The following is a 57671-nucleotide window of genomic DNA, read 5'->3' on the forward strand; positions in this document are numbered from 1 at the left end:
CTGCAAAGAAAGTAGCTAAGAAAACGGCCAAAAAGACTGCAAAGAAAGTAGCTAAGAAAGTAGCTAAGAAAACGACCCAAAAGACTGCAAAGAAAGTAGCTAAGAAAACGGCCAAAAAGACTGCAAAGAAAGTAGCTAAGAAAGTAGCTAAGAAAACGACCAAAAAGACTGCAAAGAAAGTAGCTAAGAAAACGGCCAAAAAGACTGCAAAGAAAGTAGCTAAGAAAACGGCCAAAAAAGTAGCAAAGAAAGCCGCCCCTAAAAAAGCGGCAAAGAAAGTCGCTAAGAAGAAGGTCGCTAAAAAAACGGCCAAGAAAACTGCAAAGAAAAAATCAAAATAAAAAACAAGGCCCTCAATCGAGGGCCTTTCTTATAAAAGCGCATGAGCTATTGAGAAATAGATAATGATTCCCGTCACATCACAAATCGTTGCGACAAAGGGAGTTGAGGCCGTAGCAGGGTCAAAGCGAAGCTTCTTAAGTAGAAATGGCAGCATTGAGCCTACAAGTGTCCCCCACATGACAATACAAATAATACTGCAGCCAACGATAAGAGAGATTTTTGCAAAGTTTACACCATAGGCTTCATTTGCATGTGGCCAGAAGTAGATTCTCATAAAGCCAAAGATTCCAAGAATAAATCCCATAAAAAGACCTGATCCAAGCTCTCTAAAAAAGACACGAAGTGAGTCACTATTTTTAACCTCACCAAGGGCAAGGGCGCGAATAACAAGTGTTGACGCTTGCGCACCAGAATTTCCACCAGATGAAATAATAAGAGGAATAAAAGTAACAAGCGCAACAGTATGAGCAATGGCCGCTTCAAAATGAGTCATGGCCGTGGCCGTAAGCATTTGGCCGATAAAAAGAATAACTAGCCAACCAAGACGCTTCTTTGTCATTTCAAAGAATCCAACTTCAAGATAAGGAGCATCAAGAGACTCAACGGCCGCAATCTTTTGCATATCTTCTGTCGTCTCTTCTTCGACCGCTTTAATAATATCGTCAATTGTGATGATCCCTTTCATTCGGAATTCTTCATCAACAACCGGCAGAACGACTTGTTCGAAACGACTGAAAACTCGACCAATCTCCTCCTGATCCATATTATCAGGGATAGCAATTAGGTCATCACCTGTTGTCATTAATTCAGAAATCTTTTGGCCATCACGAGCACCAAAAAGCTCACGCAGAGAAACCACTCCAACAAGTTTTTGAGCTGTATCAATCACATAAGTATAATAAATCGTCTCAACATTACTAAGAGTCTGGGTACGGATATAGCGAATGGCCTCTTCCACCATCATATTCGCGCGAAGACGAATATAATTAGAGTTCATCAGACCACCGGCAACGTCTTCGGCGTAGGCCATTAGGGCCATAACTTCAACGCGGGCATGTTTAGCTAAGAGAGATAGAGTCTCTTCAACTTGTTCATGATCAAGAAGCTGTAAAATATCGGCCAAGTCATCATAGGCCAAATCATTTGCCCAACGCCTTTTAAGATCTCGGTCAAATTGTTCAAAAAGATCGGCTTGATAATTCGAATCAAGTGAGTCAAAGAAGTCTTGGGCCTCTTCTTCTGACATGCTATTAAAAGTCGACAGACGCTCGGACTCAGAAAGAGAAGGCCAATCTTTTAAGGCAATACCAATTTTGGTAAATTGCATTGTATTCTCAATTTCTGGATGAGTTTCATTTGTCATTTAATTTGCTCCCACAAAATACTAATCGACATTCCAAGTGCAAACTTAAATAAAATTAGCTAGTTAGATTTTCACATCACAATTTTATTGGAACTTTAAAAAATGGCGCGCCATCTTCTTCACTAAAAATGAACTCTCCCCCATTCATATTGTATTGAATACTGGGAATCAAAAGTCTAGGAGCACTTAAAACAGCATCGCGAGATGTTCTAAAGTCTAAGAACTCATCTTTAGTAGTACTTGCCTTACATTGTATATTATTGCGTTTCTGATTTCCAACAGTTGTCTTAAACATAATCTCACGCCCACCAGGGCCGTAGTCATGGCCGACGTAGATACTACAACTATCGTCGAGAGAGTAAATTTTTTGAATTGATTCATATAGGTCGTCTGCACTTCCTTTTGGAAAGTCACAACGGCCAGTTCCCATATCAGGCATAAAAATAGCATCACCCACAAAGAGTGCCTCTTTATTTATATAAAGACTCATACAAGCAGGAGTGTGCCCTGGTGTCTCAATAATTTCGACTTCGAGATCATCTGCTACCTTAAAAACCTCACCTTCACGAGTTAATAAATCAAATTGAGAGCCGTCCTCTTTCACTTGAGAACGGAAAGCTTCATTAAAGACGTTTTGTACCTTTTTGATATTTTCATGAATGACAATCTTCGCACTAGGGTAATATTTCTTTAGGCTTGATGCACCAGAAAGATGATCCGCGTGAACATGAGTTTCAAAAATATATGAAAGCTCAAGATCCTTCTCTTTTAAGAACTCATCGATCAGTAAAACTTCTTTTGTTGACACAGAACCACTTGCGTAGTCGAAGTTTAAAACAGGATCGACTACAATGGCCCTCTTTGAAACCAAAGAGTAAATGATATAAGTCAGAGTATTAGTGTCTTTATCAAAAAAAGAGTGGATCAACATTTAAAATTCTCCTAATCCTTGAGGGTATATTTGCACCGCGCATCACAAAATGAAATTCACTTAAAAATTCACTTAAGTTTTGGTGATTAAAGGATTATAATCCAATCAAATAACATTTTAAAATTTTTATTAAATTAGACAAAGGAAATGTATCAATGTCAGCATTACGCTTTTATTTGACTAACTCCGTTGCTAAAAAGCAAGTAATGGGAGTTACGGGACTACTTCTGTGTGGTTTTCTACTATCACACATGCTTGGTAACTTTTTACTAATGGTTGGGGCAGACGCTTTTAACAAGTACGCTTACACGCTTACTTCTAACCCACTAATCTACGTTGCAGAAGCTGGTCTTCTTGTAATCTTTTTAACTCACCTCTTTATGGCCCTGAAACTTACGATGGAAAATAAAGCAGCTCGTCCGGTTAATTACTACATGAAGCAACCAACAGGACGTGGAGCAACTTTCGCATCTTCAACAATGCCATACACTGGTATGCTAATTCTTTTCTTCATCATCATGCACTTAATTAACTTTAAGTATGGTGCTGTATATATGACAACATTAAATGGAATGGAAGTTCGTGACCTTTACAAGACTGTAATTGAGTACTTTGCTTCTCCTCTTAATGTGGGAATGTATGTAGTTTTCATGATTGTTATTGGAATTCACGTATCTCACGGGTTCTGGTCAGCATTCCAATCAATTGGATTTAACCACCCTAAGTATATGCCAGCGATCAAGTTTCTTTCAAAACTATACGCTGTTGTCTTAACTGTTGGATACTCAACAATCGCAATTTGGTGTCACGTTAAGGGAGGAATGTAATGACTAATATGAATATCAAAAAAATGGATGGAAAAGTTCCTGCTGGTGACGATATCACTAAGGTATGGACTCAACATAAATTCAACATGAAACTTGTTAACCCTGCCAACAGACGTAAGTTTGAAGTAATCGTAGTTGGTTCTGGACTTGCTGGTGCATCTGCTGCAGCAACTCTTGGAGAGCAAGGTTACAACGTTAAGTGTTTCTGTCTTCAAGACTCTGCAAGACGTGCTCACTCGATTGCAGCTCAAGGTGGTGTTAACGCTGCTAAGAACTACCCAAATGATGGTGACTCAATCTGGCGTCTATTCTACGACACTGTAAAAGGTGGAGACTATAGAGCGCGTGAAGCTAACGTTTATCGTCTAGCTGAAGTTTCAAATAATATTATCGACCAATGTGCGGCTCAAGGTGTTCCTTTTGCTCGTGAATACGGTGGAACTCTTTCTAACCGTTCATTTGGTGGTGCTCAAGTATCACGTACATTCTATGCTCGTGGACAAACTGGTCAACAGCTTCTACTAGGTGCTTACTCTTCTCTAATGAAAGAAGTAGGTCGTGGTAAAGTTCAAATGCTAACTCGTCGTGAGATGGTTGACCTAGTTATGGTTGATGGCCGTGCACGTGGTATCATCACAAGAAACGTAATCACTGGTGAATTTGAAAAGCACGCAGCAGATGCAGTTCTAATGTGTACAGGTGGATACGGAAACGTTTACTACCTATCGACAAATGCTATGACTTCAAATGGTTCAGCAGCATGGAAGGCCTACAAAAAAGGTGCAATGTTTGCTAACCCATGTTTCACTCAAATTCACCCAACTTGTATTCCAAGACACGGTGAAAATCAGTCGAAACTTACTCTAATGTCTGAGTCTCTAAGAAATGACGGACGTGTTTGGGTTCCAAAAGTAGCTGGAGACCACAGAGCACCAAATGATATTCCAGAAGAAGAAAGAGATTACTACCTAGAAAGAAAGTATCCTTCATTTGGTAACCTTGTTCCTCGTGACGTTGCTTCTAGAAACGCAAAAGAACAAATTGATCAAGGTAAGTCAGTACGTGCTGGTGAAGAAGCAGTTTACCTAGACTTCGCGACAGCAATCGCACGTGATGGTGAAGACGCAATTAGAGAGCGCTACGGTAACCTTTTTGATATGTACGAAAGAATTACTGATGAAAACCCATATAAAGTTCCAATGAGAATTTACCCAGCTGTACACTATACAATGGGTGGTCTATGGGTTGACTATAACCTTCAAACAACTGTTCCAGGACTATTTGCTCTTGGTGAAGCTAACTTCTCAGACCACGGTGCAAACCGTCTAGGTGCTTCTGCACTTATGCAAGGTCTAGCGGATGGTTACTTTGTTGCACCATTTACAGTTCCTAACTACTTAGCAACTGAAAAACTTATGGGTAATAAAGTAGGAACTGATCACCCAGAATTTGACAAGGCACTAACAGAATCTAAAGAAAGATTCTCTAAGCTACTTTCAATCAACGGTACAAGATCAGTTGAGTCAATTCACAAAGAACTTGGTCAAATCATGTGGAACCATGTTGGTATGGCAAGAGACGAGAAGACTCTTAAAGAAGGTATTGAAAAGATTAAGAAACTTCGTGAAGTATTCTGGAAAGACGTTAAAGTTACAGGAACAGCAGATGGGATCAATATCGAGCTTGAAAAAGCTAACCGTCTTGCAGACTTCCTAGAGCTTGGTGAGCTAATGGCACGCGACGCTCTTGAAAGACCAGAATCATGTGGTGGTCACTTCAGAGAAGAGTCTCAAACTGATGAGAACGAGGCCCTAAGAAATGACAATGACTTCTGTCACGCAGCTGTATGGGAATACACTGGTGAAGCTAGTGAGCCAATTAGAAACGTGGAAGAACTAGACTTCCCTAACGTTCCACTAACACAAAGAAGTTACAAATAAGAGGTATATGATATGAGTAGCAATAATAATATGACACTTCATCTAAAAATCTGGCGTCAAAAGAATCGTGAAGATAAAGGTCAAATGGCCGACTATACTTTAGAAAACGTTTCTCCGGATGCTTCATTTCTTGAAATGCTAGATCAGTTAAACGAAGAACTTATCCCACAAGGTGTTGAGCCAGTAGCTTTCGACCACGACTGTCGTGAAGGTATCTGTGGTATGTGTTCTCTAATGATCAATGGTCAAGCACATGGGCCAGAAGCTGAAACAACGACTTGTCAGCTTCACATGAGAAAATTCTCTGATGGTGACACGATTGTAATCGAACCATTTAGAGCAAGAGCTTTCCCTGTTGAAAAAGACCTTATGGTTGATCGTAGTGCATTTGATGAAATCATCGCAGCTGGTGGTTTCGTTTCAGTTAACACTGGTAACGCACAAGATGCTAACGCAATCCTTGTTCCAAAAGAACAAGCTGACCTAGCAATGGATGCGGCCGCATGTATCGGTTGTGGAGCTTGTGTTGCTTCATGTAAGAACGCTTCTGCTATGCTTTTCGTATCAGCAAAAGTTTCTCAAATGGCACTTCTCCCACAAGGACAAGCTGAAGCTTCTCAACGTGTTCAAAACATGGTTAAAAAGATGGATGATCTTGGATTTGGTAACTGTACTAACGAAGCAGAATGTGAAGCTTCATGCCCGAAAGGAATTGAAATCACAAATATTGCTCGTATGAACAGAGAGCTACTAAAAGCAGCTGTTACTTCTAAGACGACACCAACTGTTTAATTTAGTTAATTAAATTCAGATAAAATAAGGGCCTACAAATGTAGGCCTTTATTTATTGTAAGCTCTAAACTCACAGCGTAGAATTATCGAAAGGAGCATTTATGAAAGTATTAGTTTCTCTCTTTATAACAACACTTACACTTGCTTTGTCCCCTGGAGACAAGGCACCGAACTTCACCCTTGAGAATCAAGAAGGGAAACAAATTTCTCTGTCATCTTATAGAGGTAAGAAAGTTATCCTTGAATGGTATAACGAAGGGTGCCCCTTTGTGAGAAAGCACTATGATTCGATGAATATGCAGCAAACACAAAAACGAGCAAAGCAAAGTGGTTACCACTGGCTTTCCATCAATTCATCTAATATTGGTAAGCAGGGATACATCAAAAATGCACAAGCTGCGAAGAATCGCCTACAAGTTGAAAAATCACATGCGACTCACCTTCTCATTGATACGGACGGAACAGTTGGAAAGCTTTACAATGCTAAGACGACACCAGAAATATTTATAATCAATGAAAAGGGACTCATCGATTATATGGGTGCAATTGATAGCATTCCTTCGGCCGACAAAAGTGATATTCAAAATGCTCAAAACTATGTTAAAAACGCACTACAACAGCTAAAAGAAAATAAAAAAGTAAGCCCAGCGCGAACGAAACCTTATGGATGTAGTGTTAAGTACTAATGTTTATTTATAACGAAAACACCCAATTATTTGTAAAAAAAATCAGACTCATGGCAAGTGATATCTTTGCGAGCATTGGGCTATCTTTTAAGCGCTCACGCCTTCATTTTAAAGGCGTCATGTACCCACTTACATTTGTGGTAAATGACTCTGATAAGATCCTGGGGTTTTACGACCCATTGATCTACCAAATTGGTATTAATAAATGCTTTCTTACGATTAACGATGACAAGCTTTTAGAAAATGTCCTAAAGCATGAGCTGGCCCATTTCTTAGTCCATATTGAATGTGGCATTCATGAACAGGCCCACGGCGTGGAGTTTAGAAATATATTTAAACGCTTTGGGTGGGACGAGAACTTTTCAAAATCTCAAGTCAACCTAACGGCATTCGTAAGAACAAACGACAATATTACCGCTAAGATTCAAAAACTTCTTGAGCTTGCCAAGTCGGAAAATGAATTTGAGGCCAAGCTTGCTGCGAAAAAGGCCAACGACCTCATTCAAAAGCATAACCTTAACAAATTAAAACTTAATCATTTAACGCGATCAGATTTTGATATGAAAGAATTTGAAGACACATATGTCAAACGTGTCGCTTCTTTTAAAAGACGAAATATTCTTCACGACTGTCTCTACGACATTCTCAAAGAATATGCCGTCTCTCCTGTTTTTAGTTCAGGCCGCGGTGGTGGTTATCTTGAAATTATCGGTGCCAAGGAAAATGTTGAGGCCGCTCACTTTATTTATGACTATACAGCTAACGCAATGGAAGGCCTATGGAAGCAGGCAAAGAAGTCATCAAATTTAAAAGGTATTCGAGCACGTAACTCCTACTATAAGAGTTTTACTAAGTCGTTTCTAAATGAGTTAAAAGGTCACCAAAGTAAACAGATTAGCTCCCGTGAGCTTATTCACATTAAAGGCCTAGCAGAGGCCCACAGAAATCGCGTCTACCCTCGCGTATCATCACAAACAAGTCAGGCAACAAGTTTTGATGCAAATGCATGGAATCTTGGCGCTAAGGCGGGAAAACAATTTAAAATGGGTAAAGGAATTGGACAAAAGTCAGGAACTAAACTTCTAAGTAACTAAGATCTAGTTAGGAATCTTTCTTTACAAAAACTCTTAATATTTTGCTCAAACTACCGATATGATACTGGTAAAGCGGAGATCTAATGGCGAAGATAGCAAATTCCAAAAAAATTATTAAAGGATTTATCACTCAATGTACGATGGTTTTTAAATCGTATGAGTACCATGTTGTTGAGTCTAAGAATAAATCCAACCTTTGGCATTTTAGCGTCTCTAAAGATGACAAGAAGTACGTCGTCTACTGCACAAACTCACTTGCAAAAGTACAAGGAATTATAAAGATTGCTCTTAAGAAACTTCCTGAAGATACTAAACTTGTCGTTATTTGTGACAACTTCTCGGCCGAAGATCGTACAAAGGCAGAGTCAAGCTCATACACGATCACTGACCTAGGTACGATTAAAAAGTATGGTATTGATTTACTAGAGGCCAAGCAACGAGAAACTTTGGCAAAAACTCGAAGAGCTGCTTAGTTATTTAGACACTTTTCTTATCGGCGCCATATATCCATTTATGCTGCTGCCCAATCACTCTGAAAGGTCCACCTTCTAATTGATTCCACTCTTGAATATCGATGAATCTTTGCATTGGAAATTCTTCACTTGGTTCAAAGCATGGAGTAAGTACCCAAGGAAACTCAATCGTCCCTAAACTCTCCTCAAGCTTTCGATAAGCACCTAATGTATAATCAAAGTCCTTACGATCAGCAATGACAGCTTTAAGCTGAAATTTTCCATCATAGTTCTGAGCAAGCTTTTCAATTAATGCTAAACGAGTTTGAACACCTGTAGAAGGAGTTTTAAGATCAAATGAAATATAGTCGAGATTTTCAAAAACTTCATCAACAACACGTGTTCCAGCCGCTTCAATATTAAGCTTAAAACCTTTCTCTTTTAAAAACTTTGAAAGGGCCACAACACTTGGAACATGCTTAGGATGAAGAGGATCTCCACCTGTAATTGAGATCCAATCGATTTTTCCTTGATAAGATTCTTCTAATACCTTTTCAAAAATCGACTCAATTGATGTCGGTTCAATTTCAAAACTCCAAGTATCCATCGAGTCACAATTAATACAACCAACGGCACAACCTTGAAAACGTACGAAGACCTGTGAGCGGCCAACAAAGACTCCCTCTCCTTCTGTAGCGCGGTAAATGTCGTTAATAAGATACTGTTGCATTGAAAAACCTTCTTAAAGGGTATTTATATAGCATAAGGCCTTAAAATGTCATATATTTAAAAGTAAATCGAGTAATTGCTACATGAAAAATGGCCCAAAGGAAGAAATATGATTGATATAGATGAACAATTTCGTGCTGTCATTGCTGATTTACAGGCCGGCAAAAGACCAAATTGTACCTATACCAAAGAGGACTTCAGTCTCTTTAAGGCCCGTTTTGAAGAGCTAAATCGTGAAGAGAATTGGGAGGCCCTCATCCCACTTCTATGCCTACTCGATAATACAATCACACTTGATCATATTATCTACCCAGAAATCATGAATTGCTTGGCATTATGCCACGACCCAGAAGTCCTAACCCTATGCCTTGGAGTGGCCAGAAAACAGATTATCGATGAATTTCATAAAAGAGGCGAAAGGCTACCATTTGAGTTTCTCGAGACCCTAGAAAAGCTTGTAGGCCATCAAAACCCAGAAGTCTTTGAATGGGCCCTACGCCTGATTGAATCCCTAGGTTCACAGTCAATCTATTTTAAAAAGGCCGTCCTAGAGGCCAAACCGGGCTTCTTTGCACGTTTTAATCAACACAAGAAGGCCTGTGTGGAAATTATTGAGCTGCTTGAACACCGCTGGCAATAGTGTGTTACAATTTGTTTCATGGATAGAAAATTTAGCGCCAATGATAATTTTGAATTACTAAAGAACGAACGCAATATTGCTAATAGGCAAATGTATAAGATGCAGCCTTCACAAGAGGTTCAAGTTCAAATTTTTCCAGACAAGAGTGTAACTCCCGCAAAATTCATTCCAAACACAACAATGCCTGGTACTTTCAGAGCACACCCTACGACGATCGCGGCCATGAGAAGTGATCTCTTTGCCAATATGTATGACGAAGCATTCGAAGAATTAAGTGCAATAATTACCTGTTCAGGCTGTAAAACAGAGGTTGATAAGCAATTTTGGAAGTTTTGTCCTCATTGTGAAGCATCGTTTCCAAATAATTAGCTCTAAAGTATTGATATTCCATGACAAAGTAATCCTTTGTAAGAAAAATACCTTTTACTAACACCTCTCAGACCAGTAAATTCTTTCTACAACACACGAACACAATATTTGTTGTGCGTAATTGTTTTGCCTAAGCGCAAAATTAAGGTTACAAGCAACTTGTTTCACTGGAAGAAACACGGCACAAGGGAGTCGAAATGAACAGAGCTAACTCGTATCTATCGGACAAGCAAATAGCTGCACTTAAAGATGCGCTACTTGCTGACAAAGAAAGAATTCTTAACAAAAACAGTGAGAAAGAGCAGTATTGCATGGACAAGAACGAACTACTTGACCCTCTAGATGAGGCAGTAGCAAACGTTCAAACATCGCAGGAAATTCGTTTCAGAAATCGTGAAAACTTCTACGTAAAGAAAATCAATAAAGCACTGACAAAAATCGAAAAAGGTGAATACGGACTTTGCGATGAGTGTGATATTGAGATTGGTTTTGACCGTCTTATGGCGAGAAATACTGCTGAGCTTTGCATTGCATGTAAAGAAGAAGCTGAGCACGAAGAGAAATCGAATGTTTATTTAAAGCGTTCTAAATCTCTTGGAAAGACAATTGCTGAAATTGGAAAAAGATAAAAAATAAGGCCTCTTTTAGAGGCCTTTTTTATTTGTGCTTACTTTCTAAAGTAACTAATACTTAATAATTCAAACTCATCTGCAATATGATATTGCCCCGTTGAGAACTCCGCTGAATTAGCGATTCCGCTTTCAATGACACTCTTTCTAATATCTTTAATCTCATCTTTTTGAACATCAAAATACAGAACATAGACTTTTGAAGAAAGCTTATCTACTTTCTTAACTCTTGGCCCATGCTCGCTTAAAAACTTTTGTAAATCGACAATATTACCCTGATCAACAGAAACGATTAGCTTATCACTCGCTATACTTTGACAGGCCCCCTTACTCTCTTGGGCAAGACCAACCCCTGAAAACTTTAGACCTAGATCTTTTTCAAAACTTGCCCTAAGACAGTAGTCGACTTTTTCATAAGAGATACGAAATGCCATTGAAAGCTTAGGGCCACACAGTCCATAAGTGTGAATCATATCAATTTTTTCGGCCACAAATTTTTGCTCATGTAGGTATTGAACAACTTGGCCTAATATTTCATCACGATTTGTATTAAGACTTACTTGATCATTAAAGGATGCAATTTTTGTACGACCTTGGTCTTCTTTATACCAACATGTATCGTTATTTACTGAAATTAACGGACCTGCATAGATAAATTTACCTAGGAGTAATGAAAGTAAAGATATAATTATTTTCTTCATAAACTTTCATCGGTATTTAAAGCACAAAATTTAGTGTAGACTTAACTTATGACAGACAATGATTACAAGATTAATTTAATCGAGAAAGTTACTCGGTCTTTTTACACCAAGGCCATTAATGATGTTTTCATTGGTTATCACTTTAGAAAGATAACCGCTAATAATGGCCCACTAGCAAATATAGATGACTTCAATGAGCATTTAGAGGTTATCAACGCCTTTTGGCAGGCACAGTTATTAGGAATAAAATTTCCACGTCCAGCGGCCCACTTGCTTGAGGCCCACGAATACTTAAATATCCGCTTAGGTGAACTTGGACGATGGGTAATGTTATTCAAGGAAACATTAGAAGAGTATAGACAAGAAAATCCTGAATTCATTAATGCATGGGAAGTAAAGATCGATGCTTTCCAAACAGGATTTAAGAAGTACTTCTTTAAAGTATAAAATGGGATAGGCACAACAGGAGATTGATATGTTAAAACTTGAAAAGAATTTTCAAAACCTAACACTCAATTCATTTCCATCAAAGCTAGCGCTATTATGTATTCTTTTAGTTGTTGTCGGACTTGGCAGCTACATGACCTTCAATAATAAGCTTGGTCAAAAAGACCTTCTACTCTTTCTCTTTACACCAACAATCGTTTTATCACTTCTAAAATATCGTCATCTTGAGATGAGTAAACCCAGAAATACAGCAAGGCTTGTTGCCCGCTCCCTTCTTAGAAAACAAATCACTCAATTTGGACTTGATGAAATAGAAAGAGTCGAACTCTTAAGAACGAGAGGTGCCACAACATCAAATCACGCCATTCAAGTACGCTTGAAAAGCAATAAATGCTTTCTTATTACCAGTAGTGATATCATTGGAACAAATAAGAAATTAGAAGAGTATCACGAAGAAATTAATCAGTGGCTAATGGACTAATTACAATCTTCTTTTTTTTGTGGATTTTTGGCCTTGTAGACTTGTTTAACAAAATCGACAAGAACAGGCTCACTAGCAACATCATCAAATAGCCAATTACGAGCATAGTATTGATTAAGCTTATATGCGGCCAAGCAAGCTTCATGTGACGTCAAATACTGAACGACAATCATTTCAACTAATCTAACTTTAAAACGTTTTGGAGAGCCGACAATACAACCTTCTGGATAGTCCTTACAGTCTAAATGACGACCTTCTTCTTTTAGGCCAATGCGAACTTCTTCAATTGTATTATCAAACTTATAGGCCATATCAAACATTTCTAAAGGAGTATAAATATCCTTTTCAGAACATGATGACATAATAAAGAATGATGAAAGATAAAAGAAAATGCTAATACGTTTAAACATACTAGCATTTTATCATTTAACGGCGTCTGCCGCGAGAATTTTTTGATGTACGAGATGGTGTACGAGTGCTTGTACGTGACGTGGTCTTCTTTTGAGGAAGCTTCCCTCTTCGAGCAACTTTCTTTGTCGCCTTCTTAGCACCTGATTTCTTTGCCATAGACTTTAAAAAGATTGGATCTATCATAAGAGTATCCTGATTCTTAATCGCCTCATTGATTTGGCCAATTAATTTCTGATCCTTTTTCGTCACAAAGTTGTAAACACTTCCAGCTCTTCCGGCACGTCCCACACGGCCTGAACGGTGGATATAGTAAACAGCTTCAAAAGGTAGGTCATAATTAAGTACCCACTGAAGAGTCTTAATATCAATTCCACGAGCGGCCATATCTGTTGTGATTAGGATACCACCTGTCGCTTTAAACTTTTTAAAGTTCTCACTCCTCTCTTTTGCTGTAATATCGCCATGAGAAACATAGAGATTCTTCACAAGATTGGCCTGCTTCATATAATTATATACTTCAACGGCCTTCTCTTTTTGGTTAACAAAGATAATTCCACTACCCTTTGCTTCTTTCTTAACGAAAACATCTAGCATGGCATTCTTCTCTGTATAGTCCAAGGCGATATTAAATGTTTCAATTGTTTGAGAAAGTCCATGTGAACCAACTAAACTAATTGACTTAAACTCCATTCCTGAAAAGAAATCGGCCTTTAGCATGTCAAAGTCATCGGCCATTGTTGCTGACACAAGACACGCTTGGTACGAAGAAGTAAGGTGGCGACGAATTGCCTTAAGTTCACGCATGAAACCCATATCAAGGAGCTGATCCGCTTCATCAATAATCAGATACTCAAGCTCATCAAGACGAATTTCCTTCTTTTCAAGCATCGACTTAATACGGCCAGGTCCACCAATAAGAATATCAAAAGTTTGCTTTTTAAGCGTGCTTACTTTCTTACCTTTTTCACCACCAAGAGCAAGACGAACACGCATCTTTGCATGGTGAGAGATCTTCTTACACTCATCAGAGACCTGCATAGCAAGTTCCTTGATTGGAAGTAAGATGATGGCACGTGGAGAACCTGCTTTTTGGTTCTTTAACTCAGATTCTGTTTCTTTTAGCTTTTGAAATAGAGGAAGAAGATAACTTAGGGTTTTTCCGCTACCTGTTTGGGCCTGTACCTGGAGGTTATGGCCATCTAGAAACTCAGGAATTGCTTCAGACTGAACTTCTGTCGGCTTAGATAGCTTATTTTCTTTTAAGAAACCTGAAAACAGGTCCATATCAACAATTTCAACAAATTCTCTTGTGTTTTTTGCCATTTTGTACTCTCCTAAATAGACAACTCCGCTCGCGACCAGCATTGGTCTACGCAGAAATAAATGGGGGGATCTTTTGATCCCCCGATATTTAACACAATGTTTCTTAAATTAGAAGTGTAGTCTGAAGTTTACAGAGTGAATTGTTGAAATTTTCACACCTTGTACTTCTGAAGTGATTGGTTGCTTAAGAGAATACATGAAATCCATGAATCCTAGCTTAAGTCTTGGTGTTAGAGTTAGGTGTTCAGAGTCAACCATCCCTCTTACAGTAACAGCTAGTCTTTCCTTCCAAACATGGAACATGACGTCTGTACCAGCGTAAACTCCATCAGCGAAATCATAACCATCTCTCATGTGAAAACCAACAAATGGGCGAACTCTCATATTTGAAAGATTGAAGCTATAATCAGTATGCATACGGTAACCAATTTCTGGTTCATATAGTGGAAGGTAACCCTCATCATTTTCAATCACTGTCGCAAGAGCGATATCTTGGATCTTAAACATTGTTCTAAAGTTTGATAGCCAGTGAAAACCATAAGTGATGTCGGCCATCGCATAAAGAGTCATATTCTGATCAAGATTTTCAGTATCAATAACATCGTTTTCTCCAGCAATTGCGTCTTGATCAAGAACACGTCTTACGTCTGCTCTATATAGACCGTAAAGAGAGAAAGAACCAAAGTGTCTTTCATTCTTATAGTCAAAGTTAAGACCTGCTGTAACGTCTGCTTTTACATAAGCATCAATAATTGGTGCCATTGTACCAGATCCAGCAAATGGAATTGCTGTTCCACCAAGAGCGTCAGTAAGTTCAGCTTCAAATTGTGTTTTTTCTGCACCTGTTAACCCAAGGTCATCAGCTAGTTGAGAAACAGTAGAAGTCGCTCCAGCAAGTACTTTATTTAAAACTGTTTGTGTAAGCTTATCTTGAAGAATAGTCTTCGTTTCTGCATCTACTGGAATAGCATTAATAAGTGTATCAGTTTCAATATTTTCTTCACCAATTCCAATTAGTGAACCAATATTAACACCAAGTCTTACACTTGGGCTAATAAGTCCTTTGAAAGCATTGAATGATGGAAGAGGTACCCCTACTTCTACATTTAATCTAAGGTTTTGTTCCGTATCAGCATAAGCAGAAAGAACATCCGCAGCCGCTTGATCTGGATCAGCTGCATCAGAAGCATCTGATACATCACCAACTAGTTCCATAAGATCAGTGTTAGCATAAACTGACATATCGACGAGAAAGTCATGCCCAGGCTCTCTTAGGAATTCTTGAGTTTGAAATTTGTCTTCCATTAAGCGAAAACGATCCTGTACATCATAATTAGCATCGGCCGCAAAAGTCATTTGTCCTGCTAAGAGCGTAGCAAATGTCGCTCTTACTAAAAAAGATTTTTTCATTTATTTGTCCCCTTCCGTGGTTAAATCTTCTTAATTGTCTTAACCAATATTAACACAGAATGAATTCTAAAAATTAGTAGGAAAATTTATATAATCCCTTTAAAATAAAAAGGAATTTAATTTGAATTTAACAAAGGTTGACTATGCAGGTTGGTTTTATCCACAGCAATTCTAATGAAAATCAAGAAATTATTATCTCAGTTAAAGAGTTCTTTTTTAAAGAAGAAAATAATGAATTAATTATTTCTGAAAATGGTGGAAGCATCAAGGTTCAAGTTGATGACGACTGCTTAGTCCTAAAGTTAATTCAAAAAATTCAGGATGCGAAATTACAAGAAACGCCTCTTCAAGAAGGTTCGACTTACTTCATGGAAGTTGGAGAGAGACTTAGCTATAAAAAAAGTGAATTCAAATTAAAAACTCTCTCTCATGCCCAACAGACACCTGACGAGTTTGAAATTACATCTGAAAAAGATGAAGACGATCTTGGCCTTGATGAAGTACAAAATTTCCATCACCAAGAAGACCAGGAGTCACTTGAAGATATCAAGATCGCCACTCAAGGCAACTCTCCTTCATTTGAAACGACAAGTAGTGATATGCTTACAAGAGATGAATCTGATGATGACTCCGACAGTGACGAAGAAGATATTTCATTTATTATCGAGACTAATGAAGATCAACCAACACAACAAAAAGTAGATGAAGATACAGACTCTCTTAGTATCACTCAAGTTCTAAATGTCGCTCGCCTGCAAAATGCGGAATCTGAACAAGAAAAGAAGGTTGCAAAACAAAGCGAGCATATCAGTCGCCCTCTAGGTGAAAACAAGAAGAAGAAAAAAACAAAGAAAAAGTCAAATAAATCAAAAGAAAAAGCCTCAGGTCTTAAGCTAGGAACTGCCCGCGACTATGAAGGTGCAAAAATAAGAAAAGCACAACAGAAGAAAAAGAAAGCAAAACAAAATGAAAATAAATTAGTAGGGCCTTTTACTCGCTTTGTGAGTGCCTTATCACTAGTCTTTGCAACCACGATTATTTCAACACAAGTGGAAGTTGAGGCCATCGAGTCGTTAAGTGTTAAGCTGGCCGATTTGGCCAATACAGAACTAGCAAAATATGTTGAGTTTTCGCTTAGTCCAGATATTGCAAAAATCTTTATCGTTCTTTTTGGAATCTTATTTGTTTCCAACTTAATATTTAGCGTGTCGCCAACTCTCTTTATTAGTGGTGCAACAACTTCTGGTTCATTCTTATCAAAAAGGGCCAAGGCCGTACTTAGAACACCACTAGACTTAATTGCACATCTTATTCCTCTTTTTGAGATGCCTGTGGTTTTTGATACTCCCTCACTAAAAGAGCTAATCACTCGAGGACGTATTACTTATCGAGTAAAAGGCTTCAAGTTTATTTCACTTATTAACTTAGCTATTTTTACTCTCCTAGTAATTGGTTATCCAATTATCCAAGAGGGCTTTTCCAATACTGCAGCTCCAACACAAATCAATGTTCCTAAAGAGCTTGGAAAGAGACCGTTAAAGATTAAAGAGCTTCTTATCTCAAAGAAGTTCTCACAAGAGCATTTTGTACTTAGAGTAGGTGGCCCTAGACCTGCTTATTTTATCATTAACAAAGACACGGCCAACACATATGTCGTTAAAATGACAGATTCGATGCCATTTGAAAGATTTGAAAATAGCTTTAGCTCAATCCCATTTTTTAAGTATCGCTACCCTTACCTAAGTTCATTTTATAAAGATGAAAAGTCGAGTTACTTAACAAGAGAAGACTTTGGAAAATTATTTTGGGCCGGTGAAATCATTAAAGGCCGATCGACTAAAGATCTTGTCCATGTTGACCTTCTTGCGATTGGCCAATCAAAGAAAGCATTTTCAGAATTTAAAATGGATTATAAGCAGTATCGAAACTTGAATAAATTCACTTCATTCTATCGAGGAAGTAGTGATGAAGTTTATCTCTATATTGCTCAAGACCAAGTTATGCAATTTGCTAAGGTTGGCGGAAATATGAAATCAAGCGAGCTTGAAGGCTTCACTTTCCTAGCAAGACCAAAGGTTAAAATTGAATATATCGACAGTGTTGAGAAGGCCCATCAAGGGACTAATAAATCAATTTTAATGAGCCAACTTGAAGAGATCAACCAACTCGTCTCTCTTAAGGACAACGGTGAGAATCGCGCCTCTTTCGTAAAATTTGCCAAAGATCTGGCCAAATTTTTACAAGGTAGCCCAAATACTGTTGGACAAGAAGCGGCAAAAGAAATATTAAAGCTAAGTACTTTAAATAATTAAAGTTAGTAGAAATATTTCAACAGTCGAGTTACGACAAAGGGTGATCTATGCGCATTCAAGATCAAGTCAAAGAACATTTTAAGTTCAAAGTTGTCCACGAAGATAAGAATTCAGGAGCAAGAGCAGGCGTTATCACAACTCCTCACGGAGAAATCCCAACTCCAGTTTTTATGCCAGTTGGTACTCACGGTGCAATTAAAGCACTACCACCAAATTTCCTAAAGGATCTGGACACTAAAATTATTCTTTCAAATACATACCACCTTCACTTATCACCAGGCTCAAAGCTGGTTCAAAAAGCAGGTGGACTTCATAAATTTATGAATTGGGACAGACCAATTCTTACAGACTCTGGTGGATTCCAGGTATTCTCTCTTCAAAGAAAGAGTATCAAGGAAGAAGGAGCAGAGTTCAAAGATCACAAAGGTAAGGCAATTATGCTCTCACCTGAGACATCAATCCAAATTCAACAAGAGCTTGGATCAGATATCATGATGGCATTTGATGAGTGTATTCCATATCCTGCAACACGTGAGTATACAAAGAACTCTATTGATCGTACTCACCGTTGGCTAGATCGTTGTATCGACGCTTGGACCAACCCAAAGCAAGCGCTATTTGGAATTATCCAAGGTTCAACTTACGATGACTATAGAGACGAGTGTCTTGACGAGCTTGTTAAGCGTGACCTTCCAGGTTATGCCATTGGTGGTGTATCTGTTGGTGAAGGACCTGAGCTAATGGAAAAAATCGTTAAGTACACAGGGCCTAAGATGCCAAAAGATAAACCACGCTACGTAATGGGTGTTGGTAATCCAGAAGACCTTTGCATGATCTGGGAGCATGGAATCGATATGAGTGACTGTATCATTCCTACGAAATTTGCTCGTGGTGGGACTCTATTTACAAAACGTGGAAAAATCAGAATTCGTCACAAGAACTATCGTCGTGACTTCTTTCCAATTGAGCCAAATTGTAAGTGTTACTGTTGTGAGAACTTCACTCGTGCTTATGTGAAGCACTTATTTGACTCAAATGAGATCCTTGGACAAGTTCTAGCAACTATGCACAATATCGAGTTCTATAAGAATATGGCCGAAGAAGCTCGTGAGGCAATCTTAAATGATCGCTACAATGAGTGGAAAGCTGACTTCCTAAAGAGCTACAATAAAGATGACGGTGCTAAAAACTAATTAAGTAATCTATATAAGGGACACTCTAGTGTCCCTTTTTCTTATAAACTTTTCAGATATATAGACCCATATTACATTCTAAGCTAAAACCTCGTATGAGGAAGTTCTACTTAGTTTTACTACTTATATTTTTGATGACGACAAACCTGACCATGGCCAAACGCTATATTGGTGGTGATGAGTGGAATAGGCAGAAGCTCACACAAGAAGTTTTTCTTTCTCAAAAAGCTACGATTCAAGAATTAATTCTAAGAACAGTGAAAGTTGTCAATGAAAGGCAAAAGAAAGTTGGGACTGCTTTTCTCTATAAGCAAGACGAAACATCTTATACATTCTTAACTAACTATCATGTCATTTCAGGCCAGAGAGAATGTCACGACTCCAAAATCCTCATCATCAACGAAGAGTTTAAGAAGTTTCGTGGAAAATGTGAAAGAACTCTCGACTCTGGTAGCATAAAGTCTGGCTCCGACTATACATACTTTACAGTAAAGAAAACCAACCGCATCTCATTTCTAGAAAGTATAAGTGATATTAAGTTAAACTACCCCACACCTAAAGCAGGAGATCGTTTGGTATCAGTTGGTTTTGGTGCCGGGAAGGCCAACCTTAGAAGATATGATGCAAGTATTATTCAAGATAAGGATTGTGTCTACTTAACGGGAAATATCGATTTAATTTTCAACAAAGACAAGGTACGAGATGTCTTCTTTACGGCCTGTGATGCTCAATCAGGAGATTCAGGTAGTGCAATTATGAACAGTGACACAGGTGATATCATCGGATTATTTTTTGGCGTCGCTGACCAAACAAAGAATAATCCCCTATCCTCAAGTGAAGTTTGGGATAATCTTGGTACAGACTTTATGGAATTCTATACAAACTCTTCAATGTCCATTGATTTAAAAACTATTCAAATGAAATAAAAAAGGAGCACCTCGTGCTCCTTTTCTTATGCTTGATTAATTGCGCTTGAAATAATTTTTGTAAGCTTTTGTAGGTCTTCAAATTTCACATTGTGAAAAAGAGAGATTCTAAATTGGTTCTTACCAAGCTTTCTATAAGAATCGATTCCGTTAACAACACCTTGTGCTTCAAGTACTTTAATAAGCGCTGCCGCTTCATACTTATCATCGACATTGATTGTCGCAACAGAAGTTGAACGATACTTCTCATCCGCAACATAAGCTTCTAGAAAGCTTTCTTCCTGTGCCCAACCATAGATCATATCAGCTTTCTTGCGTGCAAGATCAACTGCATTCTTCTGCCCACCTTGTGAGTTCATAAGTTTTACTTGCTCATTAAGGAAGAAAAGAGTTGAGATACTTGGTGTATTATAAGTTTGATTCTTTACAGAATTATCAATAGCTGTCTGCCAATTCATAATCCCTGGAATATAGCGATCAGTTCCATTAATCTCCGATGCTCTCTTAAGTGCTTTCGGGGACATGATGGCAACAAATAGCCCTCCCTCAGAAGCAAATACTTTCTGCGGAGAAAAGAAATAACAGTCAATTTTTGAAATATCTAATGGGATCTGTCCCGCACCACTTGTTGCATCAACGGCAACAAGAGTGTCGTCATTTACATTTGGAATAGTTGTTGTCTGAACACCCGTTGATGTTTCATTAAGAGTGAAACAAATCATATCTGCATCAGTATGTACATCTGATCCTTGTGGTTCACAACCTTGCCCGTACTCACTTGCAACTTCTTGAGCTTCAATCCATGGGATTCCATTGTGTGACTTAAACCATTTATTTGAAAACTCTCCACATGTATAATGAACACTTTTTTTACGAACAAGACCAAGTCCAATCATATCAAAAAGAAAAGTCGCACCACCGTTACCCATAACAACTTCATACCCCTCTGGTAAGTTGTAAAACTTTGCTAGGCCTTCTTGAATTTCTTTCACAAGATTTTTTACAGCAGGCTTACGATGAGATGTTCCCAAAAGATTTGCTTTTGTTTCAGCAAGACGTACTGAAAAATCAGTTGGTATTAAAGATGGACCTACACCAAATCTTGGATCGCTTGGAATTAATTCACTAGGTACCTTATAATTTTCGAACATATTTAAAATCCTTTTTAAGTGGTTAGGGGTATTTTAATGAAAATGCTAGTATTTGAAAACAAATAAGAAGTTGTCAAACCTTGAAAACTTCTTAACAATTATGACATGAAAATAGCTCGTACCCTACTTCTATGCATTATATGCATATTTCCATTCTCCATTGTTGCTAAGGACCTTAATATTCCTGGCGAATTCTCACTTGGAGTTGGGAACTTGACGAAGTATGTCGGTAAGATTCAAACCGAAATTGATGGAGGTAGAAACTACTTCACTTTCAACCCCTTTATCAGAGCAAATTATCGTACAGATATTCCATGGCAAAAAGCACTTAATCTTGAAGCTGGCCTAACAATCCCTAAATCAAGTGAAGATAGTGCTGTTACTGTAACGAATTTTTGGATTCATGCCCTCATTGAACATACATTTAATCAAAACTTTAGAATGCACGCGGGCCTTGGAGTTTTCTTTACTTACACGGCCATGGATGGAGAGATTCAAACCCTAGGAAATGGAATGTCGACGCAGCAATTCTATACTCCAGAAGATTACCAAACTGCTGTTAATAATATTGTCATCCTCGGCGGGGACTACCTCTTTAATAAGACGTACTTTGTTAATGGACAATTAAGTGTCTTCAATATTGAAGATGGTGACGAGCGAGCATTCAGCTATGCTTTATCGCTAAACTATACATTTGGAAATAAATAATGAAGCTTATTCTCTGCTTACTTTTTTCGACGTATTCATTCGCATTTACAATCAATGCAAATATTCCAATCCGTTTTTCAAATCCAGAAATACGTGTTGATGTTGCAGACAACGCCTGTGCAAATATTACGGACTCTGCAGATGAAATCATGGATATGGTAGAGATTGCAGCAAGTGAGTACTGGAATAAAATTGCAACAAGTAGCCTTCATCTTAAGGGCGGTAATATTTTAACGGTTGATGCAGATTATACTACTGAACAAATCTGTGCCGCAGGTGAAGCTGGCTGCGTCAGTCAGGTTCCAAGTACGAATACGCAAATTCTAATAGTCTGTAATAGCAATAATACAGTTTTTACTTCAACTGGAATTTTAGCTGTTACTCTTCCAAATAATCTAAGTGGTACTGAAATCCAGGGCTCTGTTATTGGGCTTAATGATATCGCAGGTACTCGCTACAACGACCAAACAAGAGCACAAAAGATTGCTCTTTTTGCACATGAAATCGGCCACGCTTTTGGCCTTGGGCACTCTTCAAAAGAAAGTTCTCTAATGTACTTTAGAAACCTCACTGGCCGAGAAACAATTGGGCAAGATGACTGGGACGGGGCCACATACCTATACCCAAAAGAGCAAATCCCAATGTGTGGCTCAATTGTACCGGTTAAGGACAGTGCCAATCTCGGTGGTCATATTAATGAGGAAATTGAGAAAAAGATAAGTACGCAATATTCTGAACGCCCGTCAGCAAAGGATTCCGCCGCCTTGATTGTAGGCCTTGCCATGCTATTATTGGTCTTAGTTACATCTAAGAAATTTGCACAAGCAAAAATTTATTAACAAAAGACAATATTTTACTAAAGTATTGTCACTAAGTACCGATAATCACATTATGGAATCAAAGTCAGGTAAATTTATTATTGGAATTCTCATTATATTCTTATTCAAGATTACTGTTGCAGATAATATGAGAGACTCCAAATCACAGAAGGTTACAATTTCAGTTCTTAAGTAAGAGCTAATTTTGTAAAATGCTCACCTCTTTTGACGTAATTTGCGTATTGGTCAAAAGAAGGAAATGCCGGTGAAAATAAAATAACATCTGCACTAAATCCTGCTTTAAATATCTCATCTAAATTTTCAAAATATTCAGATTCAATTTCAAAATTCAATTCGCTTAATACTTTTCCAGACTCTCCAAAAAAGAGAATCTTTTTAATTTGATCTTTAAATGGCAAGAGCTTTTCTAACTGATTATCCCCGTGACCACGAAGCTGGCCACCAATAATGAGTTCCACATTGCCAAGATCTTTAACTCCATTTAATGCCGTTAGAGTCGCTTCCCAGTTTGTCGACTTTGCATCATTAAAGAAGTATTGCCCATTGTCCTCCTTTATCATCTGTAAGCGGTACTCTACTCCATTAAAGGTCTCACAGGCCTTTTGGAAGGCCATAATATTACCAGTAAATGCATCCCACATAAGATACACAAAGTATGTATTCACAAGATTATGTTCACCGTAAATTTTAAGCTTATTAATATCAATAACTTCACAAAGTTCTTCCTTAACCTTATCAATTGAAAGGTCTAGTTGATGCTCATTGCGAATTGCATACTCATTCTTGACTTCTAAATCATTCGGAAGAAAGGCAATCCCTTCATTGGCCATATTTTTAAAAATTTCGAACTTATCCTGTCCGTATGTTTTTAAGTCATCATAGCGTTCACCGTGACTAAAAGTTAGATTTAAAAGCCCAGCAACATCACATTGAAACTCATCAATCAAGTTAAGCTGAAAGCTTGAGAGCTCTAAAATAATCCCTTGAGCAGGTTCACGCTCTCCACTCATGCGCTCATAAATATAATCGCAAAATGGCGTTCCAATATTACCACCGATAAAGTAATTCCCTGTCGGATCTTGCTTACCACATTCCTCCAAGAAAGAGACAACCGTTGTCTTTCCATTCGTTCCAGTTACTCCTAGAATTGGAGCATCTGCAAATTTATAGGCCAACTCAATCTCACACCAAATCGGACAAGTCGCTTTGGAAAATAGTGGAAGCTTCTTAGATATTCCTGGCGATAGAATAATTAGATCCATTTCCCCTAGAAGCTCTGTGGCCTCCTCCTGAGAAACCTTGGCCTTGATACAAGAAGAGTCCTCAATGACAGGCCACGTTTCAATGGGCCCTTGATTAACTAAATAAATATCCTTACCTAGAAAAGTCAGTAAGCGCAGAGCTGAAAGACCAGAAAGACCAAGGCCAACAACAGCGATTTTATTATACTTATTTAGCGATTCATTGATGATCATATGACTATTACCTTCCAAATTATGGATAAAAGTGCTACATTGCTGTGCATGAATTACCAGCAATTATTTTTAAACCTTGCCTCTATTTTAAGGCCATATAGTCAGCTATGGCAAAAAGAAGTTCTCCAGGCTTGGCGTGCTGGTGAAATTGATGAAATCATTCCAGAAGAACTCATCGCTCCCTTAAGAAAACTTAGTCATGAAGAGCTCTATGAGCTTGACTGCTTGCGAGACTATTCAAAACTAGAAGAAGGTCCTCTTAAGTCCCTCCTAAACTCACTAAAAGAAAATGAAGTTTATGAGACGGTTGAGGAATCACTAATTCGTGGAGTCGATGAACTTCCAAGTTGGGCATTCTTTAAAGTTAAGGGAAAGAAGCAGGATGAGATCCTGGCAATTGCAAACTTCTTAACTAAGCTTAGAGATAAGGAAGGCGACTTCAAACACACTGTTGATATTGGAGGAGGCGTTGGGCACTTATCCCGTACTCTTGCTCATTACTTTGGCATGGAGATGATAAGCCTTGATATCAATACAGAATTTCAAGAAATTGGTAGAAGTCGTCTAAAGAAATATCCAACACCTGAAGGTGCTAAAGACGTCAGATTCATTAACCATGATTTTAGCATCGATTTAGAAGGAGAAGAAAATACTCGTATTTTCAGTAAAGACTCATTCTCGCTAGGTCTTCATACATGTGGCCCTTTGGCGGTAAAGCATATGCAAGTGGCCAGTGGAAATCAAACAAGAGGTCTTCTAAACTTTGGCTGCTGCTATAATAAACTAGACCCGAAAGAGCATACAAACCTCTCTCAATTTGCAAAAGAAAACAATCCTCTTCAAATTGAAAGTAATTGCTTAACACTGGCAACACGAGGCCATCAAAGTATGGAACTTGAAGACTTCAACCAAAAAAAGCGAGTAAAGTTTTATCGCTACTGTCTTCAATTCTATATTGATACCGTTTACGGAAAAGAAATCGACATCATCCCTATTGGTGATGCTCACAAGAGACTCTATGCCCTTTCATTTAGTGAATATGCAATTGCAAAACTGACTGAAAATAATATTCCAATTAACTTAAGTCCAAAAGAACTCGATCAATTTTTTGAAGACCATCAAGAAGTCTTAGAAAAATTATTTCTAGCAAATGTTGTTCGTTGGCAATTTGGACGTGCCCTAGAACTTTACCTTCTCTATGATCGTGCTATCATGTTACAGGAACGAGGAAAAGAGGCCAAACTCATGGCCTTCTTTAACGAAGTTGAATCTCCTCGAAATATTGGAATTTGGTATCATGAATCAAAATCAAAATCATAAAAGTGTTTTAATCACTGGGGCAACAACGGGTATGGGCAAGGCCTTTGCTGACTACTTTGCATCTCTTGGATACCATCTCTACCTCCATGGCCGAAACCTTGCACTTCTCGATCAAAATGCAAAAGAGTACCGTGATAACTATCAAATAGATTGTGAAATCATTATCAAGGATCTTGCAGATGACGACGCTTGTGAATTTGTTATTTCAAAAATAAGGGCTCCACTTACATACCTTGTGAATAATGCAGGTTTTGGAGTGGCCGGAAAATACCCAGAAACAGACATTGAAAAACAAGTAAGTATGCAAAGGGTGCATGTGGAAGTACCAATGCGCCTTACTCATCACTTTTTACAACAAAGTGAAGAACTTAGAGTTATCAATATTGCTTCTCTTTATGCGTTCTTCCCAGTACCAAGACAGAGTGTTTACGCAGCTTCAAAAAGTATGCTTCACTCCTTTAGCCTGGCCCTAGGACGAGACCTCAATGGAACAAATAAGCAGGTCATCTCGGTATGCCCGGGGCTTGTCTATACTCAATTTCGCATCAATCAAGGCAAGGCCGAAAAGCAGCACTTTAGTGGAATCTCTTCACAGCAAGTAGTGAAAGAAACGATGGACGCACTAAGTAAAAACAAATTCTATATTGTTCCTGGTTTTCTTAATAAAATCTTTAAAACTCTCTTAACAACAATCCCCCACACGCTTACGCTTCGAATCATTGAGCGCGTCAACACAGGGCGTGGTTACTAAAAATACCTTACACCTCTAGTCAGATATGTAATTACCCATTAAAATGGGCCCACACACAACACACAAATTAATTGTAAATTAAGAGGACACCATGCAAACAACAACTGTTAATATCAATGATATTAAATTAAATAGTGAATACCTAAGAACTAATACTGATGTTGAGACATTAAAAATCAGTATCGAAAATATTGGTCTAATCAATCCTCTAACAATCAATAAAGAAAATGAATTACTAGCAGGTGCTAGAAGATATCAGGCCCTGAAAGAGCTTGGAATTGAAGATGTCCCTGTTCATATTGTGGATCGAAAATCTCTTGAGCAAGAGTTAATTTCAATTGATGAAAACCTTGTGAGAAGAGCTCTTGATAAACTTGAGTTTGAAAAGTGTCTTAACCGTGGACGCGAAATCTTTGAAGAGCTAAACCCGACAGCAACTAAGGTTGAAGTTGATGTTATTGCAACAACAACTGAAGAGAAAAAACTTGAGAAGGCAAAAGAAGAGCAAGATCAAGATTCATTTGCGGCCATTACGGCGCAAAAGACAGGTCTTTCAAAGAGTGTGATCAAAGGTGCAATTAAAAGAGACGCTCTTGCTTCAGAGCATGTAAAAAAAGCACGTCAACTTGGTCATATTAATGCCAGTGTTACCAACGAGATCATCAAGCTAGATAAAGAAGTTCAAGATAGTGTTCTTCCAATGATTTCAGATAAAACAGTAAAAGAAGTAAAACAAATTGTTGCAGCAGCAAAACGTGGTGGTGTTCAAGAGGCAGAACAAGAAATTGAAACAATGGAGCCACTACCAGCGGAATATGCTCACCTTAGAAATCTTTCAAAGAGAATGAATAAGAACCTTACTCGTATTCTTTTAGAAGAACTTACTTACGAAGGTAAGGAATCTGCTTCAATAATGAAAGAGCTTAGAAAGATGCAAGAAAATCTTGAGCGCTTCTTTAATATGGGTACGACTTCTAATCACGTAGCTTCTGATTCAACTGAAACACAGGAAGTTATTTCTGAGCCTACGATTGTACTTGATGAAGATCAACAAGAGTTCAATCCAGAGTACTCTCTCTAAACCCAAACCACTTTACAAAAAATTGACAATATAACGCTTTAGGCAGATGACGAATTACTTGGTCATCTGTTTAAAGTTTCGTTATGATAATCGTCATGAAATTAGTCAAAGAGAACACCCTTTTTATTATGTGGATTGTTGCCATACTTGCAGCAGCTGGCTCACTATTCTTTAGTGTCATCATGGAATTTGTTCCGTGTACTCTATGTTGGTGGCAGAGGATAACAATGTATCCACTTGCAGCGATTTTACTGATTGGCTTTTATCAAGATGATAAACGCAGTATTCTCTATGCCGCACCTTTTATTATTTCAGGCTGGGCCATTTCAATTTATCACAACCTCGTTCAACTAAAGGTCATTCCAGAAAGTGCGAGTCCTTGTGTAAGTGGTGTCCCATGTTCAGAAAAATGGATTAACTGGTTCGGGTTTATCTCGATTCCAATGTTGGCATTCTTCGCCTTTACTATTTTATTTTCATTATTCTTATTAGAAGTTTATAGCAACAAGGATTTCTTAAATGCAAAAAAGTCATAAAATTATAGCTGCAATTATTACTGTTATTGCAGTCTTTGCAATTAGTGCAACATTTTACAAAAAGCAACAAGCGGCCAAACTAGGATTTATGGCCAATGAGAATCACAAATTATTTGTCAGAGACTACTCTCCTTCAGTAGGTCCAGATGATGCAAAAGTTGTCTTAGTAGAGTTCCTAGATCCAGAATGTGAATCATGTCGTGCCTTTTCACCATATGTAAAAGAGATTATGGAAAAATATGAAGGTCAGATAAAGCTAGTTGTTCGCTATGCTGCTTTTCACAAAAACTCGGCCTATGCAATTTCAATTCTTGAAGCGGCAAGAAAGCAAGGACAGTACTGGCAAACTCTTGACTTACTCTTTAAGAGTCAACCAGCATGGGGTAATCACCACAACCCACGTCCAGACCTAATCTGGAATTACTTAACAACACTAGATCTAGATATTGATCAAATCAAAAAAGATATGCACGATCCAAAATTTATGGAGTGGATTAAGCAAGACGCAGAAGATGGAAAGACACTTGGAGTTCGTGGAACACCTACATTCTTTATCAATGGAAAACCATTAGAGCGTTTTAGCTATCAACAGCTAGAACTACAGATTCGCGAAGAACTAAATAAATAGAATGCATACCTTTGCTAACTCCCACTTTCTAAAATTAATTGAAGATAGTGGGAGTGCATCCCCAGAAAGAGGCTGGGAGCCGACTCACCTTACGGCCACTAACAATCAACTCATTTCATATATCAAATCTCACAGCTACGGTGAGTATATATTTGACTGGGCCTGGGCCGACCTCTATCACCGAATGGGCATAGAGTATTACCCTAAGCTTATTCACGCCATTCCTTTCACTCCAGTAAATAATAGTAAATTCACTCAAGAATTTGATAGTACACTTCTTACAAAGTCTTTTGAGATGTATCAGGATTTAGAGCTATCAAGTGAGCACTATTACTTTACTGACTATAGCTATAATTGTCTGCAAGACTTAGGATTTTTTAAACAAATCACAACCCAATATCATTTCATCAATGAATACAATTCATTTGAAGACTATCTTTCAAAGCTTAAAAAGAACAAGAGAAAAAGCATAAAGAAAGAGCGAAAGGCCTGCCACTCATATGATATTGAAATCAAAAAAATATGTGCAAGTGAACTAAAAACAGATGAGCTTAAACAGATCTACGGCCTATATTTAACAACTATAGATAAGAAGTCAGCTTATGCCTACCTTACACTCGACTTCTTTCTTGGATTAAACGGCCTAGAGAATTGTTTTTTTCACCTTGCCTATAAAGAAGATTCAATTATTGCCATGGCCTTATTTTTTGAATCAACAACTAAACTATATGGACGCTACTGGGGAGTTCACCCATTTCATCAAGACAAGTACGAGTTTCTTCATTTTGAAATGTGTTACTATTTGGCGATGGAGTATTGTATTGAGAATAAGCTAGAGATTTTTGAGGCCGGTGCCCAAGGAGAACAAAAGCTTTACCGTGGCTTTAGGCCAATTGAAATTGAGTCTTGGCACCATTTAAAGAATCAACAACTTCATGATGCTATTGCAAATCATGTCAAAAACCAGAATATAAGTGTAAAGAAATATCATGAAGATTTAAAAGGGCTACTTCCTTTTAAAAAGTAGCCCTTAGTCATGATTAATTTATTGTAATGTGAGAATCTTTATAATCGATCTTTAACTCTTTTTCTTCCAGATCATGTGCCATAATTTCTTTTGATAAAGGTCTCGTTACTAATCGGTTAAAGATTGAGGCAAGTGGTCTTGCTCCGTATGCCTCGCTGTAACCTTGCTCATTAAGTCTAGCGCGTACACTTTCTGATAAATCAACTTTTAGCTTACGGCCAAGTAGTCTCGAGTTCAGTAAGCGTACCTGCTTATCAATTAGCGAGTTCATGATTGAGCGATCAAGTGCATTGTAAGTTAGCACTGAATCAAGTCTTCCTAGAACTTCAGGCTTAAAGGCCGTCTCAACGACTTTTGCATTAGTCGTTAAAAGGATGATCGTATTTTTAAAATCAATTGTACGTCCTTTATTATCAGTTAACCTACCATCATCAAGAATTTGCAATAGAATATCCCCAAAGTCATGATGGGCCTTTTCAATTTCATCAAAGAGAATCACTGAATAAGGGTGACGCCTTACCGCTTCAGTTAGAACACCACCCTCTTCATAACCAACATAACCAGGGGCCGCACCAATGAGTTTACTCACGGAGTGCTTTTCACTAAATTCCGAAAGATCAAAACGTATTAAGTTATCTTGTGTATCAAACAAGAACTCGCATAGCGCCTTTGCAGTTTCAGTCTTCCCTACACCACTAGGACCTTTTAGGAGGAACGAACCTAGTGGTCGAGAAGGGTCTGTCAGACCTGCGTGGGCAGAAACAATTGTATCAGCAATTTCAGTTAATGCTTCTTCTTGTCCGTAAACTCGTGACTTTAAAAAGCCTTCAAGTTGTAAAATTTGCGCTTGTTTTGACTTAAGAATTTTCTCTACTGGAATCCCCTTTTGTCTTGAGATCACAAGTGCAATATCTTTGGTCGCTAGTACCCAGTCGTGATGACAAGATTCAAGCTCTTTTTCAACTTCTGGAAGCTGAGAGTATTTAATCATTGATGCCTTCTCATAGTCTTGGCTTCTTTCGGCCGCTTCTAATTCAAAGTTTAGGCGGTCTCTTTGATTCTTTAATTCTGAGACTCGCTTAAGAGAAAGAACCTCTTCTTCCCAAGTGCTTTTTTGCTCATTAAATCTTTCTTCAAGCTCTTCAACTTCCTTGGCCAACTTTTCATTGTCCTTATCAATTTGCATATTTACTTTCTTTGAGCGAATCTCAGCTTCTAACTCCACGAGCTTTGCTGGCATTGCTTCGGCCGAAAGTTTGAGCGCACTCGCAGCTTCATCAACAAGGTCGATGGCCTTATCTGGTAAATTCTTATCTGTAATATATTGGTCAGATAAGATCACAGAGTTAAAAATTGCATCATCAGAAATCTTAATTCCGTGATGAATTTCCAACTTCTCACGTATCCCCATTAAGATTTCGATTGCATCTTCTTTTGATGGCTCATTTACAGGAACTGCACGAAAGCGTCTCTCTAGAGCACTATCTCCAAGAATATACTTTTGATACTCTTCATCTGTTGTTGCACCAATACAATTTAGCTCACCTCTTGCTAGGGCGGGCTTTAAAAGATTGGCCGCATCCATAGCACCATCTGTTTTACCTGCACCAACTAACTGGTGAATTTCATCGATAAAGAGAATCGACGTGGCCGCATTTTGCTTAATATACTTAAGAAGCTTTTGTAGGCGTTCTTCAAATTCTCCACGAAATTTAGTTCCGGCCATTAGTGCACCCATATCAAGTGCGTAGACCGTTTTACCTTCGAGGACATCCGCTACCGTTCCCTTAACAATCATTTCAGCAAGACCTTCAACAATGGCCGTTTTACCAACACCAGCTGGCCCTACTAAAACAGGATTATTCTTTCCACGACGCCCTAGGATTTCCATTACCGCGCGAATTTCTTTTGATCGTCCAATGACTGGATCGAGCTTTCCTTCTGCCGCCATTTCATTCAGGTTCGTCAGGAAGGCAGGAACCTCCTCTTCATCGTCTCCATTCATAGCAGAGTTAAAGACATTCGGATCAATATTGAGACTGGAGAGGGTTGTCACAATATGCTTTAGAAGGTCAGTTTCTGTTACTTCCTGACGGCCTGATTGAATAGCATTGGAAGATGCCAATGTGAGCCACTTACTAAGTCCTGCAGTTGGTCTTACATTATCAAATGAGACCTCCTGAGAAGCTTGAGGTAAGCGCTCAATTTCTGACTTTATATCTTTTAATTTATTTTTTAATGCTCTTGATGAGAAAGAAGAAGGATTCTTCACCAGCCCGTAAGCTAAGTGCCACTCAGATAGTTGAGTATTCTTCTTTTCCATTAGAAGTGATTGGGCAATATCGAGACTGCCTGCAACGATTGAATCGTACTTATTCATAAAAATTCCTCCACGCAAATTTTTGGGTATAAACACCTAAAATCATGAGGTATTTTTCCCCTTCTACTAATAAGATGGGACGTGTTTTATAATTGTCAAGGTAACCAAAATATTTTTTCGAAATAAATGAGATTATTATGAATAAATTTTTTCTTCAATTTTTCCTTGTCATTATTTTAATCCTTAAGTCCCAGGCCTTTGCCCAAAAGCTGCCTCCCCTCGACTTAAGCTCTCCACGTGCGACCATGAATTATTTCTTAAAGTCCATGAAGGCCTATAAGCTTGGTAATGACCAAGGACTCGAGCAAGCAGTACTTGCACTAGATGGACGCCATATTCCAAATACAGTTAAAGACTTTAAGCTAAAAGATTTCTCAAGAACTCTTATTACTGTTTTTGATCGTATCGAATATATTGATGTAAAGAAGATCCCAAGAAAAGTGGATGATGGAATCTGGTACTATCGAAAAGAAGTCGTACAAGTAGAAAATAAAGATCACAATGTGGAGATTTCCATTCGCCAAGTACAACGTGGTGATAAAATGGTTTGGCTCTTTACCAAAGAAACAATGTCTTCACTTCGTTTTTATGATCTTTCACTAAAGGGTAAGAAAGTCGCTAAAGATGTTGTTTATAGTCAGTCACCAAAAGATCGATTAAAAGAGTACCTGCCGGCATGGACTTTTCATCAGCGTTTTTTACTTTTAAATATTCACTGGATTCTACTTCTAGTCATTACACTATTAAGTTTTATTATTGACCGGATTGTTCGTCACTATATTGCGGCAAAAACAATTTCAATTCTCAAAAAGAGAAATATCACCTTTACAGAAAAGCAGCAAAATCGATTAACTTCACCATTTGGAAGCCTTGCCTTTGCTTATGTCTTTCAAACTCTAGCGACTTGGATTGATCTTCCAGCAGATGCACTTGTCCTAGTCGTTAAGGCCTGTGATATTGTCATGGCAGTTTCAGTAGTCTTTATCTTAAATCAACTCTTAACAGTTATCTGTCTCTACCTTGAAGATAAAGCACGTGAAACAGAAAATAAGTTTGATGATATTGTTGTTCCACTTATTAGAAAAACAGCAAGATTCTTTATCTACGCTGTAGGTATTATCTTCATTGGCGATGCACTAGAGTTAGATATGAAATCAATCCTTGCTGGTATGGGAATTGGTGGTATTGCTTTTGCTCTTGCGGCCAAGGATACTATTTCAAACCTTTTTGGTTCATTTACGGTTCTATTTGATAACCCTTTTACAATTGGAGACTGGGTTAAAATTAATAACGATATTGAGGGTATCATTGAAGAAGTTGGAATGAGATCGACTCGAATCAGAACTTTCCACAACTCACTTCTATCTGTTCCAAATGGAAATCTTATCAACGCTAATATTGACAACCTTGGACGCAGACGCTTTCGTCGTTTTAACACAACTCTTGGAATCGACTATGCGACTCCTCCAGAAAAAATAGAAAACTTCTGTGAGAGTATTCGTCAAATTATCGTTGCACATCCAATGACGAGAAAAGATAATTTTCAGGTTTACTTTAATAGCATGGGTGCAAGCTCATTAAATATTCTAGTGTATATGTTTTGGGAAGTTCCAAGTTGGGATGATGAATTAAATGAGAAGCATAAATTCTTATTAGACATTCTAAGAGCAGCAAAGAAGCACGGAATTAACTTTGCCTTCCCAACTCAAACTCTTCATGTACAACAAGATCCAGGGGTAACATACTCTCCTGAAGAAGTCGACTTTGGCCGCTCAGAGAAAATCGCTGGCGAGCTTGCAAATGACAGGTGGAACGCACCTAATCGCTCCTCTGAACTTCGATTAAAATAAAATCTATAAAGGCCTTAGAGTTAAAACTTTAGGGCCTGATTTCTTCATTAAGTCAAAGTTATAAATCTGAGTACGATACTCATCATTCATAAAGCGCTCTCTTTGATTATCATAATAAGGAGAAAGCATATGTCCAGAATTTCCTAAAGGTAGAATTCCGTAAGAAATATCAACATTAGCAAAGTCGACTAAACGACGAGTACTAGGTCCAGTAACAGGTGTATGGCCAGCATCACAAGCAACTCGGCGAATATGATTAATACTATTAATTGATCCATTGGCCTCATATGGCCCATGGTTAAATAACTTCGCTAAGTATTTATTCTTGGAAAATGGATGAGGCATCGTAAGCTGATGTACACGTCCCCAACGCCATTTCCTAATATCTTCTCCTAGCTTTGATTTAAGAAACGCTACAGATTCTTTAAATGCCATAGAAATGACAAGGTCTCGGTCTTCAATAGGAGCTGTCTTTTCAATATCCCACCAAGAATTATCAGGCATATCTAGTAAACGGTAATAGTAAATCCAAGAATTGATGGCCTTACAATATTTAGCATAGTCCTCACCCATCTCATCCATTAAGAGCTTACGAATACGCATATTAGTTTCATGAAATATTGTAGGTCCAACTTGTTCTTTACGAGAGTGTCCTTTCCAATCCATGAAAGCTTCTAGGGCCTCTTCTTCTAGAGAACTCATCGGATATTTTTTTACAGCATTATGAATGATCTTTTGCATCTTGCGATTATTCGTACTAAAGCTTGCAGTTTGTACTATCTTTTGAGAATCCATATCCCAGTTTTCACGAAGTTCGAGTGACTTTAGGATTGTATTGTAGCGATTATCTGAATGCCAACCACCACGATGATAGATTCCTTCCTTCATTGTCTTAGGTGCATCATTAGCAGAAACAACAAAACCATTTTCAGGGTTAATTTCATGTGGCTTCTCTTCAAATGAGTAGGTTCCTAGGATCTTGCGATCAGGAGTTTGAACAAGGTCCGATTCAAAAGGATGTGACCTCTTATAGCTATCCCCCATAATAAGTCTAGCAACATTACCGTCAGCATCAGCATAAACGATATTTAGACCTGGCGACTTAACAATACTTGTGGCCTGCTTAATCTCCTCAAAGTTCTTTGCACGACCTAGTCCATAAAACCCTTCAATTGGCTTATTACCCTCTTGAAAGAAGCTAAAGTGAGCGGCGATATTTTTAGCATCTTTATTTACGGCCTGAACAATTTCATTTACAACAGGGCCTTTATTACTCCACTTAAGTTTAAAATCTATTGGGTCTTGCCCCTTAACATTAATAACTGAATCTTCAATTCGAATAACTTCGTAGTCATCTTCTAGCTGATAAAGATCTACATCATCTGTATAACTAATCGTTAGACCCCAACCAAGTTTACGATTGTGCCCCATGGCCGGAAATGGAATAAGTGGCAGGAAGTGGCCATACATATGAAAGCTTTCTTCTTTATTCTTTATATTTGCTTCATACCAAATATTTGGTGCAGAGAAATTAATATGTGGATCACTTGCAAGAATTGGCTTTCCAGACTTTGTCTTCTTTCCAGAGATTGCCCAAGCATTTGAGCCAGTGAAAGTTCCAATACCTTTTAGAAGTGATTCATAATCGATAAAACTTGTATCAACAACACGTCTTAGACGTTTAGAAAAATCAACTTCATTATTTGCAAATAGGTATTTGAAATCACGATGCTTAACTTTGGCCATAATACTTTGATAAGCAACTTCATTTCTCATAAATGGAGAAAAACTATAGTTTAGATAAACGAAGACACCATAAATATCTTCAATATCAATTTTTTTTGGCTTAGTTCCTAATAAGAAAAATTCTATTGGCCTAATATTATTTTCAAGGTAGTAGTTATATCCGGCCATAAATGATTCAAGATCTTTCCTAACAATAGGATCAAGACTAGCTAAAATTCCATCACGGATATACTTTGAATTTAATGTGCGAAATAGCTTATCAACTGGGACGAGATCAGGGCCTAAGATTTCGGCAAGCCTTCCCTGTCCAGCACGACTAATAAGCTCATATTGAAAGCTACGGTCACTGGCCATTGAAAAACCAAGAGCGTAGTTCATATCATGACGAGAATCCGCTTCGATGTGAACAACACCTTCATGGTCACGATAAATCTTTGTTAATCCATTTAGGTCATCAATTTTAAGACTTCCATGCATTACCGGGAAAGATCCTAAGAGCATAAAATAAACACAAGCGCTTATTAAAACAAAGAGGCTTAGAGCAATACTTAGAATCTTTTTCATGATGTTCTCTTAATTTTTAAACAGATTATTACTTTTAACTAATTCAACGACTTCCTCTGGAAGCATATTTTCCCAACCACTCTCGTCTTTTTCGATCATCTCAATAACTGTTCGAGACCAGATTCCTGATGCTTCATGATCATAACCTTCAAGATCAACGATTAGTTTATTTTCACGAAGATACTTAACAAGGAACTCTAGCGAGCTATCATAAGTTACATCCGCAAAACTTAAGCGCTTCTTTGAGTCATGATCATCGGCACATGGGTAGAGGTATAACTTCGTGTTAAGTCCAAATAACTCTCCAAGGCCACCAAGAATTCCAAAAGATGTATTCTCATAGTGCTTGATATTTAAAATTTCATTTAAGTTATATGTGTTTGTGATAAAGGCTATTTGATTCTTAGCAATTGGTTGTAAGAATTGATTTAACTCAAAATAAGAAGCGAAGTTTGTAATTAAAACTTTTTGCTTTATCTTTGCAAGCAAATCAACTCGAGCTAAGAAGTCAGCGTTATCAATTGATGATGAACGAGAAAGAAGCTTTGACATTGATATCTCTGAAAGAGTCACAACATTCTCACATTTCTCACTTGTACATAATAGCTCTCGTCCTACTTTAAGAGCATCAACATTACCTTTTGTTGGTGGCCTAAAAGAACCTCTTAGAACAACGAGAGGTTTGCGGTATAAGTAATCCTTGATTTGAACAACTTTACCATTCTCATCAAACATCACGGCCGAAGTAAACTTTCTCTTAACAAGTTCTAAAGAAAGAATACGTGGATCAATACCATCAAAGGCAGGGCCTCTAACGTCAATCATATCAATTCTTAAACGACTTGCTGAAAGGTTATCCATTAGAGATGAAACTAGATGAGAAGAATCACTCGTATTGTAGAAACAGCTGTGAATCATATTTACACCAAGAAAACCAATGGCCTCTTGTTGTTGAAGATTTTCTTGATCCAGCATATTTACGTGAAGAATAAGATCAGATGGCGCAGCTCCTGCTTCATGTTGAAAGCGAACACCAAGCCAACCATGACACTCACCACGGCCAGAGTAGCTTTTTGCAGCAACTGTATCGGCAAAGCAAAAGAATTTTGTTCCCTCTTCCCTTTGTTCCTTAAGACGCTTGTACATCTTTGTAAATTCAGTCTCTAGCATCGTATGCAGACGACCTTGTGAAACATAGCGTCCTGACGCTTCTACACCGTAGATCGCATCAGAGATTTGCATATCATAAGCAGACATCGTCTTAGCGACAGTACCGGCCGCTCCACCGGCCCTAAAGAACTCCCGTGCAACTTCTTGTCCAGCACCAATTTCTGCGAAACTGCCGTAAACTTTATTATCTAAATTAATTTGTAATGCTTTTTGTTTTGCTGATAGAATTTGGCAAAAATCCATAGTATAAATTCCTTAAATATTTTTAGTTATAATAACAGCTTAGGACTCTATATGGCAAAAGAACACGACACGAATCTCTTTAAAAAACACATCTTTATTTGCAAGAGCTGTAAGAAGAATGAGTGTCCTATGCTTGAAGATGCAATGGCCTTAAAGAGCGAATTGAAGTCTTATTTCAATGAAAAATATGGAAAAGGTGTTGTTAGGGTCACATCAAGTGACTGCCTTGGAAAATGCCGTGAAGGCATCCATATTGTCAGTTATCCAGAGGCAAAGTGGTTTAAAGACGGCACTAAAGAGTCGGCCCAGGTCTTAAAAGACTACGTAGATTCAAGTATTTAGGTGAAGTTCACAAAAAATTGACTTAGATTTATCAAATATTATCCGATAACGATGCTATAATATCCTTAGGAAAGGAACCAAGGAGTGATTATGTGGATTCCTGTTATCATCGTCGGTATTTTAGTTGGAATTGCTTCAGTGAAAGAGAAGCAGGCCCGCGAAAAAAGAGCTAAGGCCTACATCCCTATTAAAGTAAAAGATTAAATAGATTTAATTTTTGGCAAATTGAACGGCCACTTCTTTAGCGAAATACGTTAAAATCATATCGCATCCAGCGCGCTTAAAGCTCGTTAACATCTCCATTGCCACGGCATCACCGTCGACCCAACCGTTTTGGGCAGCAGCTTTCACCATTGCATACTCACCTGACACATTATAAGCAGCAACTGGTAGATTTGTTCGCTCTTTCATTTTAGCAATAATATCAAGGTAGCTGATACCTGGCTTAACCATTAAGATATCTGCTCCTTCTGCTTCATCAAGTTCAATTTCACGTAAGGCCTCAATTGTATTGGCCGGATCCATTTGATAAGTCTTCTTATCACCAGCTTTAGGAGCACTATCAAGAGCATCTCTAAAAGGCCCATAGAATGCCGAAGCATATTTGGCAGTGTAAGACATAATTTGAGTATTAGTGAATGAATCACTATCCAGGGCCTCACGAATAACCGCAATACGCCCATCCATCATATCAGAAGGACCAATGATATCACTTCCCGCTTGGGCCTGTGCAAGTGCCATGGCCGCAAGTATATCAAGAGTCTCATCATTTAATATCTCACCAGTCTTTTCGCAAACAAGTCCATCATGGCCATCACTTGAGTAAGGGTCCATTGCAACATCTGTCATGATAAGCATATCAGGACAAGCATTCTTAATGTCTTTAATAGTCTGTTGAAGAAGACCGTTAGGATTCTTTGATTCAGTAGCAAAACGATCTTTAATTGAATCATCAAGGGCAGGAAAAAGTGAAACACACTTGATTCCTAAGTTCCAAAGCTCTTTTACTTCTTGAACAATAAGATCACGAGAGTAGCGATTAATCCCTGGCATTGATGTCACTGGTATAGTTTGATTTTGCCCATCGATAACGAATAAAGGCATAATCAAATCATCAACAGTCAGAGTCGTCTCACGCATAAGAGATCTCATTGCGTGATTCTTTCTATTTCTTCTTGGACGTATATTATTTAAATACATTTCTTATAATCCCATTTGTATCTTTGTTTTGTACGCAAGAGCGTACATTGAAATTTGCTTAATCATACTTGAAAGCCCATTGGCACGAGACATTGATAAGTGCTGGCGAAGTCCAATTGTATCGAGAAAATCTGGCTTTGTTGCAAGGATCTCATCAGGTGTGGCATCTGAATAAACACCAACAAGAATTGAAACAATCCCCTTTACGATAGCGGCATCACTATCGGCGCGAAAGTAAACCTTACCATCTTTAAGCTCTGGAATTAGCCATACTTGAGACTGGCATCCTTTCACTTTATATTCTTCTTTTTGTAAATCTTCAGATAGAGATTCCATCTCTTTTCCACGAGAGATGATGTGCATATAGCGATCTTCCCAATCGCCAAAGCCGTTGAATTCTGAAATAAGTGCGTCAACTCTTTCTTGTATTTGCAAAATGAACTCCTTAAGTCAATATGTAGCGGAGTCTAGCATTTTTTAGATAATGCGTGAAGCAAACTCCACTACTTTTTCTATTTGAGCGGCAATGTGGTCGATAAAGTTTTGAAGCGCAATGAAAAATCCGTAATTTCCAACTTGATTTGTTAGCATCGCAATCATTGAATCTAGAATATCAAGGTATGGTTGCAAACCAAATTTCTTTACCAATAACTCAAGATAAGTAGTGACTCCTTCCACGTCACGTCCTTCGTTAGTTACAACATATAATGGGTTCTTAATAGCGGCCACGAAAGCTCCTTTTTTTGTCTCTTAATTATAGTTATAAGGTCGAATCATTCCACGAATCAATTAAATTTGCGATTTTGTTAAATTGTTCATGAAGCGGGCGATATTCCTTGGAATTATAGGCATAGATCGACTTTTTAGCGGCCTGAGATTTCACAATCTGGGCCTTATTAAAGAATGGAGCAATAAAGCGGTCATCTCCAGTTACCTTTCGAATAAGTTCCTTAATTTCATCAAGGTCACTTTCTTCTTGCTTACGTCTAGTGTCCATTAGATTTGGAATATGCGTGATTATCTCAGGAAGCTTAACAATTTCCATATCCTCAATATCAGAGAGCATTCCATAGAAATGCTCTAGTCCCTTCATTGAAAAGTCATCTGGCCTAAAAGGAACAATGACTCCATCACTCACACAAATACTATTAACAACGAGAAGTCCAAGTGTTGGTGGGCAATCAATAAGAATATAGTCGTAGCGTTTTCTAATTCCAGCTTGCTCAACATATTTCTTTAAAATCATTTGTCTTGGAGAACTTATTCCCGCCACACATAATTCAAATCCAGATAGTTCTTGGCCAGATGGAAGAAGGTCCACACCCACATCTGTTTTAAATACGACTTTTTCAAAAATAGTTGAAGTGTGCATATGCTTAAGCTCTTTTACAGAGTTAAGTAGCAGGTTGAAAATACTAATGCTATCGCGGCTATCTTCGTGGCCAAAGAGATAGCTCATATTGGCCTGAGGATCCATATCAATGACAAGAACCTTATGTCCTTTCTGGGCCAAGGCATGTGCCGTATTAAAACACATCGTTGTTTTACCAACCCCACCTTTTTGGTTAAGAAAAGAAATGATTTTTCCCTTCCCTAAGTCTTGTGATTTTTCAGCACGATTGCGACCAAAGAACATAACCTTCTCCCAAGAATCATTCATTGTCATGATACTTGGAGATTATATCATAGTTTTAGATGTTGGCACCAATTAGTCATACTGATTTGGGTCAAGTTCGATAACACAACGCAGACCAATTCTACTACTCGCCTCAGCATCAGGAAGAAATTCAAATGCGTAGACACCTGCACCAGAAAGACTTGCATAATCACCACCACTAACCATACTTCCGTTAACTCCATTAGTGTTGTTAAAGATTCTAAAGATCTCATCATCATGAAGTTGAGAGTTCGTGATTCCAGCAGTTGAACCAATTCTTAGCGTATAATCATTAATAACACTTCCAGGCATGGCATCTTCAGTGGCCTTAGCGGCATTAGAAATAGGAATACCAAAGACATAGTTAAAGTATCTTGCACTATAATCTGAAACATTTTCGAATAAGTGGCTATCAAGCTCAAGATCACAAACATTGTCCCCATCCGAGTCATTACATGGCCCAATGAAAGAGTCCATTAAGTAATCCCCTGTCCCACCATAGATATCTGCCTTAGTCGAAACGATTGAAGAGAAAGAATAGATATTAGCGTTGAAGCTATAAGCAGTATCAGATATTTCTGCAACATTTCCGACAGCATCTTGTACACCAAAGGCCGAAGTACAGTCCTGAGTAAAAACAGAACCTGTATGAAGAGAGCGAATACCTGAAGAGTTTGTTCCAGGGATAGTGTGAATATCAGATGAACTTAAATTATCGATATCCATGTACGAAGACTCAAGGCCACTTGCCCCTGATGCATTACATTTACTAGAAGAGTTAAGTGCTAGTCCCCTTTCCACTACTTCGATATTAGCATCAGAAGTTGCTCTTACATCCCAAGCACTATAAGCGATCTGTTCATCACGTGTTGGAAGCTTATAAGATGTCGCCGCTCCATATCCAACAATAGTCGGTGATCCTGTTAGATTCGTACATGCATTTACAGCATTAGCATTTGTAATATTTGTTAGCGGTGGCAAGAAAGATTGAAATGCCACTGCTGAATCAAGAGTCTGATTAGAGAAACTCTGCCATACCCCATTTTTCACATAACAAGAACCTGTTGATCTCTCATAGAAAACAGATCCATCTGGCCCATCATAAGCACCTAGGTTTTGAGCGACACATTGACCATCTGTTGTATCACAACTTGTTTTAGAATACGGACATCCCATTTCAAATCGAGGAACAAGTAAGTCTTTTCCAAAGTCATAGATTGAACCAATAGTCCCAAGAGCAGAAGCAGTATCACCAAAGCCTTTGTACTCACATACATAATTGCTATCAATGAAAGAGTCTGAATGCATCATCTCACATGCCTTCTTGTTAACCATCCAGTGGTGAACAAAGGCAAAGTTCTCTTGAGGAGCAACGACTGTTAGCTTCGCTACATTATTATTTGTTGTAATCTCTAAAGATTCATTATCACCTAGTTGATTCGTAAAACTTAGAACAGGTCTTACTTCATAGACATAAGTGTGATTTGGAACAGGAGCTAAACGCGAGTTCTCACCATTATCGATATATGTATTTGACGAAGTAATTAAATCTCTATTTAAAGGGTTACTATAGTTAAAAGTATGAAGAGGCCCTGCCTTCTTACGGTAGACATTATAACCTTGAATTGCTCCAGATGTACCAACAGTGAAGTTTTCCCACTCAAGACTTACTCTTGAAGTTCCATGATATGGAATCCAATTTGTCCCATCAGAATAGAAACAATCTTCTCCTGTTGTTGCACGGTAACCAGTGTTAAATAAGAATTTTCCGTCGTTATCACTTGCTAGTAATGTCTCAGTTTGAGAGTTAAAGACAACGCTAACAGATGATGCATCACCTGAGTCATATGTCACATCACCGATACAACTTGCACTATTAAGGTCATCACATGTCGTTGTTGTATCTTCTAGAAGGCCATTTGTTGTAAAATCACGATTAACTTCAGAAATATTACAAGCAACTGATTTACTAATTAATACCCAATCATTTGAAGTTGTCCCTGTTGAGTAATAACACTGATTGGCCGCCGTACGATAAATTGCACCAGCAGCATCTGGCACGACATTACTAGTAGCAGGCGAAACTGTCCCGTAACACTCTTTCCCACCGTCACATTTCGTTAAAGAATGAGAGCAAGTAAAATTAGACTCCACGCGAATACCAAAATGGTTAACTTTTGTTCCTAGAGCTTTTACATCCGCCCAACCGTGGTGAGCAACTGTTTGCGGCTCAACTCTAACTTTAAAAGAAACAGATGTTCTTGGTGCACCAGTACCATTATCAACAAGGTCAAACGAAATTGTCGTTTCACCGTACTGTGATGCCGTTGGGATCATCTTGATTCTCAGAACTTCATTGATTGAAATCCCGTTGTCAATTATTCCACTGGCCATGGCCCCATTTACAGCAGCAAGATCCCCTGCTTCACTATATTCACCATCTAGGTCAGTATCTTTTAAAAATTGAATATTCATTGGTTGTATAAGTACATTATTAGTTGAGACAACATTTTCAATCGTTACCGTTTGAGAAGCTTCATTAATACTTCCACCTTCACTGATAATAACATTATCAATAATAATATCTTCCTTTTCACCGACAATAACATCACTCATAAAGCTTGCATTTTGAACGCCATTATTAGAAGCGACGGCCCAGTCATTAGTATCAACTGACTCATAACATAGCCCATTAGTACGATCAAAATAGACAACAGGATTATCACTTACGTGAGAAGTAGGATTGAAGTTAGGTGCTCCATGGCCAATACAATTATTGACGCCACACTCAGTACGTCCTGCACGGCGATCATAAACTGAATAATTACAAATGACAGGAGCATCAGAAGTTTCTTGAACAACAACATCAAGAGTTTGAACAACTGATTCCGCATTACTTGAATCTCTAACAACAAATTGGAAATCATCAGGTGTTCCCATCGTGTTAGCACTATTACCATTTAATGTTTCATATAGACATGTGATGGCACCACCTGAAGAAATAGCACAGTCCTTAATTGTTCCTTCAGTTCCAGCAAGAGTTCCTTGCCCGGCCATTGTGTTGATACGGTTTCCACTTCCATCAATAAAGTAAACCGTAAGTGATGACGTTGTATTATCGACATCAGAAACACTTCCAAGAGTAATTGTTTCACTTACACTATTCCAGTCTGAAGACTCATTCATTGTGTGTGAAAAAGGGCCACCTGCCACAACAGGAGGATCATTTTTAGCGTTGATGACAACATTGATATAACCTGTCGTATGAAAGTCTGCCATACTTGTTAAAGGTAGTATTGAATCTGAAATTTGATACTCGACAGTAAAGACACCATTTGCATCTCCATCAAAGAAGAGATTACAAAAAGTAGCATCGTCCACACTATTAGCGTGGAATGTATCACCAGGAGCTCCTGTACAAGAACCTTGAATATCTGGATAGCTTGTTAAGTTTTTAAATTTATAACGTAGATCAGAACTTGGAAATCCCATGTAAGAATCATCAGATGCTGTTGGAAAATAAAGCCCTACGGCCGTTTGGGCCCCAGGCGTCCCTGTACTATCTTCATCTACAGTAACAGTGATAATATTTGCAGCAACTGGCTCATCATCAACTTCAGTAACTCGTACTGAAGCAACTCCAGTATTTGAGTACTGGCCATTTGCATAGATTTGGTACTCGACCATATCTTCTGCAGTAGCATTGAAATAATCAGCACTAGTAGTAAACGCTAATGTACATTTTCCTAGTGAACAGTTACATGAAATATTTGAGTTTTGTACACTTGCATGAATTGAGCTTGCAATACAATAAGTTGCAAAGTCACCATCATAATCAAAGTAGCCAGAGACAGGAATCTCATTAACTTCACTATCAAATTCAAATGTAATGAGTGAGTCTTCACTTACAGTTGCACTTCTTGTTGCAGCAACACTTGGTGCTTGATCAACATTTGTCACATCAACATATAATCTTGAAACAGCACTATCGCCGTCATCATCGCTAATATAGAAGTCAATATATGAGGATCCATTAGTGTGGCGCGAAGGTTCAATATTCATCGAACATGTACCACTAATACACTCACAAGTTGCACCTAACATTTTAATCCCAGGCGTTGGACTCTCCGTCGTATTTGGACCAGTAATCGTTGCAACAATGATTGGGTTAATTACTACGCTTGAGTTAATTGCGTTAATAATTTGCAGCGAAGTTGAAAAGCCTGCATCGATTTGAACTGTAATTGTATTTGTTGCAATTGAGACGACTTCAGAACCGGCCGATACAGATGGGTTGTCAACAAGTTCAAGATAAAGCTCTGAGTAGTTCATTGCATTTTGCCAAGTGTTTACCCTTTCAAATGTCATTGAACCAATTGTTATCGTTTGGTTTAGGCCAGTTGAGCTATCAACAATTGTACATGAAGTAGGTATTCCCCCATTCTGATCTGTAAATGAAATTGGAAAACTTGTCATGGCAGCATCTTCAATCATCGATACTGAAGTTGTTGTAATCACCGGTGCCTTCGGAGAAACATCAAGAATACAACTTCTTGTGATTTCATCAAAGTAGTGCCCATCATCACAGCTTGCCTGCTTTAAAGAATTCATCTGCGGCGTACAGCCGATGAAAGCACTTAAAAATATTGAAATTAAAAGTATACGATTCATTATCTTTCCCAAGTATCCCAATAACTTATCGCCAAAATATTTCTTAACTTTAAATAAAGACAAATAAACACTTACGTTATTTCAGTATTATAGAAGATAGCTGATATCGCCTCTAAAATGATGTGATATTGGATACTTAGAAATAGTATAAGTAGTGAAAGCGCCTTAAATAACTGACAAGAGCGATCATCTACTGACAGAACTTAAAGCTTTGATTTAGTGAGCAAAGAGCTTCTCTCATCTCTTCATTCTCTTCTTTGAGCTTATTATTCTCTTCTTTTAGAGAGGCAATCTCGCGAGTATTTGCTGAAACTTGGACCTCAACACCCTCACTCATTACCTTATACATGGCCATATTCTCATCTAGCTCTTTTACCGCTTCAATTAGTGGAGATACAAGAACTGCATAATCTACAGACAGCCATCCATCAGCATTTTCAATTACTGCAGTTGGAAATTGTGCCTGCACATCTTGAGCAATGACACCAATCGAATGCATTCCAGGAGAGAGTGACTTTTCATTCCAATTAAATTCAACACCTTTAAGGGCCTTAATTTTATCAAGGGCGTGGTCAATCTCTGTCACGTTATCTTTAAGTCTCTCATCAGAAGTACAATTCGTTGCTCCCGCCCCGCCTCCAAGTGTACAATCTGTAGCGCCTTGAACCCTTAGATTCCCTACGACATGAAATTGTTCAGAAGGAGTTGTTGTTCCTACACCAACGCGTCCTGCAGCAGTAACAGTCATACGGTCTGTATTTGCAGTAGATATTGTTACAGGAAGATTAGAACCAACAGCTCCTGCTGTATTTAAATTTCCAAGCTTAATACCTGATCCATTATCAACTAAAATTTCAAAATTATTTAACGTACCACCTTTAAAAACAACATTATCAATTCCACCTTGTGAAATAATTTTCTGTGCGGAAGTCACCTGTCCAAAAAATGCAGAACTTGTGGTTGCATCCCCTGCAATAGTGTTCACAGAGATATTACCAAAATCAACATCACCAGTTACAGTAATGTCACTATCAAAAGTTGCATCACCTGTTACCTGAAGAGTCCCATTAACAACGGCCGCACCAGTTGTATTAAGTGCTCCAGTGTTAGTAAGTCCACCAGTAGAAGTAATTCCATTACCTTGAATGGTCCCACTAGCTGCTAGGTTTGTTGTTGAAAGATTTCCAGAGTGTGAAAGAGTCCCTGAAACAATTGTATTACTAAGTTGTGAAATCCCAGTAACGTTTAGGTTACCGGCCAATTGAGTACTACCCCCAACGACCATTTGATAGCCTGAAGTATCAGAGACAGCAGTACTTCCAACAAGTAGCCTTCCATTATGAGAAAGCCTCATATTCTCTTGTTGAGTATTTGTTGTATTAGCTGTCGTATAAAAATTTAATTCCGTCCCAAGGTTTGTTGCACTAAAATTTTCTGTTGCAGTTGAACGAATACTTGCAGTATTTACAATTCCACTTCCCGTGTCTCCACCAAAGTTTAGGAGACCAAGAACATCACTTGCTGTCGTCATTGACGGTGCAGTTATTAGACCTTGAGAACTTGCTAGATTGATTGATGACTGATTTCCGCCATAAGAGTAGAATTGTCCACTAGCATCCCCTGAGTCACTTCGTACATCAATTTGAGCTGTAGCATTAAATGTACCTAAGTTCGAAGTGTGACCAAATGACAAATTTCCATTTGCATCGTAAAGAGCAAAATCAGATGATTCTGCCTGAAAAGCAATATCACCTGGACCAGAACTACCAGCAGTAATTGTCGTTGTCCCAGAATTAGTCATATTAACAGCGTTTATATTTGTAATCCCTGAGCCATCTCCAACAAAGGCCGATGCTGTTACAGTGGAAGTAACATTAAAGTTCCCGTTGATGCCTGAGTTTCCATATACATAGAAAAGATAAAGAGGATCAGGAACACCACCAATTGATGTACGTCCAGCTGAATCAATGAAGAACTCTGCAGAGTTCCAGAAGTTTGATGCTAAACTGTCACCATCTCCATCAACATCGATAAAGAAATAGTTCATTCCACCAACACTTGTGTTACTACCATAGACACCCATCGTAGCATTGTGTTCTTGTCTTAATCCGAATGATAAGGCCCTCGACCAGCTTGAAGCAAGCCCTGAACTAACATTTCCACCAACATGTAAAAGAATACTTTCTTCCGCAGTTGTTGGCCCTGCAATATTTCCACTTACTGTTAATTTTGATGGCCCTTCATATGGGTCATCAGAAATTGTTACCTTTCCACCAGAACCACTACGTCTAATATGTGAGCCGTTAATATCCCAAGGGCCAGCATAACTCCCGTTACTTAATTGTAGATCCCATTTATTCGTTGATTCATTAAAACGAATAATATCACCTGCAGTGAAAGTTTCAATATTACCATCACCATTTAAATCACCAGCAACAGGTGCTGCATCGTTAACAACATAGAAGTCACCATTATTAACTCCGGCAACAGAAGGAGCTGTGACTCCCCCGCCTGTATCAAGAATGAGACGTCCTAAATAATTAGAGCCACCAAGATAATCAACCGCAACCCATGAAGCTCCATTATACTGGAGAACTTGGCCAGCACTTGAAGCACCAAGTGAGCTTAACTTAGAATTTGTAATTGCACCGTCTTGAATTTTACTTGTTGAAATTGAACTATTTTGAACATCAAAGCTAACAGAAGTTACAGTTTGCCCGAATGCATCTGTTACAATAAGATCATAGATAAAGCCACCAACAATCTTTAAACCATTAGGAACCCCTAGCCTCACCATATTTGCAGACTTTGATAAGATATTTAAATTGATAACCTGTGGGCCATTCTTTGTTTTAACCGCACTAATCGTTGAAAGATTTGTCCCATTGAGAATAAGTTGGTTTGAAGAAACTTCAATAAGAGTAATCTGATGTCTTTTCGTAAGATCAGAAGTATCCGAAGAGTTAGTGTTATCACGGCCTGTATTACTAACAGGTTTACACGCAATAAAAAGTACAACAAAGAGAATGTAAAAAGTATTATTAAGTTTCATATCCATAAATCCCTAATTTCATATCGGAGATTAATAAATAAAGTTAAACTATTAATATTACTGTATCAAAGCGCTAGGTTATCAAGAGCAAATAAGGAGTATTTGCCAATGATTTCTTTAACTTGTCATTGGTTATAAAATACTTGTATGAATAGCTTTCGAAGATTTTTGCAAACTCTACTAGTCACTATGACAATTCTAACATTGGCCAATCACGCCCTTGCTGAAAAATACGACCTCAATACAAACTTGATTGTCATTCAAAATATTGCCAATGACGGAATGTCTTTTGTTATTCGTAAAGGAAGAGCAGATAATATCGTTAAAGGCCAAATATCCCTATTCTCTTCGAAAGAAATCTCTTTTACTGCTCGTGCCATCTCTATAACAAAAGAATACTCACAGTGGATTGTAACAGACAATAATATCAGAGTCCCGTTTGAGAAAGGACAAATTGTAACTGTTAACTATTCTCCTGAAAGAGTTTGGTTAGAGATCCCAAAGATACTTGGAGATGAGAATTATAGAAAGATGCTTGCTGAAGAAGAGATGTCTCTTAGAGAAAAACAATTTCAGCGCTATGATAATCGTTTTGAATTCTTCTATGGAAAAAATCAGGGCCTAAGTGAATCAACAAGCTCTAGTACAAATAATGATGGCACAAGAACTGGGGATACATTCCAATTCAATTATGCCATCCCTATAAACCAGACATTCCAAACAATCGTTGGCTTTCGCTACGACCTTGATCTACTCACTCTCCTCAACCCAAACGTTGAACAAGAAACGAAGAGAATGATGGGGACAGCGGCCCTAAAAATATCATTCGATAATAACTGGAGCTATCGTTTCAGCTACTTTGTTTCACTTGGAGTTGGTTTTGGGCGTTCTGAAACAAGTATCCAAGACACAGTAAGAGTTGGAAGCGCAATGCTTCTTCCATCCGTGAGTTTAGGACTTGAGTACAAAGTTTCAACTTCCCAGTCACTTATTTTTAAAGCAAATTTTGATGCTATCCAAGCAGATGAAGAATTTGCAGATGGCTTTCAGCAATCCACAGATCAAACAATGTTTGGGCTATCTGTTGGTTACGCTTTCTAAGTATCACCTTCACCATCGTGAGGGATTGAAGGCTTAATCAATATCCTAATGATATAGGCAAAGAACGATTCTTTCTCTCTTTTATGCTTAAAGAAAGAAGCTTCAGAAACAGGTTGTAACAATAAGGCAATCAGTAGAATTACTTTCATCTTTCCTCCCTAATTAGAAACAATAGTAAAAGGAAAACACACAGAATATTGAATGTCACTTGGTGAGAAAAAAAATAGGCCTTCATTAAGAAATCTTAAGAAGGCCTATCTATTATTTGATAAATTCGTTTAAGAATTATTTCTTTGCAGGAGGAAGAACTTCGATTAGTTCAACTTCAAAAGTAAGTGTCGCGCCACCAGGAATTGATGGAGGAGCACCTTGATCTCCATAAGCAAGTTCAGATGGAATAACTAACTTAATCTTTCCACCTTCACCAATAAGTTGCATCCCTTCAGTCCAACCTTTGATAACTCTGTTAAGTGGGAATTCAATTGGCTTATTTCTCTTATAAGATGAATCAAATTCTGTTCCATCTCTTAGAGTACCTTTGTAGTGAACTTTTACAGTATCAGTTGCCACAGGCTTCTTTGCAGAACCAGCTTCAATGATTTTATAAGCTAGACCAGATTCAGTCTTCTTAGCACCTTCTTTAGCTACGAATTCAGCAAGAAATTTTGCACCAGCATCTTTTTCAGTCTTAGACACTTCACTCATTCTCTGATTTACGATATCTCTAAACTTGAATGCAAATTGTCTTGTATCAATATCAGTTGCATCCTTAGTCATACCATCACGAACACCTTGAACAAGGTTATTCATTTCTCTTTCAGTAAGTTTAAAGTCTTTAAATCTCTTTCCGTAAACATGCCCTACTGAATAAAAGATCTTATCATTTTCAGTCTCTGGCTTTACTTCAGCTTTCTTACCACATGAAACAAATAGTAATGGCGCAATTGCCACTGTTGCTAGTAGTTTCTTCATTTAACATCCTTTGTCTAAATTTATTGAAGTCTAGTTACTAATTAATATTTATCTTAATAGATTAAAGTGCTTTAGTCCGCTTTTCAAGCCTTAAATATTTTCATCCATTGCCTTATTGGCCAACATATCGCAATGCTCATTTTGCGGGTGGCCACTGTGCCCTTTCACCCAACGAAACTGTAGGTTTGAAAATCTTCCTACAACTTCATCAAAGCTCTGCCATAGATCGATATTTTCTGGAGTTTTCTTGTCAGCTTTTTTCCAGCCACGTGACTTCCATCCAGGGGCCCATTTTGTGATACCGTCAACAACATACTTCGAATCACTATAAAGGAAGGCCGCATGACTATTATCTAGGCCCATTTCCTCTAACTCATTTTCTAGTGACTTTAGTGATTCAATAGCTCCAGTAAGCTCCATACGGTTATTAGTCGTTTGAAACTCAAAGCCTGAGCTTTCAAAGAAGACCACACCCTCAGGGTTTTGTCCCATTGCACCCCATGCACCAGGCCCAGGGTTTCCACGACAGCCACCATCACTATAAACAGTGTATGCACCCATTGCTTCCATTGGGATGCTGAAGTGGCCATTACCGCTTGCAACACCATTGTCGACATCTTCAAGAAGTTCAACGCTTTCTCTTAATTGAGCAATTGCATCATGATCGTCTTGCGTATCGAGAACGCTTTCCAAATATTCTAAAGTTTTTAGTATGCTTTTCTTTTTCATTACTTAAGGATTCCTTTTTAAAGTCATAAGTATAAATCTTCATTTACAAAAAAGGAAACTTCCACCACAATTTCTTTATGGAATTTATAAAATTAGAGTCAGGTAAAACAGTTAACAATCTTGAAATCGAAGCTTTTAAAAATAAAGTTGATTCATCTCGCTTTATCTACCTCATGGCAGGAGTTCACGGAGATGAGATCGAGGGAGTTCACTGCTTAAAAGAAATTTTTTCGTGGCTTAAAAACGAAGTAGAGATTGATCTACCTTTAGTTGTAATTCCAATTGTTAATATTGATGGTGTTAATGCTGGCACACGTGTTAATGCCAACGGCGTAGACCTAAACCGTAACCTTCCTACTCAGAGTTGGGAGGGTGATTTTGAAGAGGCCAAGTACAACCCAGGAGTGGCACCTTTGAGTGAGCCTGAAAATCAATATCTAGACAAACTCTTTAAAGAGTATCCACCGGCCTTTATCTTATCTATTCATTCATGGAAGCCAATCGTAAACTACAATGGTGACTGTAAGGATGTTGCGCAACTTTTGGCCAGACACAATAAATATCCTATAGCAGATGATATCGGCTACCCAACTCCAGGTTCACTTGGAACATATGGCAGTGTCGATCTCGCAGCACCTGTGCTCACATTTGAATGTCCAACTATCGACACAGGAATCACTGTCGAAGAAGTATGGCAAGAAAATGAAGCTGGCTTCAAAGACATGATTACATCTGGAATTCTGAAACGATTCCTCTAAAAGTTAATTTACCCTTCTTAAACAAAATTAACTTATCTTCGCTAGCATCCCTTCCGTTAATAAGGCATATTCAAAAATGAGAGTGCTGCACTGCGGCGCCCATGTTTTAAATTTTGGTACAAATATCGTTTAGGCCCCAATATCCCTCATAATCCCTCTCTCTTTTGGGCCTAGGTGTAATCGGAGGCCGTCCCACGGCCTCCCTTTATATTCCCTATAATTTCGTCAACTCCCTAAACAACCCTGTAGATTTTCCAAAGTCGGCGTCTTACACCTCCTATTGTTATATATTTACTTCAAATGCGAACTCGTCCGAAACTGAACAAATGGCATACTATTTGCATCAAGTATTGAACGAATATCATTTTCAGGAACGAAAAAAGGAGACAGAGTGACACCATTTAAGTGTATCTCATTAATTTTACTAGCACTTACAACAACATCTGTTGTTGCCCAAAGTAGCACTAGTAATATCCAAGGTGTCAAAAAAGCACCGGGTGCGACTAGAAATTGGTCAGCTAGAATCGATGCGACAGTTTCAAGAGACTTATTAAAGACTTCTGAAGCTGATCATTATAGTGGAATGTATAACTCATTTCGTTTCAATATTATTACAGATAAAGGTAGCTTCGCAGCTAAAACAACAATATCAAAAGACTTTGTTGACGAGCGAAAAAGTAGAATCAGTGATACGTCTCTATCCTTTACTAGAAAGGCTTCTCAGCCATTTAAAGGTGTTGTCTCTTTTGGTACGGCATCAGTTAAATTACCAACAAGTAAGGTATCGAGAAAATATTCTAACCTTCAAGCAGGAATTAGCTTAAGTGAAGGCCTATCAATAGCCGATAGTGTTACTGGGATTAAGGACCTATCTGCATTAGTTATTCTTGGTGCATCCAAGAACTTCCATGAGTATGAATCATCAATGACTGGAAGCTCGAACACTTCATATAGTCTTTCATCAGTTGCATATCTGACTTATAGCATGTCGGATGAGCTATACCTATCTCTTGGAGGAACATATATGAAAGGTTGGACATATCAGAATAACACAAAAGATGCTTATTCGTTCTCACAAGCTATTGGATATAGCTTTGGGCCAAAATACAACCTAGAGGTAGGTCATGAATTTGGAGGAACTCCCCTATCTCCTGATGGGAAAAAGGTTGAGATCGACCTATTTGATGAAAGAGATTCATCAGTTTATGCATCACTAACAATAAAAATATAGAACACACATAGCGAAGACAAAGAGAAAGAAGAACAAATGACAAAAAGAACAAAGGTAGAAGAAAAAATGAAAATCAAAAATGAAAACAAATTTGGAATGCTTAGAGGCCTTACACATGCATTCGCATTGGCCGCAATTCTTTCAAGTTGTGCAAAGACTCTTCCGGACAAAGAGCCTGATTTTGCCAAAGAAACTTACCGTACTAAGAACTCTGTTACAGCAGCTAAGCTTGTCATTGAAGCAAAAGCTATTGCTACACAAGAGGAGCTTTCGAAAAACGATATTTCAACAGATCTAATCGATACAAGTGTTGGAAGTGAAGCAAAGACTCTCTACTCGACAAAGATTGTTAGCTCTAATGATGAAACATATAATGTTCTTGTAAAAGATCTCCTTGTTTTCGCAGAACAAGAAGGTCAGAAATTTGAGATTACATTTGATCTAACGACAAACTACCTTGTAGCTTATATTGCACCAGCGGACAAAAGTGCAAAAGCATTCAGTGTTTCAAACAAAATTATTCGCGACGTTCTTCCTGTTAAAGCTTCTAAGCTTGACCGTATTCCACTATTTCAATACGGTGTTGACTTCTACCAAAGAGAAAATGTTAAAAACGACCTTGATGAAAAAACAAGGCACATTAGATACGTTGAAAAAGATCGCTCTGAATCAACTCACTATAAAGTTGATTACCTAATCGAAAACAGAACATATACTGGTGTTTTCGGGATGGATCAAAAAGAGATCGCGACGATCTACCGTCGTGATAAGGTTGAAAGTAACCTATTCACAGTAGGTCAACTTGAAGATCGTATCCTTAATAACGAAAATGCCTTCACTACTTCAAAGCATGATGGTCACGTATTTGATAACAAAGACCTAATTAAGGTTATTCTTGATGACAATGAAAGTAAGGCATACTTTGCACGAGTTATTAAGAAAGAAGACCTAACTGAAAATGAAGAACAGCTAGCTCGTGCAGAAAGATTTAACTTACTCTTTTCAAGATGTGACGCTGATACAGCAAAGAGAGCAAAGATCGCTCTTGATAACTGTTTCCTACGTTCAGAAATTTCTGAAAAGATTAAGTACGTCAAATTCAAGTACGATATCGATGATAATGATGAGATTCTAGCTGAAACGAAAATCTCTTCAAGCACTGTTGCTGAAGATGCAAAATTCATTCAACTAGAAAAAGATTCTCAACCTGAAGAGATCTACCCAACAGAAATTAGAAATGAGCTATCAACTGCTTGGCTAAAACTTGAAAAATTTAAGAACCAAGAATTTACTTTTAGAAGAGTTTTAGAAGACTCTCCAAACATCTTTAATTATAGCTTTGCTGGTTCTAAAGCAACTTTTCACGTAGAAATCGTTAAGTTCCACTTTGAGCCAGGACGTGTACTTGTTAAAAGATCAAAACCGCTTCTTGATAAAACGGGATCAACAAATCTTGATACAGAACCTTTACTAGCATTTGAAGCAGAATACTTCCGTGAAAGTAAGAATGACAAAGGTGGAATCGTTTACGTTCCAGCAAGTCACAATGATGAAAGAGCTATTGCTGTTGTAAACCTTGGTAACGACCAAATTGGTGATGTTCTTACATCACTAGACCCTTACCTAATGAGTGTTTGTGGAGGCGGAAAGGCCCACGGACTGACAGAAGTAAGAGATATCGTACAGGTTGTTGATGGAAAGGATGACTTCCTTAACTTCTCGACTCAATCAACTTATAAAAAGGGTAACCTATTTAATTGTGCTGACTTTGGTGGAGACTACTGGGGACAACAGAATGAAACGATGACTTTCAAAGAAAGAACTACTTTCATGAAGTACAATCAAGAGTTCGAAGAGCCAGAACAAAACCTTTCTTACGAAGTTCAAAAGAAGTTTAACTTTGGTCTATTCACAGGTTCGAAGCTAGTTCCAAAAGGATACACTGAGCAAACTCGTGACTTTGATACAACTGTAGATCTACCAATGGTATTTGATATCAGAAATGGTAAGAATATCGAGTACGTACTTACAGGTATCCCATCAAATAAATATGACAAAGATGGAAAACTAATTAGAAAACTAACTCAAACAGAACTTGATCTAAGAAATAAGATTATTGTTTCTTCTCAAAAAGTTATTGATGATATCAACCTTGGATTTAAGCGTGCTTTCAAAGGGACTCAATACGAAGGACGTGGTGATGTCATCACTCTTAAAATTGAAAAAGATGATTCAATTCCAGCAGGAACAAAGAACCTTTCTCTAACTCACAGCCTTGATGGTGAGTCACGTTCAGTAAATATCGAAGTTGTGGAAAAAACTCACTTAGGAGATCTACAACGTAACCATATCTACTGGGTAGAAAAAGCGACTTCAAGCTCAATTATTGGTCTTGGTGGCCCATCATTCAACCCAAGAAACGGTGTTGTTGAATCAGCTTCTGTTTACCTATACGGTGGTAACATGAAGTCTTCAATTAACTGGATGGTTGATAAAGCGATCGCAGAGAAGAACTTTGTTAAAAATATTACTCCTACTAAAGAACTTCAGAATCTTGCTGATGAGCTTAATAAGAAAGCAATCGAAGATGCTCTAGCAGAGCACAAGGCCAAGACTCAAGCTGCTGGACAAGATACTCAAGTTGCTGACTCTGATGAAGTAGAAGTTGAAATTGAAGGTGAAACAGTAACTCAAAGCACGAAAAAAGCTGAGATCAAATCTCACCGTCATGGTATTGCTCATACTAACTTAAAGAGCAATCTACTTAATACAATTAAGCGACCTAATATCGCTTCTCATATGGGGAAAATCAAAGATGCTCATCGTCTAATGAAGAACGACTTTAGAGCTAGCTCATTTGATAAAGATGAAGTTCTATCTAACTTCACAAGAGCGAACCAAAAACATGCAAAAGCAGTACATGCTGCTTGGCAAGCAATTGCGAATAAGGATGACGTTGCACTACAAGCTGCAATTCACGGAGAGGACTCACTAGAGACCCTTCAAGCGAAGATCAAGCATTCAATGGAGTACGATGCTAAGGGTAATAAAAACCCAATTTGTAACCACGAAACAGCTGAGTTTGCTCTAAGCAACCTTGCTAAGAACTACGATGTTCTTGAAATGGCAAAAACAGACGAAGGAAAGAATGACATCCTAATTGATATCTGGATGCCAACTCTTGCACACGAGATCGGACACAACCTTGGTCTACGTCACAACTTCGTTGGTTCATTTGATAAGAAGAACTGGGTATTCCCAGGAGAGAAAGAAACAAAGAGAACTTCATCTTCAGTTATGGACTACACAATTGATGACCACGCAACTTACGATGGTCTAGCTCCATACGATGTATACGCACTACGTGCAGCTTATACAGGAATGGTTGAACTTGAAGGATACACTAACTCGAAAAAGAAATCGATTGAGATCAATGGTGTTGACGTTAAGGTATCTTCTGTTGAATCTGAATTTGAACCAGGTCTATACTACCACCTAGTAAGAATTAAAGATGTCGTTGATGCACTAGTTGGAGAAAACGGTAACCCTGCAAATATCTCTAAGCATAGACTTATGGCAGAAGCGGGCCTTAAGAGAATTAGATTCTGTTCGGATGAGGACGCAGGTAACTCTCCACAGTGTAACAGACACGACTTTGGTTCATCTTTTGAAGAAATCGTTGATTACCAAATTGCAGACTACCGCCAGATGTACGAGTATATCTACTTCCCAGGAAAGCGTAAGCAGTTCTATGGTGGAGCAGCATTTGGTTGGCTAATGGATAAATTCTATAAGCTAAGAATGATGAACGAAGAAGTATTCTATCACCTAATTTATACTCCTGAGTTGTACTCTCAAGCAGATCAAGCAACTCATGATGCAACAACTAACGACCTAGTAAATGGTGTAATCAAGTCACTATTCTTCCTACAGTCAGTAGTTGCTACTCCAGATATCACTCCAGGTGCTGGACTTGATACTGAAGCACAAAGAAATAAGAGATTTGTTTCGACTCTTGTACCGACTCAAACTGAAGTAACGGCCGATGATGGAACAGTTCTACAAGTAGCGACTCAAAAGCCAATGGTTGTTGAAACTAAGTGGAACGAAGCAATTTCACTAGATAGTGATTCATATAGAGCGAAAAACCGTGGTGTTGAATATGATAAGGCAGCAGCTCTAATTGCACTAACAGAGTCTGAGTCGTACTCATACAAGTACCGTTCAAACTCTCTAAGAATTCCATACCAGTTACTAGAGCAGTACCTATTTGGAATTGATATTAAGGATTCAATTGTACAATCAACAATTGGAGAGGTTCTTTCTGGTCAAGTTACTCCACTAGTATATGACCCAGCAACAGGACGTAATATCCCACTAACTAACGGAGCTTTTAAAGTTGAAGTTGGTGAAGTTGAAACTAACTATGCTGCTATCGGTGGTCTAGTTTACGGTAATATTGATACATTTGAACAAACAGCTAACCCTGCT

51 protein-coding genes (1 of these 51 cut by a window edge) are annotated in these 57671 nt (G+C 38.2%); 30 read left to right on the top strand and 21 right to left on the bottom strand.

Going from position 1 to position 57671, the window contains the following annotated elements; genetic code table 11:
* Positions 1–341, top strand: a 341-nt coding sequence (locus tag ABMA76_RS13495; RefSeq protein WP_393061843.1) for a hypothetical protein, incomplete at its 5' end; no start/stop codon positions are given.
* A 29-nt stretch (positions 342–370) separates the two neighbouring features.
* Here the strand turns inward: ABMA76_RS13495 and mgtE are convergent.
* Positions 371–1705, bottom strand: a complete 1335-nt coding sequence (gene mgtE / locus ABMA76_RS13500) for a magnesium transporter (RefSeq protein ID WP_393061845.1) — start codon at positions 1703–1705, stop codon at positions 371–373.
* Between the two features lie 76 nt (positions 1706–1781).
* A complete protein-coding gene (locus tag ABMA76_RS13505) occupies positions 1782–2636 on the bottom strand; it encodes an MBL fold metallo-hydrolase (protein ID WP_392911884.1) in 855 nt (284 codons plus the stop codon).
* Between the two features lie 155 nt (positions 2637–2791).
* Between ABMA76_RS13505 and ABMA76_RS13510 the strand changes: the two genes are divergently transcribed.
* The 6 genes from ABMA76_RS13510 to ABMA76_RS13535 all read left to right on the top strand — a co-directional run bounded on the left by ABMA76_RS13510 (position 2792) and on the right by ABMA76_RS13535 (position 8448).
* On the top strand, positions 2792–3463 hold the full coding sequence (locus ABMA76_RS13510) for a succinate dehydrogenase cytochrome b subunit (RefSeq protein ID WP_392860362.1): 672 nt from the start codon (positions 2792–2794) through the stop codon (positions 3461–3463).
* Entirely contained in the window at positions 3463–5403 is a 1941-nt protein-coding gene (locus tag ABMA76_RS13515) for a fumarate reductase/succinate dehydrogenase flavoprotein subunit (RefSeq protein WP_392911886.1), read from the top strand. Before ABMA76_RS13510 ends, ABMA76_RS13515 begins: the two co-directional genes overlap by 1 nt.
* Positions 5404–5433: 30 nt before the next feature.
* Positions 5434–6195: a succinate dehydrogenase/fumarate reductase iron-sulfur subunit gene (locus tag ABMA76_RS13520; RefSeq protein WP_040314528.1), complete on the top strand. Its 762-nt coding sequence runs from the start codon at positions 5434–5436 to the stop codon at positions 6193–6195.
* A 101-nt stretch (positions 6196–6296) separates the two neighbouring features.
* Positions 6297–6881 carry a redoxin domain-containing protein gene (locus ABMA76_RS13525; protein WP_392911888.1) on the top strand — a complete coding sequence of 195 codons (585 nt, stop codon included), beginning with the start codon at positions 6297–6299 and terminating at the stop codon, positions 6879–6881.
* 50 nt (positions 6882–6931) lie between these two features.
* Positions 6932–7975 (top strand): SprT-like domain-containing protein, encoded by a 1044-nt coding sequence (locus ABMA76_RS13530; RefSeq protein ID WP_393061847.1) that lies wholly within the window; start codon positions 6932–6934, stop codon positions 7973–7975.
* 83 nt (positions 7976–8058) lie between these two features.
* Positions 8059–8448 carry a hypothetical protein gene (locus ABMA76_RS13535; RefSeq protein ID WP_392911892.1) on the top strand — a complete coding sequence of 130 codons (390 nt, stop codon included), beginning with the start codon at positions 8059–8061 and terminating at the stop codon, positions 8446–8448.
* Positions 8449–8452: 4 nt separating this feature from the next.
* On the opposite strand, the gene ABMA76_RS13540 is transcribed toward ABMA76_RS13535, so the two are convergent.
* Positions 8453–9157 carry a 4Fe-4S cluster-binding domain-containing protein gene (locus ABMA76_RS13540; protein WP_393061849.1) on the bottom strand — a complete coding sequence of 235 codons (705 nt, stop codon included), beginning with the start codon at positions 9155–9157 and terminating at the stop codon, positions 8453–8455.
* Between the two features lie 108 nt (positions 9158–9265).
* On the opposite strand from ABMA76_RS13540, the gene ABMA76_RS13545 reads away from it, so the two are divergent.
* The 3 genes from ABMA76_RS13545 (at position 9266) to ABMA76_RS13555 (ending at position 10794) form a co-directional block, all read left to right on the top strand.
* Positions 9266–9796 carry a hypothetical protein gene (locus ABMA76_RS13545; RefSeq protein WP_393061851.1) on the top strand — a complete coding sequence of 177 codons (531 nt, stop codon included), beginning with the start codon at positions 9266–9268 and terminating at the stop codon, positions 9794–9796.
* Positions 9797–9814: 18 nt separating this feature from the next.
* On the top strand, positions 9815–10165 hold the full coding sequence (locus ABMA76_RS13550) for a hypothetical protein (RefSeq protein ID WP_392911898.1): 351 nt from the start codon (positions 9815–9817) through the stop codon (positions 10163–10165).
* Positions 10166–10362: 197 nt separating this feature from the next.
* Positions 10363–10794: a TraR/DksA C4-type zinc finger protein gene (locus tag ABMA76_RS13555; protein ID WP_021267338.1), complete on the top strand. Its 432-nt coding sequence runs from the start codon at positions 10363–10365 to the stop codon at positions 10792–10794.
* A 38-nt stretch (positions 10795–10832) separates the two neighbouring features.
* Here the strand turns inward: ABMA76_RS13555 and ABMA76_RS13560 are convergent, their stop codons facing one another.
* The gene (locus tag ABMA76_RS13560) at positions 10833–11495 is read right to left on the bottom strand and encodes a hypothetical protein (RefSeq protein ID WP_392911900.1); all 663 of its coding nucleotides are present in this window, start codon (positions 11493–11495) and stop codon (positions 10833–10835) included.
* A gap of 48 nt (positions 11496–11543) precedes the next feature.
* On the opposite strand from ABMA76_RS13560, the gene ABMA76_RS13565 reads away from it, so the two are divergent.
* Both ABMA76_RS13565 and ABMA76_RS13570 read left to right on the top strand, forming a co-directional pair.
* Positions 11544–11942, top strand: a complete 399-nt coding sequence (locus tag ABMA76_RS13565) for a hypothetical protein (protein ID WP_393061853.1) — start codon at positions 11544–11546, stop codon at positions 11940–11942.
* A gap of 28 nt (positions 11943–11970) precedes the next feature.
* A complete protein-coding gene (locus ABMA76_RS13570; protein ID WP_393061855.1) occupies positions 11971–12423 on the top strand; it encodes a hypothetical protein in 453 nt (150 codons plus the stop codon).
* Here ABMA76_RS13570 and ABMA76_RS13575 read toward each other — a convergent pair.
* The 3 genes from ABMA76_RS13575 to ABMA76_RS13585 all read right to left on the bottom strand — a co-directional run bounded on the left by ABMA76_RS13575 (position 12420) and on the right by ABMA76_RS13585 (position 15567).
* Positions 12420–12833, bottom strand: coding sequence for a hypothetical protein (locus tag ABMA76_RS13575; RefSeq protein WP_393061857.1), 414 nt, complete (start codon positions 12831–12833; stop codon positions 12420–12422). The two genes, ABMA76_RS13570 and ABMA76_RS13575, sit on opposite strands and share 4 nt — an antisense overlap.
* Positions 12834–12849: 16 nt before the next feature.
* Positions 12850–14157 (bottom strand): DEAD/DEAH box helicase, encoded by a 1308-nt coding sequence (locus ABMA76_RS13580; protein WP_393061859.1) that lies wholly within the window; start codon positions 14155–14157, stop codon positions 12850–12852.
* 108 nt (positions 14158–14265) lie between these two features.
* Entirely contained in the window at positions 14266–15567 is a 1302-nt protein-coding gene (locus ABMA76_RS13585) for a hypothetical protein (RefSeq protein ID WP_393061861.1), read from the bottom strand.
* A gap of 143 nt (positions 15568–15710) precedes the next feature.
* Here ABMA76_RS13585 and ABMA76_RS13590 point away from each other — a divergent pair, with 143 nt between their 5' ends.
* From ABMA76_RS13590 to ABMA76_RS13600, 3 genes are all read left to right on the top strand, one after another.
* Positions 15711–17879: a hypothetical protein gene (locus ABMA76_RS13590; RefSeq protein WP_393061863.1), complete on the top strand. Its 2169-nt coding sequence runs from the start codon at positions 15711–15713 to the stop codon at positions 17877–17879.
* 47 nt (positions 17880–17926) lie between these two features.
* Positions 17927–19072 (top strand): tRNA guanosine(34) transglycosylase Tgt, encoded by a 1146-nt coding sequence (gene tgt / locus ABMA76_RS13595; RefSeq protein ID WP_392911912.1) that lies wholly within the window; start codon positions 17927–17929, stop codon positions 19070–19072.
* Positions 19073–19206: 134 nt separating this feature from the next.
* A complete protein-coding gene (locus ABMA76_RS13600) occupies positions 19207–19998 on the top strand; it encodes a serine protease (protein WP_392911914.1) in 792 nt (263 codons plus the stop codon).
* Positions 19999–20024: 26 nt separating this feature from the next.
* On the opposite strand, the gene ABMA76_RS13605 is transcribed toward ABMA76_RS13600, so the two are convergent.
* On the bottom strand, positions 20025–21149 hold the full coding sequence (locus ABMA76_RS13605) for an aminotransferase class V-fold PLP-dependent enzyme (protein ID WP_392911916.1): 1125 nt from the start codon (positions 21147–21149) through the stop codon (positions 20025–20027).
* Between the two features lie 105 nt (positions 21150–21254).
* On the opposite strand from ABMA76_RS13605, the gene ABMA76_RS13610 reads away from it, so the two are divergent.
* From ABMA76_RS13610 to ABMA76_RS13620, 3 genes are read left to right on the top strand one after another with little or no spacing between them, the layout of a single operon-like run.
* Positions 21255–21857, top strand: a complete 603-nt coding sequence (locus tag ABMA76_RS13610; protein WP_392911918.1) for a hypothetical protein — start codon at positions 21255–21257, stop codon at positions 21855–21857.
* Positions 21857–22696 (top strand): matrixin family metalloprotease, encoded by an 840-nt coding sequence (locus ABMA76_RS13615; protein ID WP_393061865.1) that lies wholly within the window; start codon positions 21857–21859, stop codon positions 22694–22696. Before ABMA76_RS13610 ends, ABMA76_RS13615 begins: the two co-directional genes overlap by 1 nt.
* 52 nt (positions 22697–22748) lie before the next feature.
* Entirely contained in the window at positions 22749–22871 is a 123-nt protein-coding gene (locus ABMA76_RS13620) for a hypothetical protein (protein ID WP_021267166.1), read from the top strand.
* Here the strand turns inward: ABMA76_RS13620 and murD are convergent.
* The gene (gene murD, locus ABMA76_RS13625; RefSeq protein ID WP_393061867.1) at positions 22864–24171 is read right to left on the bottom strand and encodes a UDP-N-acetylmuramoyl-L-alanine--D-glutamate ligase; all 1308 of its coding nucleotides are present in this window, start codon (positions 24169–24171) and stop codon (positions 22864–22866) included. The two genes, ABMA76_RS13620 and murD, sit on opposite strands and share 8 nt — an antisense overlap.
* A 48-nt stretch (positions 24172–24219) precedes the next feature.
* Between murD and ABMA76_RS13630 the strand changes: the two genes are divergently transcribed.
* From ABMA76_RS13630 to ABMA76_RS13655, 6 genes are all read left to right on the top strand, one after another.
* Positions 24220–25491: a methyltransferase gene (locus ABMA76_RS13630; protein ID WP_392911924.1), complete on the top strand. Its 1272-nt coding sequence runs from the start codon at positions 24220–24222 to the stop codon at positions 25489–25491.
* The gene (locus ABMA76_RS13635; protein ID WP_392911926.1) at positions 25469–26242 is read left to right on the top strand and encodes an SDR family NAD(P)-dependent oxidoreductase; all 774 of its coding nucleotides are present in this window, start codon (positions 25469–25471) and stop codon (positions 26240–26242) included. Before ABMA76_RS13630 ends, ABMA76_RS13635 begins: the two co-directional genes overlap by 23 nt.
* A 91-nt stretch (positions 26243–26333) precedes the next feature.
* Positions 26334–27323 (top strand): ParB/RepB/Spo0J family partition protein, encoded by a 990-nt coding sequence (locus ABMA76_RS13640; protein WP_393061869.1) that lies wholly within the window; start codon positions 26334–26336, stop codon positions 27321–27323.
* Between the two features lie 95 nt (positions 27324–27418).
* A complete protein-coding gene (locus ABMA76_RS13645; protein ID WP_393061871.1) occupies positions 27419–27859 on the top strand; it encodes a disulfide oxidoreductase in 441 nt (146 codons plus the stop codon).
* Positions 27843–28487, top strand: a complete 645-nt coding sequence (locus ABMA76_RS13650; RefSeq protein WP_392911931.1) for a DsbA family protein — start codon at positions 27843–27845, stop codon at positions 28485–28487. The genes ABMA76_RS13645 and ABMA76_RS13650 overlap by 17 nt, the downstream gene beginning before the upstream one ends.
* 1 nt (position 28488) lies before the next feature.
* The gene (locus tag ABMA76_RS13655; protein WP_392911933.1) at positions 28489–29514 is read left to right on the top strand and encodes a peptidogalycan biosysnthesis protein; all 1026 of its coding nucleotides are present in this window, start codon (positions 28489–28491) and stop codon (positions 29512–29514) included.
* A gap of 13 nt (positions 29515–29527) precedes the next feature.
* Here ABMA76_RS13655 and ABMA76_RS13660 read toward each other — a convergent pair whose 3' ends face one another.
* On the bottom strand, positions 29528–31894 hold the full coding sequence (locus ABMA76_RS13660) for an ATP-dependent Clp protease ATP-binding subunit (RefSeq protein ID WP_392911935.1): 2367 nt from the start codon (positions 31892–31894) through the stop codon (positions 29528–29530).
* A 137-nt stretch (positions 31895–32031) separates the two neighbouring features.
* On the opposite strand from ABMA76_RS13660, the gene ABMA76_RS13665 reads away from it, so the two are divergent.
* Positions 32032–33744: a mechanosensitive ion channel family protein gene (locus ABMA76_RS13665; RefSeq protein ID WP_392911936.1), complete on the top strand. Its 1713-nt coding sequence runs from the start codon at positions 32032–32034 to the stop codon at positions 33742–33744.
* Between the two features lie 3 nt (positions 33745–33747).
* Here the strand turns inward: ABMA76_RS13665 and ABMA76_RS13670 are convergent, their stop codons facing one another.
* Both ABMA76_RS13670 and ABMA76_RS13675 read right to left on the bottom strand, forming a co-directional pair.
* Positions 33748–36054, bottom strand: a complete 2307-nt coding sequence (locus tag ABMA76_RS13670; RefSeq protein ID WP_393061873.1) for a penicillin acylase family protein — start codon at positions 36052–36054, stop codon at positions 33748–33750.
* 9 nt (positions 36055–36063) lie between these two features.
* A complete protein-coding gene (locus tag ABMA76_RS13675) occupies positions 36064–37467 on the bottom strand; it encodes a TonB-dependent receptor (RefSeq protein WP_393061875.1) in 1404 nt (467 codons plus the stop codon).
* A gap of 51 nt (positions 37468–37518) precedes the next feature.
* Here ABMA76_RS13675 and ABMA76_RS13680 point away from each other — a divergent pair, with 51 nt between their 5' ends.
* Positions 37519–37809 (top strand): hypothetical protein, encoded by a 291-nt coding sequence (locus tag ABMA76_RS13680; RefSeq protein ID WP_392860314.1) that lies wholly within the window; start codon positions 37519–37521, stop codon positions 37807–37809.
* A 210-nt stretch (positions 37810–38019) separates the two neighbouring features.
* Here the strand turns inward: ABMA76_RS13680 and hemB are convergent, their stop codons facing one another.
* The 6 genes from hemB to ABMA76_RS13710 form a co-directional block, all read right to left on the bottom strand.
* Positions 38020–39009, bottom strand: coding sequence for a porphobilinogen synthase (hemB, locus tag ABMA76_RS13685; protein WP_392911943.1), 990 nt, complete (start codon positions 39007–39009; stop codon positions 38020–38022).
* Positions 39010–39012: 3 nt separating this feature from the next.
* Positions 39013–39444 carry a SufE family protein gene (locus ABMA76_RS13690; RefSeq protein ID WP_392911945.1) on the bottom strand — a complete coding sequence of 144 codons (432 nt, stop codon included), beginning with the start codon at positions 39442–39444 and terminating at the stop codon, positions 39013–39015.
* Positions 39445–39486: 42 nt separating this feature from the next.
* Positions 39487–39738 (bottom strand): hypothetical protein, encoded by a 252-nt coding sequence (locus ABMA76_RS13695; protein ID WP_392911947.1) that lies wholly within the window; start codon positions 39736–39738, stop codon positions 39487–39489.
* A 31-nt stretch (positions 39739–39769) separates the two neighbouring features.
* Positions 39770–40675, bottom strand: coding sequence for a ParA family protein (locus ABMA76_RS13700; protein ID WP_392911949.1), 906 nt, complete (start codon positions 40673–40675; stop codon positions 39770–39772).
* Between the two features lie 42 nt (positions 40676–40717).
* The gene (locus tag ABMA76_RS13705) at positions 40718–45337 is read right to left on the bottom strand and encodes a hypothetical protein (protein ID WP_392911951.1); all 4620 of its coding nucleotides are present in this window, start codon (positions 45335–45337) and stop codon (positions 40718–40720) included.
* Between the two features lie 190 nt (positions 45338–45527).
* Positions 45528–48389, bottom strand: a complete 2862-nt coding sequence (locus ABMA76_RS13710) for a tail fiber domain-containing protein (RefSeq protein ID WP_393061877.1) — start codon at positions 48387–48389, stop codon at positions 45528–45530.
* Between the two features lie 189 nt (positions 48390–48578).
* Between ABMA76_RS13710 and ABMA76_RS13715 the strand changes: the two genes are divergently transcribed.
* Positions 48579–49490, top strand: coding sequence for a hypothetical protein (locus ABMA76_RS13715; RefSeq protein ID WP_393061879.1), 912 nt, complete (start codon positions 48579–48581; stop codon positions 49488–49490).
* On the opposite strand, the gene ABMA76_RS13720 is transcribed toward ABMA76_RS13715, so the two are convergent.
* From ABMA76_RS13720 to ABMA76_RS13730, 3 genes are all read right to left on the bottom strand, one after another.
* Positions 49487–49639 (bottom strand): hypothetical protein, encoded by a 153-nt coding sequence (locus ABMA76_RS13720; protein WP_158246795.1) that lies wholly within the window; start codon positions 49637–49639, stop codon positions 49487–49489. The genes ABMA76_RS13715 and ABMA76_RS13720 overlap by 4 nt on opposite strands.
* A gap of 136 nt (positions 49640–49775) precedes the next feature.
* Positions 49776–50462, bottom strand: coding sequence for an FKBP-type peptidyl-prolyl cis-trans isomerase (locus tag ABMA76_RS13725; RefSeq protein ID WP_392911959.1), 687 nt, complete (start codon positions 50460–50462; stop codon positions 49776–49778).
* A 90-nt stretch (positions 50463–50552) separates the two neighbouring features.
* Complete coding sequence (locus tag ABMA76_RS13730; protein WP_392911961.1) at positions 50553–51191, bottom strand: ribonuclease H; 639 nt, start codon at positions 51189–51191, stop codon at positions 50553–50555.
* 77 nt (positions 51192–51268) lie between these two features.
* Here ABMA76_RS13730 and ABMA76_RS13735 point away from each other — a divergent pair, with 77 nt between their 5' ends.
* From ABMA76_RS13735 to ABMA76_RS13745, 3 genes are all read left to right on the top strand, one after another.
* Positions 51269–51949, top strand: coding sequence for a M14 family murein peptide amidase A (locus ABMA76_RS13735; protein WP_392911963.1), 681 nt, complete (start codon positions 51269–51271; stop codon positions 51947–51949).
* A 391-nt stretch (positions 51950–52340) separates the two neighbouring features.
* Positions 52341–53180 (top strand): hypothetical protein, encoded by an 840-nt coding sequence (locus tag ABMA76_RS13740; protein WP_393061881.1) that lies wholly within the window; start codon positions 52341–52343, stop codon positions 53178–53180.
* Positions 53181–53216: 36 nt separating this feature from the next.
* Positions 53217–57671 carry the 5' portion of a zinc-dependent metalloprotease gene (locus ABMA76_RS13745; protein WP_392911967.1) on the top strand. Its footprint extends 1005 nt past the window's final position, so the window shows 4455 of its 5460 coding nt (coding positions 1–4455); it begins with the start codon at positions 53217–53219; the stop codon falls past the right edge of the window.

Origin of the sequence: Halobacteriovorax sp. ZH5_bin.2 (assembly GCF_043196375.1) — a bacterium.
Taxonomy (GTDB): Bacteria; Bdellovibrionota; Bacteriovoracia; order Bacteriovoracales; family Bacteriovoracaceae; genus Halobacteriovorax_A.

Bases quoted from the DNA above. Each gene is read 5' to 3' on its own strand.
- ABMA76_RS13720 (WP_158246795.1), bottom strand. From the start codon at position 49,639: ATGAAAGTAATTCTACTGATTGCCTTATTGTTACAACCTGTTTCTGAA.
- ABMA76_RS13540 (WP_393061849.1), bottom strand. From the start codon at position 9,157: ATGCAACAGTATCTTATTAACGACATTTACCGCGCTACAGAAGGAGAG.
- ABMA76_RS13735 (WP_392911963.1), top strand. From the start codon at position 51,269: ATGGAATTTATAAAATTAGAGTCAGGTAAAACAGTTAACAATCTTGAA.
- ABMA76_RS13710 (WP_393061877.1), bottom strand. From the start codon at position 48,389: ATGAAACTTAATAATACTTTTTACATTCTCTTTGTTGTACTTTTTATT.
- ABMA76_RS13680 (WP_392860314.1), top strand. From the start codon at position 37,519: ATGGCAAAAGAACACGACACGAATCTCTTTAAAAAACACATCTTTATT.
- ABMA76_RS13670 (WP_393061873.1), bottom strand. From the start codon at position 36,054: ATGAAAAAGATTCTAAGTATTGCTCTAAGCCTCTTTGTTTTAATAAGC.
- ABMA76_RS13535 (WP_392911892.1), top strand. From the start codon at position 8,059: ATGGCGAAGATAGCAAATTCCAAAAAAATTATTAAAGGATTTATCACT.
- ABMA76_RS13730 (WP_392911961.1), bottom strand. From the start codon at position 51,191: ATGAAAAAGAAAAGCATACTAAAAACTTTAGAATATTTGGAAAGCGTT.
- ABMA76_RS13725 (WP_392911959.1), bottom strand. From the start codon at position 50,462: ATGAAGAAACTACTAGCAACAGTGGCAATTGCGCCATTACTATTTGTT.
- ABMA76_RS13700 (WP_392911949.1), bottom strand. From the start codon at position 40,675: ATGACAATGAATGATTCTTGGGAGAAGGTTATGTTCTTTGGTCGCAAT.
- hemB (WP_392911943.1), bottom strand. From the start codon at position 39,009: ATGTATTTAAATAATATACGTCCAAGAAGAAATAGAAAGAATCACGCA.
- ABMA76_RS13505 (WP_392911884.1), bottom strand. From the start codon at position 2,636: ATGTTGATCCACTCTTTTTTTGATAAAGACACTAATACTCTGACTTAT.
- ABMA76_RS13555 (WP_021267338.1), top strand. From the start codon at position 10,363: ATGAACAGAGCTAACTCGTATCTATCGGACAAGCAAATAGCTGCACTT.
- ABMA76_RS13635 (WP_392911926.1), top strand. From the start codon at position 25,469: ATGAATCAAAATCAAAATCATAAAAGTGTTTTAATCACTGGGGCAACA.
- ABMA76_RS13675 (WP_393061875.1), bottom strand. From the start codon at position 37,467: ATGGATTTTTGCCAAATTCTATCAGCAAAACAAAAAGCATTACAAATT.
- ABMA76_RS13560 (WP_392911900.1), bottom strand. From the start codon at position 11,495: ATGAAGAAAATAATTATATCTTTACTTTCATTACTCCTAGGTAAATTT.
- ABMA76_RS13525 (WP_392911888.1), top strand. From the start codon at position 6,297: ATGAAAGTATTAGTTTCTCTCTTTATAACAACACTTACACTTGCTTTG.
- ABMA76_RS13590 (WP_393061863.1), top strand. From the start codon at position 15,711: ATGCAGGTTGGTTTTATCCACAGCAATTCTAATGAAAATCAAGAAATT.
- tgt (WP_392911912.1), top strand. From the start codon at position 17,927: ATGCGCATTCAAGATCAAGTCAAAGAACATTTTAAGTTCAAAGTTGTC.
- ABMA76_RS13550 (WP_392911898.1), top strand. From the start codon at position 9,815: ATGGATAGAAAATTTAGCGCCAATGATAATTTTGAATTACTAAAGAAC.
- ABMA76_RS13610 (WP_392911918.1), top strand. From the start codon at position 21,255: ATGAAAATAGCTCGTACCCTACTTCTATGCATTATATGCATATTTCCA.
- ABMA76_RS13520 (WP_040314528.1), top strand. From the start codon at position 5,434: ATGACACTTCATCTAAAAATCTGGCGTCAAAAGAATCGTGAAGATAAA.
- ABMA76_RS13580 (WP_393061859.1), bottom strand. From the start codon at position 14,157: ATGGCAAAAAACACAAGAGAATTTGTTGAAATTGTTGATATGGACCTG.
- ABMA76_RS13605 (WP_392911916.1), bottom strand. From the start codon at position 21,149: ATGTTCGAAAATTATAAGGTACCTAGTGAATTAATTCCAAGCGATCCA.
- ABMA76_RS13575 (WP_393061857.1), bottom strand. From the start codon at position 12,833: ATGTTTAAACGTATTAGCATTTTCTTTTATCTTTCATCATTCTTTATT.
- ABMA76_RS13530 (WP_393061847.1), top strand. From the start codon at position 6,932: ATGGCAAGTGATATCTTTGCGAGCATTGGGCTATCTTTTAAGCGCTCA.
- ABMA76_RS13515 (WP_392911886.1), top strand. From the start codon at position 3,463: ATGACTAATATGAATATCAAAAAAATGGATGGAAAAGTTCCTGCTGGT.
- ABMA76_RS13650 (WP_392911931.1), top strand. From the start codon at position 27,843: ATGCAAAAAAGTCATAAAATTATAGCTGCAATTATTACTGTTATTGCA.
- ABMA76_RS13705 (WP_392911951.1), bottom strand. From the start codon at position 45,337: ATGAATCGTATACTTTTAATTTCAATATTTTTAAGTGCTTTCATCGGC.
- ABMA76_RS13570 (WP_393061855.1), top strand. From the start codon at position 11,971: ATGTTAAAACTTGAAAAGAATTTTCAAAACCTAACACTCAATTCATTT.
- ABMA76_RS13655 (WP_392911933.1), top strand. From the start codon at position 28,489: ATGCATACCTTTGCTAACTCCCACTTTCTAAAATTAATTGAAGATAGT.
- ABMA76_RS13665 (WP_392911936.1), top strand. From the start codon at position 32,032: ATGAATAAATTTTTTCTTCAATTTTTCCTTGTCATTATTTTAATCCTT.
- ABMA76_RS13630 (WP_392911924.1), top strand. From the start codon at position 24,220: ATGAATTACCAGCAATTATTTTTAAACCTTGCCTCTATTTTAAGGCCA.
- ABMA76_RS13615 (WP_393061865.1), top strand. From the start codon at position 21,857: ATGAAGCTTATTCTCTGCTTACTTTTTTCGACGTATTCATTCGCATTT.
- mgtE (WP_393061845.1), bottom strand. From the start codon at position 1,705: ATGACAAATGAAACTCATCCAGAAATTGAGAATACAATGCAATTTACC.
- murD (WP_393061867.1), bottom strand. From the start codon at position 24,171: ATGATCATCAATGAATCGCTAAATAAGTATAATAAAATCGCTGTTGTT.
- ABMA76_RS13620 (WP_021267166.1), top strand. From the start codon at position 22,749: ATGGAATCAAAGTCAGGTAAATTTATTATTGGAATTCTCATTATATTC.
- ABMA76_RS13600 (WP_392911914.1), top strand. From the start codon at position 19,207: ATGACGACAAACCTGACCATGGCCAAACGCTATATTGGTGGTGATGAG.
- ABMA76_RS13640 (WP_393061869.1), top strand. From the start codon at position 26,334: ATGCAAACAACAACTGTTAATATCAATGATATTAAATTAAATAGTGAA.
- ABMA76_RS13660 (WP_392911935.1), bottom strand. From the start codon at position 31,894: ATGAATAAGTACGATTCAATCGTTGCAGGCAGTCTCGATATTGCCCAA.
- ABMA76_RS13510 (WP_392860362.1), top strand. From the start codon at position 2,792: ATGTCAGCATTACGCTTTTATTTGACTAACTCCGTTGCTAAAAAGCAA.
- ABMA76_RS13565 (WP_393061853.1), top strand. From the start codon at position 11,544: ATGACAGACAATGATTACAAGATTAATTTAATCGAGAAAGTTACTCGG.
- ABMA76_RS13645 (WP_393061871.1), top strand. From the start codon at position 27,419: ATGAAATTAGTCAAAGAGAACACCCTTTTTATTATGTGGATTGTTGCC.
- ABMA76_RS13715 (WP_393061879.1), top strand. From the start codon at position 48,579: ATGACAATTCTAACATTGGCCAATCACGCCCTTGCTGAAAAATACGAC.
- ABMA76_RS13545 (WP_393061851.1), top strand. From the start codon at position 9,266: ATGATTGATATAGATGAACAATTTCGTGCTGTCATTGCTGATTTACAG.
- ABMA76_RS13585 (WP_393061861.1), bottom strand. From the start codon at position 15,567: ATGAAAAAATCTTTTTTAGTAAGAGCGACATTTGCTACGCTCTTAGCA.